The sequence below is a fragment of the Streptomyces sp. NPDC055955 genome (assembly GCF_042270245.1).
Lineage (GTDB): Bacteria > Actinomycetota > Actinomycetes > Streptomycetales > Streptomycetaceae > Streptomyces.
In genome coordinates, this window is the sequence record NZ_JBHJYS010000010.1 from 227,062 (window position 1) to 284,732 (window position 57,671).

The 57,671-nt window shown below is 69.1% G+C and carries 45 protein-coding genes (2 of these 45 only partly in view); 26 read left to right on the top strand and 19 right to left on the bottom strand.

Annotated elements, in window-relative coordinates; genetic code table 11:
- Positions 1 to 139 carry the end of an MMPL family transporter gene (locus ACFC96_RS21925; protein ID WP_376613753.1) on the top strand. 2,414 nt of this gene lie to the left of the window's left edge, so the window shows 139 of its 2,553 coding nt (coding positions 2,415–2,553); its start codon lies off the left edge, out of view; its stop codon occupies positions 137 to 139.
- Here the strand turns inward: ACFC96_RS21925 and ACFC96_RS21930 are convergent.
- Positions 69 to 1,418 (bottom strand): MFS transporter, encoded by a 1,350-nt coding sequence (locus ACFC96_RS21930; RefSeq protein WP_376613677.1) that lies wholly within the window; start codon positions 1,416 to 1,418, stop codon positions 69 to 71. The genes ACFC96_RS21925 and ACFC96_RS21930 overlap by 71 nt on opposite strands.
- 94 nt (positions 1,419 to 1,512) lie before the next feature.
- On the opposite strand from ACFC96_RS21930, the gene ACFC96_RS21935 reads away from it, so the two are divergent.
- The gene (locus ACFC96_RS21935) at positions 1,513 to 2,019 is read left to right on the top strand and encodes a MarR family winged helix-turn-helix transcriptional regulator (protein ID WP_376259993.1); all 507 of its coding nucleotides are present in this window, start codon (positions 1,513 to 1,515) and stop codon (positions 2,017 to 2,019) included.
- A 292-nt stretch (positions 2,020 to 2,311) separates the two neighbouring features.
- Here the strand turns inward: ACFC96_RS21935 and ACFC96_RS21940 are convergent, their stop codons facing one another.
- From ACFC96_RS21940 to ACFC96_RS21965, 6 genes are all read right to left on the bottom strand, one after another.
- A complete protein-coding gene (locus ACFC96_RS21940) occupies positions 2,312 to 3,514 on the bottom strand; it encodes a D-alanyl-D-alanine carboxypeptidase family protein (protein WP_376613679.1) in 1,203 nt (400 codons plus the stop codon).
- Between the two features lie 24 nt (positions 3,515 to 3,538).
- Entirely contained in the window at positions 3,539 to 4,354 is an 816-nt protein-coding gene (locus ACFC96_RS21945; protein WP_376613755.1) for a TetR/AcrR family transcriptional regulator, read from the bottom strand.
- A 108-nt stretch (positions 4,355 to 4,462) separates the two neighbouring features.
- Positions 4,463 to 4,972 carry a thiol-disulfide oxidoreductase DCC family protein gene (locus tag ACFC96_RS21950; RefSeq protein ID WP_376259989.1) on the bottom strand — a complete coding sequence of 170 codons (510 nt, stop codon included), beginning with the start codon at positions 4,970 to 4,972 and terminating at the stop codon, positions 4,463 to 4,465.
- Between the two features lie 5 nt (positions 4,973 to 4,977).
- Positions 4,978 to 5,388 carry a hypothetical protein gene (locus ACFC96_RS21955; protein ID WP_376259987.1) on the bottom strand — a complete coding sequence of 137 codons (411 nt, stop codon included), beginning with the start codon at positions 5,386 to 5,388 and terminating at the stop codon, positions 4,978 to 4,980.
- A gap of 110 nt (positions 5,389 to 5,498) precedes the next feature.
- Entirely contained in the window at positions 5,499 to 5,900 is a 402-nt protein-coding gene (locus ACFC96_RS21960; RefSeq protein ID WP_376613681.1) for a VOC family protein, read from the bottom strand.
- Positions 5,901 to 5,944: 44 nt separating this feature from the next.
- A complete protein-coding gene (locus ACFC96_RS21965; protein ID WP_376613683.1) occupies positions 5,945 to 6,874 on the bottom strand; it encodes an SMP-30/gluconolactonase/LRE family protein in 930 nt (309 codons plus the stop codon).
- A gap of 109 nt (positions 6,875 to 6,983) precedes the next feature.
- Between ACFC96_RS21965 and ACFC96_RS21970 the strand changes: the two genes are divergently transcribed.
- Positions 6,984 to 7,424: an Lrp/AsnC family transcriptional regulator gene (locus tag ACFC96_RS21970; protein ID WP_376260262.1), complete on the top strand. Its 441-nt coding sequence runs from the start codon at positions 6,984 to 6,986 to the stop codon at positions 7,422 to 7,424.
- A 68-nt stretch (positions 7,425 to 7,492) separates the two neighbouring features.
- On the opposite strand, the gene ACFC96_RS21975 is transcribed toward ACFC96_RS21970, so the two are convergent.
- The 5 genes from ACFC96_RS21975 to ACFC96_RS21995 form a co-directional block, all read right to left on the bottom strand.
- Complete coding sequence (locus ACFC96_RS21975; RefSeq protein WP_116510811.1) at positions 7,493 to 8,257, bottom strand: succinate dehydrogenase iron-sulfur subunit; 765 nt, start codon at positions 8,255 to 8,257, stop codon at positions 7,493 to 7,495.
- Complete coding sequence (gene sdhA, locus ACFC96_RS21980; RefSeq protein ID WP_376259982.1) at positions 8,257 to 10,011, bottom strand: succinate dehydrogenase flavoprotein subunit; 1,755 nt, start codon at positions 10,009 to 10,011, stop codon at positions 8,257 to 8,259. The genes ACFC96_RS21975 and sdhA overlap by 1 nt, the downstream gene beginning before the upstream one ends.
- A 23-nt stretch (positions 10,012 to 10,034) precedes the next feature.
- Positions 10,035 to 10,523, bottom strand: coding sequence for a succinate dehydrogenase hydrophobic membrane anchor subunit (locus ACFC96_RS21985; RefSeq protein ID WP_376259981.1), 489 nt, complete (start codon positions 10,521 to 10,523; stop codon positions 10,035 to 10,037).
- An 8-nt stretch (positions 10,524 to 10,531) separates the two neighbouring features.
- Positions 10,532 to 10,912 (bottom strand): succinate dehydrogenase, cytochrome b556 subunit, encoded by a 381-nt coding sequence (gene sdhC / locus ACFC96_RS21990; protein ID WP_100594758.1) that lies wholly within the window; start codon positions 10,910 to 10,912, stop codon positions 10,532 to 10,534.
- Positions 10,913 to 11,061: 149 nt separating this feature from the next.
- Positions 11,062 to 11,631, bottom strand: a complete 570-nt coding sequence (locus ACFC96_RS21995) for a 2-oxo-4-hydroxy-4-carboxy-5-ureidoimidazoline decarboxylase (protein WP_376259979.1) — start codon at positions 11,629 to 11,631, stop codon at positions 11,062 to 11,064.
- 357 nt (positions 11,632 to 11,988) lie between these two features.
- Here ACFC96_RS21995 and ACFC96_RS22000 point away from each other — a divergent pair, with 357 nt between their 5' ends.
- The 4 genes from ACFC96_RS22000 (at position 11,989) to ACFC96_RS22015 (ending at position 15,668) form a co-directional block, all read left to right on the top strand.
- Positions 11,989 to 13,596: a glycoside hydrolase family 20 protein gene (locus ACFC96_RS22000; RefSeq protein ID WP_376613685.1), complete on the top strand. Its 1,608-nt coding sequence runs from the start codon at positions 11,989 to 11,991 to the stop codon at positions 13,594 to 13,596.
- 166 nt (positions 13,597 to 13,762) lie between these two features.
- Positions 13,763 to 14,272 carry a hypothetical protein gene (locus ACFC96_RS22005; protein ID WP_376613687.1) on the top strand — a complete coding sequence of 170 codons (510 nt, stop codon included), beginning with the start codon at positions 13,763 to 13,765 and terminating at the stop codon, positions 14,270 to 14,272.
- 74 nt (positions 14,273 to 14,346) lie between these two features.
- A complete protein-coding gene (locus ACFC96_RS22010; RefSeq protein WP_376259973.1) occupies positions 14,347 to 14,904 on the top strand; it encodes a hypothetical protein in 558 nt (185 codons plus the stop codon).
- Positions 14,904 to 15,668 carry a hypothetical protein gene (locus ACFC96_RS22015; RefSeq protein ID WP_376613689.1) on the top strand — a complete coding sequence of 255 codons (765 nt, stop codon included), beginning with the start codon at positions 14,904 to 14,906 and terminating at the stop codon, positions 15,666 to 15,668. Before ACFC96_RS22010 ends, ACFC96_RS22015 begins: the two co-directional genes overlap by 1 nt.
- 310 nt (positions 15,669 to 15,978) lie before the next feature.
- Here ACFC96_RS22015 and ACFC96_RS22020 read toward each other — a convergent pair whose 3' ends face one another.
- The 3 genes from ACFC96_RS22020 to ACFC96_RS22030 form a co-directional block, all read right to left on the bottom strand.
- Positions 15,979 to 18,648, bottom strand: coding sequence for an FG-GAP-like repeat-containing protein (locus tag ACFC96_RS22020; protein WP_376613691.1), 2,670 nt, complete (start codon positions 18,646 to 18,648; stop codon positions 15,979 to 15,981).
- A gap of 223 nt (positions 18,649 to 18,871) precedes the next feature.
- Positions 18,872 to 21,265 (bottom strand): N-acetylmuramoyl-L-alanine amidase, encoded by a 2,394-nt coding sequence (locus tag ACFC96_RS22025; RefSeq protein WP_376613693.1) that lies wholly within the window; start codon positions 21,263 to 21,265, stop codon positions 18,872 to 18,874.
- Positions 21,262 to 21,867, bottom strand: coding sequence for a hypothetical protein (locus ACFC96_RS22030; RefSeq protein WP_376613695.1), 606 nt, complete (start codon positions 21,865 to 21,867; stop codon positions 21,262 to 21,264). Before ACFC96_RS22030 ends, ACFC96_RS22025 begins: the two co-directional genes overlap by 4 nt.
- 1,767 nt (positions 21,868 to 23,634) lie before the next feature.
- On the opposite strand from ACFC96_RS22030, the gene ACFC96_RS22035 reads away from it, so the two are divergent.
- The 5 genes from ACFC96_RS22035 to ACFC96_RS22055 all read left to right on the top strand — a co-directional run bounded on the left by ACFC96_RS22035 (position 23,635) and on the right by ACFC96_RS22055 (position 34,410).
- Complete coding sequence (locus ACFC96_RS22035; protein WP_376613757.1) at positions 23,635 to 31,329, top strand: DNRLRE domain-containing protein; 7,695 nt, start codon at positions 23,635 to 23,637, stop codon at positions 31,327 to 31,329.
- Positions 31,330 to 31,586: 257 nt separating this feature from the next.
- Positions 31,587 to 32,051 carry an SMI1/KNR4 family protein gene (locus ACFC96_RS22040; RefSeq protein WP_340461185.1) on the top strand — a complete coding sequence of 155 codons (465 nt, stop codon included), beginning with the start codon at positions 31,587 to 31,589 and terminating at the stop codon, positions 32,049 to 32,051.
- A gap of 72 nt (positions 32,052 to 32,123) precedes the next feature.
- Positions 32,124 to 32,681 carry a hypothetical protein gene (locus ACFC96_RS22045; protein ID WP_376225646.1) on the top strand — a complete coding sequence of 186 codons (558 nt, stop codon included), beginning with the start codon at positions 32,124 to 32,126 and terminating at the stop codon, positions 32,679 to 32,681.
- A 158-nt stretch (positions 32,682 to 32,839) separates the two neighbouring features.
- Positions 32,840 to 33,748 carry a hypothetical protein gene (locus tag ACFC96_RS22050; RefSeq protein WP_376613697.1) on the top strand — a complete coding sequence of 303 codons (909 nt, stop codon included), beginning with the start codon at positions 32,840 to 32,842 and terminating at the stop codon, positions 33,746 to 33,748.
- Positions 33,749 to 33,840: 92 nt separating this feature from the next.
- Positions 33,841 to 34,410 (top strand): DinB family protein, encoded by a 570-nt coding sequence (locus ACFC96_RS22055; RefSeq protein ID WP_376259959.1) that lies wholly within the window; start codon positions 33,841 to 33,843, stop codon positions 34,408 to 34,410.
- Between the two features lie 9 nt (positions 34,411 to 34,419).
- Here ACFC96_RS22055 and ACFC96_RS22060 read toward each other — a convergent pair whose 3' ends face one another.
- Both ACFC96_RS22060 and ACFC96_RS22065 read right to left on the bottom strand, forming a co-directional pair.
- Positions 34,420 to 34,674, bottom strand: a complete 255-nt coding sequence (locus ACFC96_RS22060; RefSeq protein WP_376613699.1) for a DUF397 domain-containing protein — start codon at positions 34,672 to 34,674, stop codon at positions 34,420 to 34,422.
- The gene (locus ACFC96_RS22065; RefSeq protein WP_376613701.1) at positions 34,655 to 35,485 is read right to left on the bottom strand and encodes a Scr1 family TA system antitoxin-like transcriptional regulator; all 831 of its coding nucleotides are present in this window, start codon (positions 35,483 to 35,485) and stop codon (positions 34,655 to 34,657) included. The genes ACFC96_RS22060 and ACFC96_RS22065 overlap by 20 nt, the downstream gene beginning before the upstream one ends.
- A gap of 121 nt (positions 35,486 to 35,606) precedes the next feature.
- Here ACFC96_RS22065 and ACFC96_RS22070 point away from each other — a divergent pair, with 121 nt between their 5' ends.
- The 12 genes from ACFC96_RS22070 (at position 35,607) to ACFC96_RS22125 (ending at position 53,231) form a co-directional block, all read left to right on the top strand.
- A complete protein-coding gene (locus ACFC96_RS22070; protein ID WP_376613703.1) occupies positions 35,607 to 35,825 on the top strand; it encodes a hypothetical protein in 219 nt (72 codons plus the stop codon).
- Positions 35,826 to 36,021: 196 nt separating this feature from the next.
- Positions 36,022 to 36,840: a hypothetical protein gene (locus ACFC96_RS22075; protein WP_376613704.1), complete on the top strand. Its 819-nt coding sequence runs from the start codon at positions 36,022 to 36,024 to the stop codon at positions 36,838 to 36,840.
- A 119-nt stretch (positions 36,841 to 36,959) separates the two neighbouring features.
- Entirely contained in the window at positions 36,960 to 37,760 is an 801-nt protein-coding gene (locus ACFC96_RS22080) for a hypothetical protein (RefSeq protein WP_376613706.1), read from the top strand.
- A gap of 1,169 nt (positions 37,761 to 38,929) precedes the next feature.
- Complete coding sequence (locus tag ACFC96_RS22085) at positions 38,930 to 46,612, top strand: DNRLRE domain-containing protein (protein WP_376613759.1); 7,683 nt, start codon at positions 38,930 to 38,932, stop codon at positions 46,610 to 46,612.
- Positions 46,613 to 46,738: 126 nt separating this feature from the next.
- Positions 46,739 to 47,182: a hypothetical protein gene (locus ACFC96_RS22090; protein ID WP_376225465.1), complete on the top strand. Its 444-nt coding sequence runs from the start codon at positions 46,739 to 46,741 to the stop codon at positions 47,180 to 47,182.
- 225 nt (positions 47,183 to 47,407) lie between these two features.
- On the top strand, positions 47,408 to 47,854 hold the full coding sequence (locus ACFC96_RS22095) for a hypothetical protein (protein ID WP_376225464.1): 447 nt from the start codon (positions 47,408 to 47,410) through the stop codon (positions 47,852 to 47,854).
- A 142-nt stretch (positions 47,855 to 47,996) separates the two neighbouring features.
- Complete coding sequence (locus ACFC96_RS22100) at positions 47,997 to 48,914, top strand: L,D-transpeptidase family protein (RefSeq protein WP_376613708.1); 918 nt, start codon at positions 47,997 to 47,999, stop codon at positions 48,912 to 48,914.
- A gap of 252 nt (positions 48,915 to 49,166) precedes the next feature.
- Positions 49,167 to 49,616 (top strand): hypothetical protein, encoded by a 450-nt coding sequence (locus tag ACFC96_RS22105; RefSeq protein WP_376225461.1) that lies wholly within the window; start codon positions 49,167 to 49,169, stop codon positions 49,614 to 49,616.
- A gap of 97 nt (positions 49,617 to 49,713) precedes the next feature.
- Positions 49,714 to 50,331, top strand: coding sequence for an RNA polymerase sigma factor (locus tag ACFC96_RS22110; RefSeq protein ID WP_376259945.1), 618 nt, complete (start codon positions 49,714 to 49,716; stop codon positions 50,329 to 50,331).
- The gene (locus tag ACFC96_RS22115; protein ID WP_376613710.1) at positions 50,328 to 51,068 is read left to right on the top strand and encodes a hypothetical protein; all 741 of its coding nucleotides are present in this window, start codon (positions 50,328 to 50,330) and stop codon (positions 51,066 to 51,068) included. Before ACFC96_RS22110 ends, ACFC96_RS22115 begins: the two co-directional genes overlap by 4 nt.
- Positions 51,069 to 51,387: 319 nt before the next feature.
- The gene (locus tag ACFC96_RS22120; RefSeq protein WP_376260255.1) at positions 51,388 to 52,074 is read left to right on the top strand and encodes an RNA polymerase sigma factor; all 687 of its coding nucleotides are present in this window, start codon (positions 51,388 to 51,390) and stop codon (positions 52,072 to 52,074) included.
- Complete coding sequence (locus tag ACFC96_RS22125; protein WP_376613712.1) at positions 52,074 to 53,231, top strand: hypothetical protein; 1,158 nt, start codon at positions 52,074 to 52,076, stop codon at positions 53,229 to 53,231. Before ACFC96_RS22120 ends, ACFC96_RS22125 begins: the two co-directional genes overlap by 1 nt.
- A gap of 210 nt (positions 53,232 to 53,441) precedes the next feature.
- Here the strand turns inward: ACFC96_RS22125 and ACFC96_RS22130 are convergent, their stop codons facing one another.
- Positions 53,442 to 54,275 (bottom strand): L,D-transpeptidase family protein, encoded by an 834-nt coding sequence (locus tag ACFC96_RS22130; protein ID WP_376613714.1) that lies wholly within the window; start codon positions 54,273 to 54,275, stop codon positions 53,442 to 53,444.
- Between the two features lie 231 nt (positions 54,276 to 54,506).
- Here ACFC96_RS22130 and ACFC96_RS22135 point away from each other — a divergent pair, with 231 nt between their 5' ends.
- Both ACFC96_RS22135 and leuE read left to right on the top strand, forming a co-directional pair.
- The gene (locus ACFC96_RS22135) at positions 54,507 to 56,087 is read left to right on the top strand and encodes a methylmalonyl-CoA mutase (protein WP_376613716.1); all 1,581 of its coding nucleotides are present in this window, start codon (positions 54,507 to 54,509) and stop codon (positions 56,085 to 56,087) included.
- Positions 56,088 to 56,165: 78 nt separating this feature from the next.
- On the top strand, positions 56,166 to 56,822 hold the full coding sequence (leuE, locus tag ACFC96_RS22140; RefSeq protein WP_376259936.1) for a leucine efflux protein LeuE: 657 nt from the start codon (positions 56,166 to 56,168) through the stop codon (positions 56,820 to 56,822).
- An 84-nt stretch (positions 56,823 to 56,906) separates the two neighbouring features.
- Here the strand turns inward: leuE and ACFC96_RS22145 are convergent, their stop codons facing one another.
- Positions 56,907 to 57,671 carry the 3' portion of a class I SAM-dependent methyltransferase gene (locus tag ACFC96_RS22145; RefSeq protein WP_376259934.1) on the bottom strand. 135 nt of this gene lie beyond the right edge of the window, so only the last 765 of its 900 coding nucleotides appear in the window; its start codon lies beyond the right edge, outside the window; it ends in the stop codon at positions 56,907 to 56,909.

The following is a 57,671-nucleotide window of genomic DNA, read 5'->3' on the forward strand; positions in this document are numbered from 1 at the left end:
GGTGCCCGCGCCGGGGGCGTACACCTTGGCGGTGACAGCGCGCGGACTGGCGTCGCGCGCCCATCACGTCACGGTCGGGGGCGGCCCGCTGGTGTACGACGTGGAGCTGACGGACGACGGGGCCGGTCTCGTGAACTGACCTTCCTCGTAGGGCAGTCCGCCGGGGTGTCGACAGGGGAGTGGGCCTGGGTGTCGACAGGGGTGTTCAGCGTGAACTGCCGTACGCCGGGCACTCCCGCCGTGGCCACGCAGGACAGGCCCACGGCCGCCGCCGCGATCCACAGCGGGGTCGCCTCGCCCCAGGCGTCGGCGGCGAGCGGGGCGAGGACGTAGCCGAGGGGCATCGCGGCCAGTGACAGCAACCAGTCGTACGAGGTGACGCGGGCGAGGACCGCCGCGGGAACGGCCGCCTGAACCGCGGTCTCCCACAGGGGGTTGAAGAAGCCGAGGCCGGTCAGGGCGACGCCGAACGCGGCGGCGACCGCCGGTGCGGGGGCGTGCAGGGCGAGCAGTCCCAGCGGCAGGACGTACGTGGTCAGGGCCAGGTTGCCCGTGAGGACCGGGCGGCGGGGGCGGGCCCGCCCGGACAGAAGTGATCCGAGGAGCAGGCCGACGGCGCCCGCCTGGGCGATCACGATCCAGGCGCCGTCGCCGCCGAGTTCCTTGACGGCGACGGCCGGTCCGAGGGTGGCGAACACGGCTGCCCCGCCGTTCCAGGTGGCGTGGGCGACCAGGCTCGTCCAGTACCAGCCGCGTGAACGCACCTCGTGCCAGCCCTCGACGAGGTCGGACCGCAGGGAGCGGCGTTCCTCGGCAGGTGCCGTGGTGCGGCTGAGCCGCAGGGTGGCGAGCAGGGCCGCGCTGACGGCGAACGAGGCGGCGTCCAGGACGAACGCCCACCCGGGGCCCGCGGTCAGGACGAGCAGCCCGGCGAGCGCCGGACCGCCCGCCAGCGTGCCGCTGCGGACCACGGCGAGCGCGGAGTTGGCGGCCTGCCGGTCCTTCTCGCCGACGATGCCGACGATCAGTGAGGCGAGTGTCGGCATGGCGAAGGCGGAGGCCGCGCCGCCGATCGCCTCGGCGACCGCGATCTGCCACAACTCCGGTCTGCCGGAGAGGAGTTCGATACCGACGAAGAGCTGGCCGGCGCAGCGCACCACGTCGGTGGTCAGGGCCACGAGGCGTGGGTCGAAGCGGTCGGCGATCACGCCCCCGAGGGGGAGGAGTACGAGCCGCGGCACCATCGCGCAGCCCAGGACCAGCGCGAGTGCCGAGGCCGAGCCGGTGGCGTGCAGCACGGCGAGGGCGAGGGCGGAGGGGATGACGGCGTCGCCGACCAGGGAGAGGAGGCGGCCGAGGAAGAAGCGGCGGAAGCGGGCGTTGCCTAACAGCGGGTGGCGGAGGCTGGGGCGTGGCATGCGGGCGAATGTATTTCGTTGTCGAAGTATTCGTCAACGAAATATCGGGCGTCGAAATATCTGGCGGCGAAGGACCTGGCCGTAAACTGCCCCCATGGAACGCGACTGGACCGATGGGCATCTGGCGCGCTGGCTGCCGGTCATGCCGGACCTCGACCCGGACGTCGAGGGCGCGATCACGCGCGCGGGCGAGCTCACCCGGCATCTGCGCAAGGTCCGTGAACAGGCCCTGGTGGACGTGGAGTTGGAGCGGTTCGAGTACGACACGCTGCACAAGCTCGCGGGGCGCGGCGGACGCGCGGCGCCTTCGGAACTCGCCTCGGACCTGGGTCTCGCCCCGGCCTCGGTCACGGGGCGCCTCGACGGCCTCGAACGCCGCGGCCTGGTCGTGCGCACTCCGTCCAGGACCGACCGGCGCCGGGTCGACGTGGAGCTGACCGAGGCGGGCCACGCGATCTGGCGCAAGGCGATGGACCGGCTCGGAGGTGAGGAGCACCGGGTGCTCGGCGCGCTCGACGCGAAGGAGCGCAGGCAGCTCTCGGACCTGCTGCGGCGGGTGATGGTGGCCGCCGAATCGGGCCCCGGCGGCCGCCGCCCGTGACGGGCAGACCTCGCGGACGTCAGCCCTGACGCCGTACCGCGCTCATGCGCCGGCGTCAGCCCTGATGTCACACCGCGCCCAGGGGACCGGCGTCGGCCCTGACACGGCGCGCCGCTCACCGGGTCGGCGCCAGCCCGGACACGGCACCCCGCTCACTGCGCCGGCGTCGGCCCTGACGCGCCCCCGCCGCCCACTGGCCCGTCACCCTCACTGGCCCGGTGCGGGTCCGGACTTCGTACGCCCCACTGGCCCGGCGTCGGCCCGGACTCCGCGTCCCGCCCGCTGGGCCGCGTCAGCCCTGGCGTCGTCGGCGCCCGCTCGGCCGGTCCCGATCTCGTCGCCGCAGCGCCAGCAGCCCCCCACCCGCGAGCAACGCGACCGCCGCCGAGCCGCCGAACGCCCAGTCGTCCGTGTGGGAGGTGGCCGTCGCCGCGAGGGGAGCGGCCGCCGTGCCCGCGGCCCCCGCACGCGGCTTCGCCGCCGCCCCCTTGGGCTGCTCGCTCAGCGGCGTGACCAGCGTGCCCACCGGATCGGCCTTGCCCGCCGCCGAGAACCCCCAGTCGAGCAGCGCCGCCGTCTCCTCGTACACCGCCTCGTAGCCGGACTTGGGGTGCATGACGGTGACGAGCAGGGTGCGCCCGTCACGGGTCGCCGCGCCGGTGAACGTGTTGCCGGCGTGCGAGGTGTAGCCGTTCTTCACGCCGATGAGCCCCCGGTACGCGGCCACGCCCTGCCCGGTGAGGAGGCGGTCCGTGTTCTGGATCTGGAACGTCTTCTTGCCCCCGGCGGGGAAGTCGGCCGTCTTCGTGGCGCAGTAGCCGCGGAAGTCGTCGTTCTTGAGCCCGGCGCGCGCGAACAACGTCAGGTCGTACGCCGACGACACCTGCCCCTTGTGGTCGAAGCCGTCGGGGCTGACCACGTGCGTGTCGTTCGCCTGGAGGTCCTTCGCACGGGCCTGCATCTGGCGGACGGTCTCGCCCACACCGCCGTTCATGCTGGCGAGCACATGCACGGCGTCGTTCCCGGAGCGCAGGAACACGCCCTGCCACAGCTGCTCGACGGTGTACGAGGTTCCGGCCTGGACGCCGACGAGGCTGCTGCCGTACGGGATCCCCGCGAGATCGGCGGCGGTCACCTTGTGGACCGAGTCCCGCCCGAACTTCGGCAGGACCGTGTCCGCGAACAGCATCTTGAGCGTCGACGCCGGGGGCAGCGCACGGTGTGCCGCGTACGAGGCGAGGACGTCGCCGCTGTCGCGGTCGGCGACGAGCCACGCCTTCGCGGCGAGCTTCGGGAGCCGGGGCGCGCCGGACGCCACCTGGACACCGGACCGGCCGAGCCGCTCCCCGCCGACGGCGGAGACGGCGGCCGCGGCACGCGGTCCTGGCAGGGTGACGGAGGCCGCGGCGCCGAGACCGAGGGCGAGCGCGGCGCGGCGACTGACGTGGTGCGATGAAGAGGAGCCGGGCATCGCACGACCGTACAAGCTGCGCATGAAGCAAAGGTAAGAGCCCCCGCGTCAGCCCGTCCCCTGATCGCGCCCCTTCCCGCGTCCCTTCCCGCGCCCCTTCTCGCTCCCGGTCCCTGGCCTTGCCTCTGTCCCGGTCTCGCTCCCGGTCCCTGTCCCGCTCCCGGTCCCGGTCCTCGCCCCTGTCCCGCTCCCGCTCCCGCTCCCGTTCCCCTTTTCCTTCCCCTGCTCCCGCGCCGCCGTCGACGCCTCCGTCATGCCCGGCAGGAAGTCCGTGAACAGTTCGTGCACTTCGAGGACGAGCGGCCGCAGCACCCGGAACCGGGCGAGTGCGACCCCGCGCGTCGTCAGGCGGGCCCCCCGTTCGGCGAGGCGCCTGCTGCGCTCCCGGCCCTCGGAGCTGTCGAAGACCCAGTACAGGACGAGCCCCATCTGGGACAGCCACATCAGTTCCGGCAGGATCGCGGCGAGTTCGGCCGGGACCTTCGCCTTGGAGCCGGCCAGCACCTCGCGGTGCACGTCGATCGCCGTCTCGCGGGCGTGCTCCGACTCGGGCGAGAAGGGGCTGAGCGGGCTGGTCGGGTCCGCGGCGGTCTTGAAGAACTGGGCCGCGAACTCGTGGTACGGCTCCGCGATCTCCAGCCAGGCGCGCAGCACCCCGGCGAGCCGCTTCTCCAGGTCGGTCTCCCGGTCGAGCACGGACCGCACGGCCGCCCGGTGCTCCGCGGAGATCTGGTCGTAGAACCCCTGGATGAGGTGTTCCTTGCCGGCGAAGTAGTAGTACGCGTTGCCGACGGAGACCCCGGCCTCCTTGGCGATGGCCCGCATCGTCGTCTTGTCGTAGCCCCGCTCCCGGAACATCCGCATCGCGGTCTCCAGGATCAGCGCCCGCGTCTGCTCACTCTTGGCGGGGCTCTTCGAAGGACTCTTCGCGGGGCTCTCGGGGGTCTCTTTCTCTGCTGGCACGCTCAGAGCCTAATCGGGCACGTGGCAGCCGCTGTCGCAGGCCGCGGGGCCGTGGTACGTCCAGCCGTCGACCCGGTCGTACACCCAGCCGTCCGCTCTGCGGTAGGCGCCGCCCCCGGCCTTTCTGACCTGCTGGTCCCGGTGGGCCCGGCGGTACTTGGCGGCGGCGAGCACCGCGGCGCGCGCGAGGTGGGCGCCCGCGGGGGTGCTGAATCTGTGGGACAGGGGCCGGTACTCGGACAGTGCCCACAGCGTGACGACCCAGGCGGCGGGCCCGCGGTAGATCTGGCCGCTGTCACCGACGAGCGTGATCTCCGAGAGCGTGGAGATGTGGTCGATCCCCGGGCAGCGGCGCCGGGCCTCGTCGGATCCGGCCGGCACCAGGTCGAGCGGGACGAGCTGGCGCTGCCGGGCGAGCCAGTTCCGCAGGAACGTGCAGAGCGGGCACTGGGCGTCGTAGAGAAGGATGAGCCTGCGGACCGGGGCCCCCGTGGTGCCCCGGTCCGCGACCTCGCTCATCGCCGTCACGCCCCGGCCACCGGCGGCGCGGCCCAGGCCTGTGGGGGAACGGGCGGCTGCTGCTCCCGCTCCATCACGCCCCGGCGCCGGATCTTGTTGAGCACCCACACGTTCCCCAGGTGCATGACGCCCAGCACCAGGAGCACCACGCCGAGCTTCGTCGACAGGGCCTCGAAGACGCCCCGGGTGTCGGCGATGGCGTCGTCCCCGCTCAGGTAGAGCGCCACGAAGCCGAGGTTGACGAGGTAGAAGCCGACCACCAGGAGGTGGTTGACGGCGTCCGCGAGCTTCTCGTTCCCCTGCAGCACGTCGGCGAGGAAGACCTTTCCGTTACGGCTCAGGGTGCGCGCCACCCAGACGGTCAGGCTGATGCTGACGACGAGGTAGACGACGTATGCGACGACTGTGAGGTCCATTCCCCACCCCTCCTTGAACGCGTTCAAAAACGCTGTCGAGAAGGACTGTAGACCTGTTTTTGAACATGTTCAAGCGAGAGTCGGCCGGCGGTGATCGATGAACCCGGGCGTCAACTCCGCGCCAGTTCGGGCCGCTTGAGATAGTCCGTGAGGCCGATGACGTTGCCCCACGGGTCCGCGATCTCCACGACGTGTCCGGTGGAGGTGGAGAACGGCGGGTCGATGGGGGAGATCCCGGCCTCCGTCAGCGCGCGGGCCGCCGCCTTGGCGTCGCGCACCTCGAGCCATACGCGCGGGCCCGGCCACGGAGGGGGTCGGTGGCCGAAGTCCTCCTCCGTGCGCAGCAGTACGCCGGGTGTCTCCTGGCCGGCTTCGAGGAGGGCGATCCCGGCCTCGTCGAGGCGGAACTTCACGCGGAAACCGGCCCGCTCGTAGAAGGAGACCGCCTCGCCGAGGTCGCCGACGGGGAACAGCACGTTGTCGAAGCCGAGCGGCTCCAGGTCAAGTGACATACCGTCAGATTAGCCGGGTTCAGGGCGAACCGGACAGTACATCGTCAGCGGCGGATCCGTGGCGCGCCGGTCACGGACGTCATCAGGCAGTACAGGGACGTCGTCGCGGTGATGAAGAGGATGTTGTTCTTGGGGCCGCCGAACGCGACGTTGGAGACCGGCTCCGGGACGTTGATGCGGCCGATCCGCGTGCCGTCCGGGTCGTAGCAGTGCACGCCGCCGTGCATGGCGGCGGCCCACAGGCGCCCGCCGTCGTCGAAGCGGATGTTGTCGAAGCGGCCGTCGTCGCCGCTCGTCTCGGCGAAGACCCTGCCGTCGCTCAGGCCCTTGCCGTCGTCGAGCACGTCGAAGACGCGAATGCATCCGGCCCGGGTGTCGGAGACGTACAACTGCCGTTCGTCGGGCGAGAAGACGAGCCCGTTCGGCGCCCCGAAGCCGTCGGCGACCTGGCGCACCTCGCCCGTGGCGGGGGCGATCCGGTAGACGTTGTTGGCGCCGATCTCGGACTCGGCGCGGAAGCCCTCGTAGTCGCTGGTGATCCCGAAGTCCGGGTCGGAGAACCAGATCGAGCCGTCCGAGCGCACCACCGCGTCGTTCGGGCTGTTGAGCCGCTTGCCCTCGAAGCGGTCGGCGAGGACGGTGATCCGGCCGTCGGCCTCGGTGCGGGTGACGCGGCGGCCGCCCTGTTCGGCGCTGATGAGACGCCCCTCGCGGTCGAGGGTGTTGCCGTTGGTGTGTCCGGCGGGGGCACGGAAGAGGCTGACCGCGCCGGTCTCTTCGTCCCAGCGCAGCAGCCGGTCGTTGGGGATGTCGCTCCAGACGAGCTGGCGCCAGGCGGGCAGATAGACGGGGCCTTCGGCCCAACGGCTGCCGGTGTGCAGGGTGGTGAGGGTGTCGTCCCCGAAGGCGCACCGTCCGGTGCGGAAGCGCTCGTCCAGAATCTCGTACACGCTGGGCTGGTTCTGGCCAGACATGGTTATCCCCCAACAGCTGAAGGCCGAATGACATCCTGTCGTATGGGACTATGGCAGAACGGGGTACGGTTACGCCATGGTCGGCGGAGCGGGAGTGATCACGGTGGCAGTGGACGACATCGACCGGAAGCTGGTCGCGCTGCTCCAGCACGACGCGACGACGGCGTACGCGGCGCTCGGCAAGGAGGTCGGCCTCTCGGCGGGCGCGGCCCACGAGCGGGTGCGCAAGCTGCGTGAGCGAGGCGTGATCCGGCGGACGACCGTCGACGTGGACCCGGCCGCGCTCGGGCAGGGGGTGCTCGCGTTCGTGATGGTCGAGTCGTCGTCGTGGATGGGCGAGTCGGCCGGAGAGTTCGCCGCGATCCCCGAGATCCAGGAGGCGCACGTCATCGCCGGCAGCGCGTCGGTCCTGGTGAAGGTGCGCACGCGGACGACGGAGCAACTCCAGGACGTGCTGAGGCGGTTGTACGCGATCGAGGGCGTCAGCGGCACGCAGGCGACGGTGGCCCTGGAGACGTTCTTCGAGCGCTCCGTGACAGCGGGCCCATGACGCACCGAGGGCCCCGCTCCCGGTGCGAGACCGGGAGCGGGGCCCTCAGGGACGTGATGCCGGGAAGGTCAGTAGCGGCGCGTGATCAGCGCGCGCTTGACTTCCTGGATCGCCTTGGTGACCTCGATACCGCGCGGGCAGGCGTCCGTGCAGTTGAACGTCGTGCGGCAACGCCACACGCCGTCCTTGTCGTTGAGGATCTCCAGGCGCTGCTCGCCCGCCTCGTCGCGCGAGTCGAAGATGAAGCGGTGCGCGTTGACGATCGCGGCCGGGCCGAAGTACTGGCCGTCGTTCCAGAACACCGGGCACGAGGACGTGCACGCGGCGCACAGGATGCACTTGGTCGTGTCGTCGAAGCGCTCACGGTCCTCGGCGGACTGCAGACGCTCGCGCGTCGGCTCGTTGCCCGTCGTGACCAGGAACGGCATGACGTCCCGGTAGGCCTGGAAGAACGGGTCCATGTCGACCACGAGGTCCTTGAGGACCGTGAGGCCCTTGATGGCCTCGACCGTGATCGGCTTCTCCGGGCTGATGTCCTTGATCAGCGTCTTGCAGGCCAGGCGGTTGCGGCCGTTGATGCGCATGGCATCCGAGCCGCAGATGCCGTGCGCGCAGGAGCGCCGGAAGGTCAGCGAGCCGTCGAGCTCCCACTTGATCTTGTGGAGGGCGTCGAGGACGCGCTCCTTCGGATCGATGTCGAGCTGGAAGTCCTCCCAGACCGCGTCCGCGGAGACCTCCGGGTTGAACCGGCGGATGCGGAAGGTGACCGTGATGAGGTGCGAGCCGTTGTCCGCCTCGAGAGCCTCGAGCTTGTCCATGGTCGGGGTAGCCATCAGTACTTACGCTCCATCGGCTGGTAGCGGGTCTGGACGACCGGCTTGTAGTCGAGACGGATCGTCTCCGTGCCGTCGTCGCCGACCTCGCGGTACGCCATGGTGTGGCGCATGAAGTTGACGTCGTCGCGGTTCGGGAAGTCCTCGCGGTAGTGACCGCCGCGGGACTCCTTGCGCGCCAGGGCGGAGGTCGCCATGACCTCGGCCAGGTCGAGCAGGTTGCCCAGCTCGATGGCCTCCAGGAGGTCGGTGTTGAACCGCTTGCCCTTGTCCTGGATCGAGACGTTCCGGTACCGCTCGCGCAGCTCGGCGATCTTCTCGACGGCCGTCTTGATGGTCTGCTCGGTGCGGAACACCATCACGTTGGCGTCCATGCACTCCTGGAGCTCGTTGCGGAGGACCGCGACGCGCTCCGTGCCCGTGGAGTTGCGCAGGCGCTCGACCTGCTCCTCGACGAGGGACGCGGGGTTCTCCGGGAGCTCGACGTAGTCGGCCTTCTCGGAGTACTCGGCGGCCGCGATGCCCGCACGACGCCCGAAGACGTTGATGTCGAGCAGCGAGTTGGTGCCGAGGCGGTTGGCGCCGTGCACGGACACGCAGGCGACCTCACCGGCGGCGTACAGACCGGGGACGACGGTGGTGTTGTCCGCGAGGACCTCACCCTCGACGTTCGTCGGGATGCCGCCCATGGCGTAGTGCGCGGTGGGCTGGATCGGGATCGGGTCCGTGTAGGGCTCGATGCCGAGGTACGTGCGCGCGAACTCCGTGATGTCCGGGAGCTTGGCGTCGAGCTGCTCCGGCGGGAGGTGCGTGAGGTCGAGGTAGACGTGGTCGCCCTCGGGACCGCAGCCGCGGCCCTCACGGATCTCCGTGTAGATGGAGCGGGACACGACGTCACGGGACGCGAGGTCCTTCATGACGGGCGCGTACTTCTCCATGAAGCGCTCGCCGTCCTTGTTGCGGAGGATGCCGCCCTCACCGCGGGCGCCCTCCGTGAGAAGGATGCCCATGCGCCAGATGCCGGTCGGGTGGAACTGGAAGAACTCCATGTCCTCCAGCGGCAGACCGCGCCGGTAGCAGGCCGCCTGGCCGTCACCGGTCAGGGTGTGCGCGTTCGACGTCACCTTGAAGAACTTGCCGGTGCCGCCCGAGGCGTAGATGACCGACTTGGCCTGGAAGATGTGGATCTCGCCGGTCGCCAGCTCGTACGCGACGACACCGGCCGAGTGCTTGACGCCGTCGACCTCGGTGATCAGCTGGTCCAGGACGTAGAACTCGTTGAAGAACTCCACGCCCTCCTTCACGCAGTTCTGGTACAGCGTCTGAAGGATCATGTGGCCGGTGCGGTCCGCGGCGTAGCAGGACCGGCGGACCGGGGCCTCGCCGTGGTTGCGCGAGTGACCGCCGAAGCGGCGCTGGTCGATGGTGCCGTCCGGGGTGCGGTTGAACGGCAGGCCCATCTTCTCCAGGTCGAGGACGGAGTCGATGGCCTCCTTCGCGAGGATCTCGGCGGCGTCCTGGTCGACCAGGTAGTCACCGCCCTTGATCGTGTCGAAGGTGTGCCACTCCCAGTTGTCCTCCTCCACGTTGGCGAGCGCGGCGGCCATGCCGCCCTGCGCCGCGCCCGTGTGGGAGCGGGTGGGGTAGAGCTTCGTCAGGACGGCGGTGCGGCTGCGCTTCGTCGACTCGATGGCCGCGCGCATGCCCGCGCCACCGGCGCCGACGATGACGGTGTCGTACTTGTGGATCTTCATGAGTGGTTACCTCAGCCCCGTGCCTATCGGATGTTCGGGTCGAAGGTGAAGATCACCAGCGTGCCCAGCAGGATCGTGAACACCGTGGCGGTGTACAGGAGGCCCTTCAGCCACAGGCGCGTGTTCGGGCGCTCGGCGTAGTCGTTGATGACGGTACGCAGGCCGTTCGCGCCGTGCAGCATCGCGAGCCACAGCATCAGGAGGTCCCAGCCCTGCCAGAACGGCGAGGCCCAGCGGCCCGCGACGAACGCGAAGCCGATCTTGCTCACGCCGCCGTCGAGGACGAGCTGGATGAGCAGGTGGCCGAGGACCAGGACGACGAGGACGACGCCGGACAGGCGCATGAAGAGCCATGCGGCCATCTCGAAGTTGCCGCGCGTCGAGCGCGGGGTCTTCGAGGTGCGCTTGCGGGGGGCCTCGATGAGGGGGGCCGGGTGGTCGACGTCGTAGACGGCGGCGACCTCGACGGGTCCGACGCCGGGCGTCTTCGCAGGGGTGGTGTCAGCAGACATGTCTGGCGTCAGCTCCCGAAGAGTTCACGGACGGCGTGGCCGAGGACCGGGTACAGCGCGCCCACCATCAGCACGACCCAGATGCCGACGACGGTCCAGAGCATCTGCTTCTGGTAGCGCGGACCCTTCGACCAGAAGTCGACGGCGATGACACGCAGGCCGTTGAGCGCGTGGAAGAGGATGGCGGCGACGAGGCCGTACTCGAGGAGCGCGACGATCGGCGTCTTGTAGGTGGAAACGACGTCGTCGTACGACTCGGGGGAGACGCGGACGAGAGCGGTGTCCAGGACGTGTACGAACAGGAAGAAGAAAATGAGGACACCGGTGACTCGATGAGCCACCCACGACCACATGCCTTCCCGGCCGCGGTACAGCGTTCCAGCCGGCACGGAAGAACCCTCCGGGAGCGGGGATTGGGGCCGCGCCGGCTTCAGTGTCGGTCGGGCCCGGCCGGGTACGGTCCACCGGCCGCTCGTCATCGTATCGACGAGTTGTCGGCTCGCTCGCCCGGGGGCCGCCGGTGTGATCAAACAGGCAATCAAACAGCCACGTACGGGCTATCGGACGCGCTGTCGGGGCGCCCGGAATCCGCTGGTTCCTGCGGGTCTATCGCTTCCCGGGGCTCTGTCCGGGCATCGAGCGACCGGACGAGTCGGGCGAGTCGCCCCCGGGCGAGTCGGCGCAGTTCGTCCCAGGACAGGACGCGCTCCTCCTCGGGATCGTTGCCAAGGCGTGACCGGATTCCGGCGAGGAGCTGGTCGAGGGCCTCGTCGGGCCCGTAGCCGTCGAGGCAGATCACGAACGCATGCCCGAAGCGGCTCTCGTACGCGCTGTGCGCGGCGCCGAGGGCGGTGTGTGCGACGGAGTACGAGCCGTGCGGCGGCAGGGAGAGCGTCTCGCGGGACAGGGCCTCGTCGAGGGCGGCGGGCGCGAAGTCGTAGACCGCCTCGTCGGCGGCCGCGAGCAGCGCGTCGAGGTCCGGGTAGGGCCGGTGGGCGACGAGACGGCGGGCCCAGTGGAGTGACCCGCAACAGGTCAGGAGCGCGCGCTCGGCGTCCGTCGTGGGCAGCGTGTTGAACCGCGTGAGGCCGTGTGGGGACGACCGCACGGGCGACGCATGCCCTGGTGAGGACTGCACCCGTATGGCGGCATGCCCGGGGAGGCGGGAGAAACGGTGCGAAGGCAGCGTGCGCTCCTCGGCGAGACGTGGGACGTGACTGGGCTGACACTGGGACGAGAAGTGAGTCAGGAGCGTCACGGGACATGTGGTGAGGGTGTGGCGGATGTGCGTCCACGCTAGCCACCCGGGTCAGGAGCTGTCTGGCGGATGCACCGATTTCACCCGGACGGGAGACTTCGGGGGCGTGTGGTGGACGGGAGGTCGGGGGAACGGGGCCGTACGGTCGCCTCCTAGGACGCGGAATTCGAGGTCGGGGTTGCTGTCGAAACCGGAGGACGATCACTGATGGGTACGCGGAGTCGATCGAGGACCGGCGCGGGAGTCGTCACGGCGGGGACGGTCGCGCTGACCATGGTCCTCTCCGGCTGTTCCGGTGCCGGGGGCGGCACGGGCGCCACCGGCGCCGAGAGCCCCTCCGACGGAAAGTCCGCGTCCGCCACCCCGACCTCGGCGGAGCCCTCACCCTCGAAGTCGTACCCCCTGTCGAAGACCCCGCAGACCATCCCCTCCGTGCGCGAGCACACGGCGGCGCGCGGGCCCGGGTGGCGCCCCACCAGCGGCCGTGTCGTCATCGGGGACGCGAGGCTCTCCGACGAGGGCAAGCTCATCGCCGACGAGCTGAGGCTGAAGTACGCGGGCAGGGCCAAGGCCGGCGCCGGTGACGTGGAGCTGGCGCTCGGCGGGAGCGGGAACCCCGAGTCGTACACGATGACCGTGAAGAACGGCCGGGTGCGGATCGTCGGGCCGGGGGACGCGGGTGTCTTCTACGGCACGCGCACGCTCAAGCAGGAGGTGCACGGCGGGGGCACCGCGCCGGAGGGCGTGGTGAGGGACGCGCCGGCGAAGCCGCAGCGCGGGTTCATGCTGGACATCGCGCGCAAGTCCTTCACGGCCGGCTGGATCAAGGACCGGATCCGGGAGATCGGCGACCTGAAGTACAACCAGTTCGGTCTGCACTTCTCCGACGACCAGGCCTTCCGTATCCAGTCGGACTCGCACCCCGAGATCGTCTCGCCCGACCACCTGACCAAGGCGCAGGTCCGCGAGATCGTCTCGCTCGCCGCCGAGCGGCACATCACCGTGATCCCCGAGATCGACTCGCCGGGACATCTCGGCGCGGTGATCAAGGCGCACCCCGATCTCCAGCTGCGGAACACCGCCGGGGTCCCGACGCGCGGCGCCGTCGACATCTCGAACCCCGGCTCGGCGAAGATCGTCGACGATCTGCTGCGTGAGTACGCGCCCCTCTTCCCCGGCGCCTTCTGGCACCTGGGCGGCGACGAGTACCAGGCCCTGACGGTGAAGAACCCCGAGGCGTCCTTCCCCCAGCTCGCGGCCGCCGCCAAGAAGAAGTACGGGGCGAACGCGACGGTCGCGGACCTCACGACGGGCTGGCTGAACGACCGGGTCGCCACGATGAAGCCGTTCGACCGCTCCCTCAAGGCGTGGAACGACGGGTTCTTCCGGGGCGGTGTCGTCAAGGCCGACAAGAGCCTGCAGGTCGCCTACTGGACGGGCAAGGAGATCGGGGCGCGCCCGCCGGAGGAGTACCTGGCCGAGGGCCGCAAGATGACCAACTACAACGACGAGTACCTCTACTACGTCCTCGGCCAGCCCAACAACTTCGTGTACCCGACCGGGCGGCGGATCTACGAGAGCTGGACCCCGCTCGTCGTGCGTGGCACGACGCCGGTGCCCGCGAAGTACGACAGCCAGATCCTGGGCGGCACGTTCGCCGTGTGGTGCGACTTCCCGAACGCGCAGACACAGGCGCAGGTCGCGCAGGGGATCCGCATGCCGCTGCGGGCCACGATCCAGAAGCTCTGGTACCCGGGCAAGCCCCCGCTGACGTGGCCCCAGTTCGTGGCACTCGCGAACCGGCTGGGGTCCTGAGCGGTCGGTGATGCAGGACGAGAAGGCCCTGCGGGGGCCCGTGATGGCGCCGTTCGCTGTCTGAATCGCCGGATCCGCGTTTTCGGTGGCGGAGCCACGTACGGCTGTGGTGTATTCGGCCCGGGCCGAGATCAGGCGCTTTCGAGGGCACCGGGGGGACACCGGCATGGGGTACTGGGGCTATTACGTCGTGGCCAGGAGTGAGCGGCCGCTCGCCGAGCTCGACACGCTGGGCGGGGCGCGCGACGCGCTCACGCTCCTGGAGCGGCGGGCCGACGGCTGGCAGGTCTGGGAGTGCCCCGACGGCGGGGAGCGGCGCCAGGACGTCGGCAGCATGAACGCGCTGGCCGCCGAGACCGGCGCGCCCGCCCTGTTCGGCTACGTCATGGACAGCGACTGCGTCGTCATCGAGGCGGCCGCGCCGGAGAGCGGTTCGTGGACCACGTGTCTGGCGCGCGATGCCATGGCCGAATATCTCTCCGCGGACGAACTGACCCTGGAGGACTACTTCCTGGAGCCCGCGGACGCGGCGCGGCGCGCGGTCGCGTGGGCGCAGGAGTGCGGCCGCACCGTCAAGCAGGGTCCGCTCGCCGACGTCCTGGCCCAGGACCCCGACCCGTTCGCCGAGCCGCTCTTCTTCCGCTTCCTGGACCGGCTCGGCGTCGCGCCGCTGTGACGTTCCTGCGCCCCGGCACGCAGTAGAGCCCAGTAGGGACGAAATGCCGGGTCGGCAGGGAAAGGGCGTACGTCATGAGCCTGGTGGAGCTGATCGCGCAGGCCGACGAGCGGGGTCTCGCGGCCAGCGGTCTCGCCTGCCTCGACCGCTGCGTGCCGCTGCTCGGCGCCGAGGACGACGAGGCGCTGCGCCCGCTGTGGGGAAGCCTCGCCGAGGGCGGTCCGGAGTGGGGCGCGTGCCTGGCGCAGGCGCGGGCCGTGTTCCCGGCCCGGCCGGACGACGACACGGACGAGGCGTCCGGGCTCGCCCGGCGCATGCTGGCCGCCGCGCCGGGCACCCCGTCGGCGCCCGCGCTGCGCGAGTGGGCCGACGCCTGCTCGGTCGGCGCGCTCCAGATCCACCGCATGCTGGACACGATGGAGGACGGCGCGGGCTCGGTACGGTCCCGGCGCGAGGGCCGCACGGACGGCATGTCCCCGCTGGTGGCGGCCGAACTGCGGCGGCAGGTCAGGATTCTCGAGCTGCTCGCGGGCCGGGGCGCGGGCGGTCTGCGCCAGGCGCTCGACGTGTCGACGGAGGGCCGCCGCATCCTGCGGGCCGTCGTGTCGCGGCGGGCGCGGGGCCGCGTCTGATGCACGGCATCTCCGGGCCCTCCCCGCGGGCGTGGGCGGCGATCGCGCTGCCGGTGGCGGCGGCACTCGTCGCGCTGGCCGCGCACCGGGGCCTGCCTGACGATCCGACGGGCCGACTCCACGTCGTACCAGGAGTGTTGAAGGATGTCGCCCTGCCCCACGGCGGTACGGCGGCGCTGTCCCGGTGCGGTGCGCCGGGGGCCGCGAGGCCCGCGGCACGCGGCGAGGGCGAGCATGCGCCCGCGCCCGCGCTCGTGCTCACCTCTTACGGGTACTCGAGTTCGGGCCCGCGCTTCGACGGTCCGGCCGCCTTCACGGTCAGCGCGGTCATCGACCCGGGACCGCGACCGCTGACGCTGACCGCGCCGGTGGGTGAGCGGCGCATCACGGTCGATGTGTACGGGCCGCACGGCGAGGGGCGCATCGCGTCCGCGCGCGGGCTGACGGCGAACGTGACGAAGGGGGCGAAGCAGCGGCCGGTCCCGCCGACTTCGGGCGCCTACCGCTTCACGGAGATCGGGAACCTGGACCTGGAGATCGAGCTGCCGCAACAGGCGGTCTGCCCGGGCCACACGCGGGCGGACATCGGTCGGTGCGCGCCCGATCACACCAACCGGATCGAGGACTGTCCGGTGGTCGTGGTCACGCTGACCGACAAGGCGGTCTCCGCGCAGCGCGCCCTGGTCGCGGGAAGCACGAACCCCGAGCGGTTCAGCGACCGGCTCGTGGCGGTGTCGTTCGAGGAGAACGCCGCCGGAGTCTGAGCACGCGGCATCCGACGACGCGTGCCGACGGCACCGACCTGACGGCACCGATCCGACGGCCCTTGAACGGAACCGGGTCCGGCCGCCCCCTCCTGCGGTCGGGTCCGCTTCCGTGGAAGGTAGTGAGTAACCCATCCGGGCGCGGCGGCGCAAGTACGGGCGCAAAGCAGACAGGGCAGGCAGGGCGGACAGGGCAGACAAGGCCACCAGGGCTGCCAGGGCTGCCAGGGCCGCCAAGGCGGAAACGACTCTCGCCGCGCGGTTCCCGGGAGTGTCGGGAGCCGCGCGGCGAGAGGTCGTGCGGGTACGGCTACGGGGCCAGCGTGCTGCCCAGATGGTTGCCCGTCGCGGTGCCGAGCTGCGTCAGTCCGTAGTACTTGGACGTCGACAGGCCGAGCCCCGTGCTGTTGCTCGGGACGTACAGGAGCGTGCCGTTGCCGGCGTCCTCGCCCGCGGCGCCGATCACCAGGGCCGCGCGGCCGAAGCCGGTCAGGTCGGTGAGGGAGACGGCGGAGCCCAGGTTGTCGTTGGTCTCCGTGGAGCCGGGGACGCCGGGCTCGTCCTGCGAGATCGCGAGGGAGCCGGTGCCGGTGAGGCCGGTCGACGAGCCCTTGAACAGCAGCGACGTACCCGCGTTGGAACGGTTGGTGGTGCGGGTGATGTCCTCGTTCGGGGCGCCGGCCAGGACGTCCGCGTAGCCGTCGGCGTTGTAGTCGCCGACCGAGACGGAGGCGCCCAGGGCGTCGCCGGACTCGGCGGCGCCGGGGACGCCGGAGGTGGCCTGGTGGATGACCTTGGCGCCGGTGGCGGTGAGGCCCGTGCCCGCGGTGCCGTAGACGGCCGTGACCTGGCCGCCCGCGTACGCGCCGGACTCGGCGGTGTAGGGCTGGCCGATGACGATGTCGTCGACGCCGTTGCCGTCGATGTCGCCGGCGGCGATCGCGCGACCGCCCTTCACGGTGAGGGTGCCGGCCTTGGTGAGACCGTTCCTGCCGCCCTTGAACCAGACGACCCGGCCGATCGACGTCGAGTCGCGGTAGTTGAGCGCGACGTCCGCGTAGCCGTCCTTGTTGAAGTCGCCGCTGGTGGCGTCCTCGTAGGAGAGGGCCGTGTCACCGCTGGTGATGTTGGAGCTGCTCTCCTGGCCCTCGGCGTAGCGCGCGGTCCAGGTTCCGCCGGTGCCGGTGGAGGACGCGAAGACGTCCGCCTTGCCGTCGGCGTTGAAGTCGCCGACCGCCACGGCGGAGCCGTACTTGGCGCCGTTCGCGTAGAAGCCCTCGTCGAGGTTCATCTGCGCGCCGGTGGTGAAGGCGGGGCCGTACAGGATGGTGACGGCGCCGCGATCGGCGTGACCGGAGGTGTCGTCCTCACCGGGCTGGCCGATCGCGAGGTCGGCGTAGCCGTCGCCGTTGATGTCGCCGGTGGCCACGGCGGCGCCCCACTGGTCGCCGCTCTCACCGGCGCCGGGCACGCCCGGGCTGGACTGCGTGAGCGAGATCTTCTTGGCGCTGTCGGGGCCGCTCGCGCCGCCCGGCACGACGACGACGCGGCCGCCGCTGGAGCCGGCGGGCACGCCGGCGACGAGGTCGCTGATGCCGTCGCGGTTCACGTCGGCGGTCGGGATGGCGGAGCTGCGGCCCGCGCCGGCGGCGAAGGAGCGGATCGTGCCGAGCCGGTCCTCGAGCTGCTTGCCCGGGCACTCGGTGGCGTACGCGTCCTGGTGGCCGGAGACGGTCCGCAGGGTCGCGGTCTCGCCGGTCTTGTAGACGCCGGTGTCACCGGCGGCGACGAGGTTCACCGAGCCGTTCGGGTCGACGCCGTACTGGCCGAGCTTGTACGCGGCGATGCGTGCGGCGGACTCCATCGCGGCCCGGGAGGGCTTGGAGTCCACGAAGTTGCCGAGGACCGCGATACCGGTCGAGTACGAGTTGAAGCCGTACGTGTGCGCGCCCAGGACGGGCTCGTCGATGCCGCCTTCGCGGCCCTCGAATATCTGGCCGCACTTGTCGACCAGGAAGTTGTAGCCGATGTCCTTCCAGCCGTTGCCGTTCGGCGCCGGCTTCACGTGGTAGGCGTAGTCGGCGCGGATCAGCTTGGCCGAATCGGCGCAGCTGTAGTCGTTCGCGTCCACGGTGTGGTGGATGAACGCGGCCTGGATCTTGTCGATGTACTCCGGCGGGCTGTAGTTGACCGCGAGAGACGTGTCCGGCTTCCATTCCGACCGCATGATGATCGGCGGCTGCTTCACCGTGGAGGGCGGGGCCGGGGGCTTGGTGGGCGTCGGCGACGGGCTGGGGCTCGCGCTCTCGGAGGCGGAGTCCGACGGGCTCGGGGAGTCGGCCGGAGCCGAGTCGCTCGGCGAAGGCGACGCCGACGGCGAGGGGCTCTCCGGGGCGGACGCGGAGTCCGAGGGGGACGGCGAGGGGGACTCGTCGAGGTCGGTGGTGTACGCCGCGTTCTGCGGCCCACCGGATGCCTTGGCCGCCTTGGCTTCCTTGGCCTCCTTGGAGGTGACACCCGGGTCGACCATCGCCAGGGTGAGCCCCTTGGGCAGTGCGGTCGACGACCCGTCGGCGGCGACCACGCGCGCCTCGACGCCGTCCGAGGGCCCGACCCACCGGGACTCGGACATGCCCCGCACGCCGTTCTTGCTCTCGGAAGTGTCGGGGTCGGGCAGGTGAGAGTCCGTGTTCACGGACACCCAGTCGGTCCACTTCCCGGTCACGCTGCTGCGCGTGCGGACCTGGGCGGTGCCCTTGAGTTCGGCGTTCTGCTTGTCCCAGGTGACGCCGACCAGCGAGAACGGTTCCGTGCTGGTGCGGGCGAGCTCCCGCTTGGCGCTGCCGTCGGCCTTCAGCGCGGCGGAGCGCACCTTGACCGGCCGCGGGGTCGTCGCCGAGGGGCCGGAGCCGCCGGGGGTCTCCGGGCTGGCGACGGCGTACGTCACCACACCCGCGCCGCCGAGGACGACGGCGCCCATCGTCAGCCAGGCCCTGCGCTTGAGACTCAGCGGTTTGTACGCATGTGATCTGCGCGCACGCGGATTACGCGGGCTCAAATGCCCCACCCCTCGAAGAAGTTCACAAATGCCACACCCGTCGCACGGGTAGCTGCTCTATTCAGCGATCGACCATCGGACAACGTCACAGGTTGTACTGGTGTGCTGTACATCACCTGGAAGTCGTCCGGAAGCTGCCTGGCGGTCACCTGGTCAGTTCACCGCCGATACCGGCACCGGCATCCGCGCCGAGCGCGGTGGGCCCGTACGAGGTGCCCGTCCCGCCGCTCACGGTCATCACGGTCCCGTCGCCCGCGTTCTCGCCCTCGGCGCCGATCGCGAGGCCGGCGACGCCGTCCCCGGTGAGATCGGCGACGGTGACGGCGGACCCGAACCGGTCCCCGGCCTCGGCCGTGCCCGGCACCGGGCCCGCTCCCTGGATGTAGGTGACTGCGCCCGCCACGCCCACCCCGTTCGCGCCACCGCTCAGCAGGAACGCGCGGCCCGCACCGGAATCCTCCCCGGGCGCACCGGCGAGTACGTCGGCGTACCCGTCGCCGTCCGTGTCGCCCACGGTCACCGAAGCGCCCAACTCGTCCCCGGCATCGGCCCCTTCGAGCTCGCCGTGGGCGACGACGCCCGCACCGGTCGTCGTGAGCCCGTCCGCTGAGCCGTCATAGATGCCGATCTCGCCACCGTCCGCCGCGTCGGGACGCCCCACGGCCAGGTCGGTGAAGCCGTCGCCGTTCAGGTCGCCGGAGGCCAGGGACCGTCCGCCCGCGCCCGCGAGGACGGAGGGCTCGGAGGTGCGCAGTCCGCTCGACGAACCGCGCACCACGACGAGGGGCCTGTCGCCCGCCGTCGTGCCGAACGTGATCGCCGCGTCGTCGAATCCATCGTGGTCGAAGTCCCCGGTGGTTACGGAGGCGTCCTGCACCGGACCGTCGGAGAGGGCGAGCGCGGGGGAGAAGGCCCGGTCGGCGCCATCGACCGTCCAGGCGCGCCCGGCGCCGGGCGCCACGGCGAGGATGTCGTCGCCGCCGTCCCCGTCGAAGTCACCGGTGGCGAGCGCGGCCCCGAACTTCGCGCCGCTCGTGCGCACCGCCGCCGGTTCGTTGATCATGCCGGCCTGTCCGGTGAGCCCGTTCGCGCCACCGCGCAGCACGCTCACGCCGCCCTCGTCGCTCGCGCCCGCGGTGACCTCCTCGCCGGGCGACGCGACCACCAGGTCGGTGTACCCGTCGTGGTCCAGGTCGCCGTACGCCGTCGCCGCTCCAAAGCCGTCGCCGGCCTCGGAGCCGCCGGGCACGCCCTCGGACTCCTGCGTGACGACGGCCTTGTTCGCCGCGTAGGGAGAGGTCCGGGAGCCGGGTACGACGCTGACCTGGCCGGCTCCGGCCAGATTGTTCGCGGTGGCCTTCGGGATGCCGGCGGCCAGGTCGGCATGGCCGTCCCCATTCACGTCGGCACCCTTGGCGGGCGAGTTCTTCGACGCGGCGAGCGTGCGGATGGCGGGCAGATCGCCGTAGAGGTTGTTGCCGGGGCACTCCGTCGGGTAGCCGTCGCGATGCCCGGAGATCCGGTTCATCGTCACCAACTGGCCTTGGGTGAACTTCCCGTTGTCCGCTCCGGCGGCCATCACGATGCTGCCCGCCGGGTTGATCCCGTACAACCCAAGCTTCCAGGCGGCGAGTTGGGCGATCGAGTCACGCACCGCGGGGGTGGAGGTCGCGGTGTTGAAGTCGCCGAGGACGGCGACACCGCTCGTGTCGGTGTTGAAGCCGTAGGTGTGGGCGCCGTACACGGGCCTGTCGAGGCCGCCCGCGCGGCCCTCGAAGATCGTTCCGCACTTGTCGACGAGGAAGTTGTAGCCGATGTCGTTCCAGCCGTTGCTCTTCACGTGGTACGTGAGGATGCCACGGATGATCGACGCGGACTCGGCGCACGTGTAGTCGTTCGTCCCGGCCGTGTGGTGCACGAACACGGCCTTCGTGTCGGTCGTGTACGTCGGCGGGTCGGCGACGATCGACTCGTCGGCGCCCCAGCCGGCACGCGAGGTGACGTCCGGCTGCCCGGCGGACGCGGTCTTCTCCGGCGCGCCCGACGCCGTACGGGTCCCGGCGTCCGGGTCGACGAGGTCCACGCGCAGTCCGGCGGGAAGCTCCGCGCCGGTGACGCGCGCCTGCACGCCGTCGGAGGCTCCGACCCAGAGCGGCTGGGTCCCGCCGCGAACGCCCTTATGGGTGTGCTCGGGCCCCGACTCCGGCGCGTGGACGTCGAGTTCGAGGGTGCGCCAGACCGACCAGTGTCCGGTCTCCGCGCTGCGGGTACGGATCTCGGCGGTGCCGTCGCCGAGCGTGGCGTCAGGGTCGGACCAGGTGACGCCGAGCATGCTGAACGCCTCGGTCGAACGGGCGGCGAGGACGCGCCTGCCGGGACCGGTCCCGTCCGGTACGGCGACGGTGTGGACGGCACCCTTGTGCACGGTGGCCTGCGCGGCGGCGGGCTGCGACCGCCCCGACAGGGAGACGACGCTGAGCACGACCGCGGCGGCGAGCGCGGTGCGGGCGGCCTGGCGGCCGAGACTCGGGTACCTCACTGCTCTCCCTGCGCGCTCGCCGGGGACTCGGAGGCCTCGGGTGCGGGCAACTCGCCCTGGCAGGTGGCGCGGCCGAACTTGCCGTAGGCGGTGGCTGTTTGGACGTGCCTGCCGCGGATGGCCAACTGGCAACTGGCCTGCCCGCCCTTCTCGCCGAGCGTGATGGTCACGATGGGCGGCTTGCCGAGCGGCACGCGCACGGTCTTCTTCCAAGGCAGCGTGACGCCGCGCGCGGCGACCGCCTTGCCGGACTCGCTGCGGGCCTGCCAGGTGAGATCGGCGGTGCCCTCGCCACTGACCTCGTACGTCACGGAGGCGGTGGGGACGTGACGCTCGGGCTTCTCGTCGGTGTCGAGCACGCCGTAGAGCACGAGCCCGGCGCAGGCGGCGACGACGACCGCGCCGGCGGCAATGCCTCGACGGTCAACTCCCTTGCCCCCCTCGGCGTTGTCGGCGTTCTTGGACTCGTCCGAGGGCTTCGCCTCATTCGCGCCCTCGGTGCCCTCGGCTCCCGCGGATTCGTCGGGCGTCTCGGCTTCATCCGTGGGCGTATCGGCCGTGTCGGTGGGTTCGGTCGGCTCTGACTGTTCGGGCGATGGCATGGGCCTGGCTTTCGTGAGGCGAGCATCCCTCGCGCGAATGCGTCGCGCTCGGCGGAGAACCGGGCGGTTATACCGCATGCGGGAGCGGCCGTTCCAGTGTCCGGAACAAGCGGGCGAATGGGACGGGGCCCAAACTTACTCACAACACCCCTCGCAACACCCTACGGACCACCCCACGGACCACCCGAATTACGCCTGCAGTCGGCCCGCCGCGGTTTCCGTGAACAGAAACCCGGCCTCCTTTTTCCCTTGCGGAATGGTGGGCGTGACCAATCACGGGCGACGGCTCAGCCCCCGGTCCCGTGCCCCTGGGCATGACGGCCGGCGGCGGCTTCGGTATCGGCCGGATCCCGGCCCCCGGGCCGGCCCCGAAACTCCGGCTGATCGACCGGCCCGGCGTTCGGGCGCAGCGAGCGCCAGGTCTAGATCATCTACGGATGGTCCGCCCCGGGACGGACCAACTGCCCGATTGATTCCCTCTGTTGACATGGTCATGTGCAAGTGATTAGAAAACGTCTGCTCGCGAAGGAGAAAGCCAGAAACCGACCGACGCATGCCCGGAAGACCTCTTCGGCCAGGGGTCTTCAGGACTTACGTCGGCCAATCCTCCCTGCCCATCAGCCGACCCTCTCCGGGGCGCACAACAGTCGTCCGGACGGAAAACCCGTCCGGAAGTTCGGCATGCCCGCATTACGTGCGCGAGAGCGATACCGCACGGAAATCGGGCGTGCCGCAAAGGAAAGGGCACAGGACGTGAAAGTCCGCTATGGGAGATTGATCTCCTGCCTTGTGGTGTCGGCGGTGGCGAGTACGGCGCTGCCGCAGATCGCCTACGCCTCCGCGCCGGCCTCCGGCAACGGAGGTGACGACAAGGGCGTCTTCGGCACGGTCAAGAGCTGGTTCTCGGACGATGGCGAGGACCAGGCCAAGCCGCCGACCGGCGGGAAACTGGAGATAGCCAGCCGGGAGAAGCTCCCGAAGGGCAAGAAGGCCGCCAAGCCCAAGCGCGTCAAGGAGCTGACCTCCCGCCGCACGGAGCACGCGCGCTTCTGGCAGCTGTCCAACGGGCAGATCCAGGCCGAGCTCTCCCAGGTGCCGACCGCGTACCCCACGGGTTCCGGCAAGAAGAAGACCTGGAAGGCGATCGACACCGCTGTCGACGCGACCAAGGCCAAGGGCTACGACTTCGTCAACACGTCCAACTCCGGTCACAGTTGGTTCGGTTCGGACCCGGACAAGCTGCTGAAGTTCCAGGCGGGCGCGGACGGCCCGGCGGTGACGCTGGGGCTCAAGGGCGCCGCGAAATCGGTCGACCCGAAGGCCAAGGGGTCGACCGTCACGTACAAGGACGCGGCGGCCGGTGGCGCGGATCTCGAGTACCGGGTCGGTCCGGGCCGCGTGAAGGAGAACATCGTCCTGGCGAAGGCGCCGGACGGACCCGTCTCCTACACCTTCACTCTCGACACGGGCGGTCTGACGCCGAAGGCACGGAAGAACGGCTCGATCGAGCTGTACGGCGAGCTGCCGAACACGCCGGTGATGACGATTCCGGCCGCGTACATGTCGGACACCCGCAAGGACGCGGACTCCCCGTACGGGGTGTCGTACAGCCCCAAGGTCAAGCAGAAGCTGGTCAAGGACGGCAAGAACTGGCAGATAGTCGTCACGCCGGACGCCAAGTGGCTCGCTTCGCCGAAGCGGCAGTATCCGGTGTCGATCGATCCGACGATCACGATCACGCCGACCCCGTCGCAGTCGCAGGACACGATGGTCCTCTCGGACCAGCCGGCGGCGAACTTCAACAACACCTGGAAGATGTCCGTCGGTAAGACCGACACGGGTATCGCGCGGTCGCTGATCCAGTTCCCGCTGGACGAGATCCCTTCGGGCGTGAAGATCGACTCGGCGCGTCTGGGCATGTACTTCGACCAGGCGCACACCACCAACGCCAACGACGTCACGATGGAGGTCCACCGGGCCACCGGCCCGTGGACCGAGTCGGGCGCCACGTGGTCCAACACCAACGCGCTGTCGGGTGAACTCTCCGGCACCACCGTCCAGATCGATGACGGCGACACCGGTACGGCAGCCGTCGGCGAGTGGCCCCGGGCCACCACGACCGGTGGCGCGGCGACCAACGATGACTTCGCCTACAACAAGAACAGCCTGACCGGCGAGTCGTACACCTGGCAGCCGCAGATCGCGGAGGCGGCGTCCTACCGGGTCGAGGCGCACTTCCCGCCGGCCTCGGACGGGGCGACAGCGGCGCCATACACGATCACGCACCGGGACGGCACCGGGACCGGGACGGTCAACCAGTCGGGCACCGCGGCCGCGTGGAAGACGGTGAACAGCACCCAGTTCTACTTCGCGAAGGGCAACGCGGGGAAGATCGTTCTGGGGGACACCGGCAGTTCCACGACCCGCAACATCGCGGACTCGATCCGTCTGGTGAACCCGGCGCAGATCGTCAAGAACACCGGTGAGTACAACCAGTGGCACGACTTCGCGGTGACAGACACCGTGCAGAAGTGGGTCTCGGGCACGGCCACGAACAACGGCTTCGTGCTCCAGGCCAAGGACGACACTCTGGCCGCGACGCCGACCGGCGGCCCACGCTACGAGTCCGGTGACGGTGACTACGGCGGCGAGACATCCTCGTACCCGCGCCTGACCATCACGTACGGCAAGGTCGGTTCGGCACTCGACTCGCCGACGATCGTGCACGACACGGGCCCGGAGCTGTCCTGGTCGAAGTACACCAACTCGACCGGCGACACCGGTCAGGACATCGTCGAGTACCAGCTGCACCGCTCCACCCAGCAGGTCTTCACGCCGAGCGCGGCCACGCTGGTGGCCCCGGTCGACAAGGCGACCACGGCCTACACCGACACCACCGCGACCCCGACGCCCGACTCGTCCACGGACGAGATCGGCCGCTCGTACTACTACCAGATCGCGGTGAAGACCAAGGACGGCACACTGCTCGGTTCCCCGACGCGCATCGTCGGGGTGCCGAAGGCCGGCCGCACCATGAAGCTGATCCAGGGCACGGCGGGCGGAGTCACCGACACCACCCTCTCCTCCCAGCAGCCGACCACCAACGAGGACACGATCCTCTCGTACACGCCGCAGAAGTGGCTGAGCGTCGGCAACAACTCGGGCACGTACGGCAAGACACGTGCGGCCCTGAAGTTCCCCACGACATCGATCCCGGCAACGGCGACGGTCCTCGACTCCAAGCTCTACATGTGGGGCGCGGAGACGACGACCGACACCGACGGCGCGATCTATGAACTGCACGGTCTGACCAAGGACTTCGCGCAGACGAGCGCGACCTGGAACAACGCCACGTCGACCACCCCGTGGACGGCTCCGGGCGGCGACTTCTCCGCCACGGTGTCCGACACGGTCGCGCAGGTGTCCGAGGTCGGGCGGCACTGGTGGGACGCCACGTCGCTCACGCAGGGCTGGGTGAAGACCCCGTCCAGCAACAAGGGCGCGATGGTCAAGCTGGCCAACGAGGCGACCGGGCCCCAGGAGCGGACCCTGTTCCTGTCGTCGGAGGCGGCCGACCAGCAGCTCGGCCCGCTGCTCCGCGTGATCTATGTCGACGCGACGTCGGAGAACACGTACTACGCGCCGCAGACGCCGGCCCGGATGACGCCGAACTCCACGTACACGGTGGACATGACGGTCACGAACACGACCGGCAGCGAGTGGCTCGCGGGTGAGCGGCAGCTCTCGTACACCTGGAAGCTGCCCGACGGCACGGACATGACGACCGGCGGAAATCAGCTGTCCACGGCGATTCCGAACCTGAAGCCGGCCCAGTCGGCGACGGTGCACGCGCAGGTCAAGACGCCGATCAACTCGGACGAGGGCAACAAGCGCACGGACTACGTCCTCGGGTGGGACGTCAAGAAGGTCTCGGACGGTAGCTGGCTCTCGGCGGGCACCGGAGGCATCCCGTCCCTGAAGCAGAACGTGGCGGTCGAGGACCCGACCTCGGACTCGCTCGGCCTGGAGAAGTTCTACTCCTACACCGGCAAGAACACCGGTGCCGGCTCGACCGTGATGAGCAACCTCGCGTCCGGCAACAGCGTCTGGTCGTACAACGCGTTCACCAACCCGGGCCGCGGACTCAGCACCTTCGCCCGGTTCTCGTACAACTCGCTCGACACGTCGGACACGGTGCTCGGTGCGGGCTGGTCCGGACAGGCGGCGGGACCCGTCCGCCTGGGCGCGCCGCTGGACTTCCACCCGAACCCGAATCCGACGGAGATCCGTCTCCCGGACGGTGACGGTACGACGCACGTCTTCGCCAAGCAGGGCGACGGCACGTGGAAGGCGCCGGCGGGCGTCCACTACAAGGTCACGATGAAGTCGGGCCTGGACTGCACGCCGAACAAGGACCCGATCCCCGACGCGTGGACGTTCACGCGCCCCGAGGGAACCCGATTCCTCTTCGGCTGCGACGGCTACATGACGTCCGCGATCGACAAGAACGGCAACACGCAGACGTACACGTACGAGGAACGGAAGTCGAACAACAAGCCGACCAAGTTCCTGAAGTACATCACCGACCCCGCGGGCCGGCAGACGCTGACCGTCACGTACTTCGACAAGTCGACGGCACCGTTCCCGAAGGTCGCCGACCACGTCCAGTCGATGACGGACATCTCGGGTCGCAAGCTGACGTTCGAATACTCGGACAAGGCCCTGCTGACGAAGATCACTGACGGTGCCGGTTCGTCCCAGCCGAAGGTGTTCGCCTTCACCTACGACGCGACGCAGGGCAACAAGAACGTCAAGCTGGTCCAGGCCGACGACCCGCGGGGCAAGGCCACGAAGCTCGACTACTTCGCCCCGAAGACCGGCGACGACCCGAAGTACCACTGGTGGACGAAGACGATCACGGACCGTCTCAACGAGGCGACCGGCTTCGGATACGGAGTGGACGCGGGGAACGCGAAGTTCACCGACACCACGGTCACCGACGCCGAGTCGCACGACGCGAAGTACGTGACGGACGACTTCGGCCGCCCGGTGCAGACGACGAACGCCAAGTCCCAGACCAGCAAGATGGGTTGGGACGCCGACAACAACGTCACATATCTGGAGGAGGACAACGGGGCGAAGACCGCGTACTGCTACGACCAGAAGACGGGCTACCCGCTGTGGTCGCGTGACGCGGAGAACAACAAGGCCGGGGTTCCGCCCCAGTCGGACTGCGCGCCGGGCACGTATCCCGCGAACTCTTCGCAGTACTCGTACCAGACCCGTCTGGACGGTTTCTCGGCCGACCTGTTCACCAAGACCTCGCCCGAGGGGCGCAAGTGGCAGTTCGCGTATGACTCGTTCGGCAACCTGAAGACGGTCACGGACCCCAAGGGCGTCGCCACCGCCACGGCCGGGGACTACACGACGTCGTACGAGTACGACGCCTTCGGCCAACTGACCAAGGCCACGGACGCGAACCACCACGCCACCGTCAACAGCGCCTTCGGGCCGACCGGTTACCCGGATCGGATCACCGACGCGCTTCAGAAGTCCACCGACTTCGTCTACGACGAGCGCGGCCAGGTAACACAGGTCACTGATGCGCTGGGCAAGAAGACCACGCAGACGTACGACACGTACGGACGTCCGCTGGTCAACACGGTGCCGAAGGACCAGTCGGCGGGCACTCTCATCACTACGCCCGCACCCGTGTACGACGCCAACGACAACGTCACCACGTCGACGACACCCAGCGGAGCGGTGTCCACGGCGGTGTACGACAGCGCGGACCAGGTCACGTCGGCGACCGGGCCGGTGAACAACCAGACCAGCCCGCGGACGTCGACGTACACCTACGACAAGGTCGGCAACCTGAGGACGACGACCGAGCCCAAGGGCACGGCAACTACTGCGGATGCGACCGACTTCGTCACGACGAACAACTACGACGCGGTCTACCAGCTCACGTCCGTGGTCAACGCGAACGGTGACAAGGTCTCGTACGAGTACGACAACGTCGGCAACGTCACCAAGCTCATCGACCCGAAGAAGAACGCGACCACCGACACGACCGACTACGCCGCCAAGACCGACTACGACCTGGACCACAGAGTCACGGTCGTCACGGACGCGGCCGGCAAGACCACCAAGAAGGGCTACGACAAGGACGGCCTGGTCACCTCGGCCACCGACGCCGAGAACAACACCACCACCGTCACTTACGACGAGCGCGGCAAGCAGACCGAGGTCAAGGTCCCGCACGAGGGCAACACGACACGGTCGACGAAGTACGAGTACGACCAGGTCGGCAACACCACCAAGGCGATCACCCCGCGGGCCGTCGCGGCAGGCACGACCACGGCGTTCACCGCCCGCACCGACTACGACGAGCTGAACCGCCCGGTCAGGCAGTACCAGCCCTACGACCCGGCGGACTCCCGCTACAACGACCCGAACGTCTACACCGAGACGACGTACGACCAGGTGGGCCAGGTCACCAAGACCTCCATGCCCCCGTCGGACGGTGAGACGGTCCGCAACGACACCACATACAGCTACTTCGACAACGGCTTGGCGAGGTCGTCCACGGACCCGTGGGACATCACCACGACCTACGACTACAACGAGCTGGGCCAGCAGACCAAGCGGACGCTGACCTCGGCGGGGGGCTCCTCCGACCGCACGATGACGTGGTCGTTCTACCCCGACGGCTCGCTCAAGTCCCGCGCGGACGCCGGCGTCCCGGTGGGTAAGTCGGTCGTCCTGGCCGACAACTCCGACACCCAGAACACGTCCAAGACCGGCACCTGGACGAAGGGAGACATCACCGGCCAGCAGGGCTACAACCACGAGACCCATGCGGCCGGCACGGGCACAGACGCCCTCACGTGGACGCTCAACATCCCCAAGGACGGCACGTACGCCGCGTACGTGACGTTCCCGAAGGTGACGGGCGCCGCGACGACGGCGAAGTACACGGTCACGCATGACGGCGGGACCACCGACAAGACGGTCGACCAGAGCGCCGGCGCCAACCAGGGCACCTGGGTCTCGCTCGGCTCCTTCGCCTTCAAGCAGGGCAACGCGGCCAAGTTGCAGCTGTTCCAGAACAGCGGCGGAGTCGTTGTCGCGGATGGCGTCAAGCTCGTCCGGGACACCAGCGGTGACCCGGCGGACACGGAGAAGGACAACTTCTCCTACTCCTACGACCTCAACGGCAACCTGACATCGATCGACGACACCTCGTCGACCGCGAAGATCGACAACTACACGCTCACCTACACGGGCCTCAACCAGGTCCAGAAGGCCACCGAGAACCTGGCCGGCGCGGAGAAGAAGGCCACGTCGTACACCTACGACGCCAACGGCCTGTCGGACACCATCACGCATCCCGACCAGTTCTCCAAGTACACGTACGACCTGCGTGACCAGGTGAAGACGGTCTCGGTCGGCAAGTCCGCCACGGACGCGTCGCCGAAGGTGTCCTCGTACACGTACACCGACCGCGGCCAGAAGCTCCAGGAGACCAAGGCCAACGGCAACACGGTCGACTACACCTACTACCTGGACGCGGCACTCAAGTCGACGACGGAGAAGAAGCCCAACGGCACCCTTGTCGACTCGCACACCTACGCCTACGACGCCAACGGCAACAAGTCCCAGGACGTGGCGAAGAAGATGAACGCCGACAACCACTCGGCGTACCTCGACTCCACCACGGACTACACCTACGACCCCGCCAACCGGCTCAAGGCGGCGACCAAGGCCGGCAATGGCGCGGGCATCGAGACGTACGTCCACGACAACAACGCCAACGTCATCAGCCAGACCGTCAAGGGCACTGCAACCTCCTACAACTACGACCGCAACCGACTGCTGACCGCCACCACGAGCGGCACGTCGGCGAACTACAACTACGACCCCTTCGGCCGCCAGGAGTCCGTCACCTCGGGCGGGCAGGTCATCTCCCGGAGCGTGTACGACGGCTTCGACCACGTCGTGGAGTCCCAGAAGCGGGACGACGCCGGCGCGATGAAGTCCACCACGTACAGCTTCGACCCGCTCGACCGAACCAACTCGAAGACCGCCGAGGGCAAGACAACGGACTACGAGTACCTGGGCCTCTCCTCGGAGGTCCTGGACGAAAAGGTCGCCGGCACCCTCACCAAGTCGTACCAGTACAGCCCGTGGGGCGAGCGCCTCTCGCAGGTCAAGCACAACACCGACGGCACGACCGAGGACGGCTACTACGGCTACAACGGCCACTCCGACGTCGAGACACTGACGGACAACAACGGCGACACCAAGGCGACCTACGGCTACACCGCCTACGGAGCTGACGACACCTCCGACTTCACCGGTATCGACAAGCCGGATACGGCGGACCCGACGAAGGAGGCCTACAACCCCTACCGGTTCAACGCCAAGCGCTGGGACGCCCAGTCCGGAACGTACGACATGGGTTTCCGTAACTACAGCCCCGGCCTGAACCGCTTCACAAGCCGGGACATGTACAACGGCGCCCTCGCCGACATGAACCTCGGCGCCGACCCCTACACCGGCAACCGCTACGCCTTCGGCGGTGGCAACCCCACCAGCATGGTGGAGCTCGACGGCCATCTTTCCATCCCGGGCGCGGGCGTGATCAGCGACATCGGCAGCGCGCTGGAGGGCGGTGCCGAAGCGTTGGAAGGTGCCCTGTCGGGCGCCGCTGACGCTGCGGCGAGTACTGCGGCGAGTGGGGGCAGCCTGCTGAGTCGGCTGACTCCTTGGGGTATCGCGGCATCCGTCTTCGCGTATGCATCCGCGCCCACGGAGACCGCGCCCGGGGGTTATCTGTCAAAGCCCGGCGCCAAGCCCGACTACAGCAAGGGCCTGTTCGTCACGCCGAAGGAGGAGAACGAGTGGCAGCCGGGGGCCGATCTTTACCCCAGGACCAAGGACAACTGCGGAAAAGGCAACACCTTCGTCTACTACAGCCCGCTCGACGACAAGGGCAGGGCGCAAGGCGTTCAGGCCTGTCTCAATGACGGAGATTTCACCTACGTCGATGAGTGGACCAAGGAAACTGGGGAGCTGAGCAATGGATCGGCGATTGTCGGCTCCGACGTGCCGCGACCACAGCGCGATTACCCGGAGTTGGACCCGACTGGGTTCAAGAAGGGGGTGGGCATGAACCGAGGCCACCTGTTGGGTAACCAACTCGGCGGCACGGGGACCGACCGTAGGAACCTGGTTGCTCTCTACGGAACGCCCAACCGAAAGCAAATGAGGTCGGTTGAGGACGAAGTGGCGAGCATGGTGAAATCCGGACAGACAGTGGCCTATCAGGTATCAGCTCACTATTCCGGAGCGAATGGTGCGCCGGACTATCTGAGCATCCAGTGGAGCAACCTGGACACCGGAGTGTCTTCGGGGCCGATAACCATCTGGAACACTCCTACAGGTGAGCAGCCGTAGGTTGTGTGCGTGAGGACGGACTGCTCGGAGGTTTGGGGACTCGCCGTCGCGTGTTCCAAAGTCTTGAGTGATTCGATCTGGTAGGAATGTAGGATGCCTTGGTGTGGGGGAATCACTGTTGGAGTGATTCCCCCATATCTTTTCCATATCTTTTCGTGACTTGGGGGTTCTGTATGTGGGTGCAACGGTTGCTGGAATATATCGAGTGGGAGCCCAGGGAGATGCCTTCGGGCCAGTTCGAGAGAATGGAAGGAGAAATGGGCACGCAACTCCCCGGCGATTACAAGGAGTTGGGTGAGGCCTTCGGGGCAGGCACCTTCTGTGACGTGATCTATTTCTGTGTTCGTGACGAAGGTAAAGTGTTCGACCTTTTGAGCGAATGGCATAGCTCTCTTTCTGTTGAGGGTGACTCCCCTGCTGACGGGGACGGTGGAGGGGCATCCCTGTATGCTCCATATGGCATCTACCGGCCTGGCCGTGGCGGGCTGATTCCGTGGGGTTCCACCGAATGGGCCGATGAGTACTACTGGCTGGCGGAGGGGCCCGATCCAGCGAGCTGGCCTATTCTTGCGCGGACCCACTCTTCAAGGGAGTGGCATCGATTCGAGATGTCGACATCGGAATTTCTCTACAAGGCTCTCACGGATCCTGAATTCTCACCTTTTGGAGTGGCTCGCTATTCTTTGGATCCTTCTTTCGAACCTGTCCCTGGATCAAATTAGTCTGGATCCGCTGTGCGGTGATCGGTTCGGATGGTGGTGAATGCGCGAAGAGGCGACAGTGCCCGGGCCGGATTGGCAGACGACACGCAGCTGAGCATCGAAGAGCTGGAGGCCGCGCTTCCGGCGATGACGCAGTGGCGTGTGGCGGCGGGGCGCAGCGTGGCCTGGGCCGCCCTTGAGGCAATCCTCGGGACGGCGCTGCCCTCGGACTTCCGTTCTTTGGCGGAGGCGTATCCGGTTCTGGTCATCGACGACTTCCTGAGCGTGTCCGTTCCCCGACCCGGCACCGAGGAGTCATGGGCGTCCCAGTCCAGGGAGGACGAGATCCTTCAGGATCTGTACGAGATGGGCGAAACGGAGGACTACGTTCCCTACCCGCAGCCGGGAGGCCTGATTTCCTGGGGGGATTCCAGTTCGGGGGACGTCTTGTACTGGAAGACGAGCCCCGCGGACCCGGACGCATGGCCGGTAGTCGTCCGCACGGACAACTCCGAGTGGTTCGAGTTCCCGGTCTGTGCCGTCGAGTTCCTGGCCGGCGTGTACGGGCGCACCATCGATGTGCCGGGCATGCCCCGGAACTTCCCGAGCAGCAACCCGCAGGTGCTGGGCCTGAGCGACCGTATCGACTGAGTGGCAGCCCGGGTGGGCCGAAGGAGTACCGACCGGCTGAGGTCGGGGCTCGCGACGCTTCCCGCGTGGGCGTACATCGGCTTCCGTGTCCGGCGGGAGAGACGGGCGATCAAGGAAGACGGCGGACTCGCGCGTGAGCGCAGGAAGCGGAGGAGTTCATGGAGCGCGACGAACTGGTCGACACCGTCACGCGGTTGGTCGGCAGCGACCCGGAGCCGTTGAAGTGCCGCGAGAAGGGGCACGGTGCCGGGCACGTGTGCCTCGCCCTGTCCGATGAACTCGATCTCGCCGGCGTGGTCGACGGGATCAGCGGCCGGTACGGGTCCTCCCGCAGGCTCGCCATGGGCGGCTTCACCGATCCCACCGTGGACGCCACGACAGGGCTCCCCCTGCTCGCCCCCTTCGGCACCGACGTGATCGACATGCGGGCCTGGGCGCACGCCGGTTCGTGGATCGGGGCCGGGACGGTCCGGGTGGGCGGCGACGTGCAGCATGTCGTCCTCGTCGCCGAGCGGCCCGCGCCCGTCGTGGCGGGGCTGCCGCCCGACGCCACGTGGGTGGAGCGGGTCGTGGCCGTGACCGGGTGGGCCGGTGAGGCCCGTACGGTCGACTGGGACGCGGTGGAGGCGCGGCTCGGCACCCGGCTGCCCACGGACTTCAAGCAGCTCGCCGAGATCTTCGGATCCGGCGCCTTCGACGGCTACCTCACCCTCTACGTGCCCGAGTCCGACGTCCCCGGCATGGACCTGGTGGAGCACGCGGAGTACCTGGCCGGTTTCGCGGCCCGCTCGGGCACGAGCCTGTGGGAGCCGTACGGCATCCATCCGGCGCCCGGCGGACTCCTGGAGTGGGGGTCGTCCGAGCAGGCGGACCAGTTCTACTGGCTCACCGAGGGCGACGACCCCGACCGCTGGCCCGTCCTGGCGTCGGAGGACATCCCTGACACCTGGAACCGGTTCGACGGCACCGCCGCCGAGTTCGTCTTCCGCATGCTCACCGAGCGTTCGCACCCTCACTCGATGGCCCGGTACTACGACACGCACTGGTTCCAGAGTTACGAAGAGTAGCGATGCGTCCGAGCGGGGAGCCGGCTTCTGCGGTGGGCGGCCTGCCGGTCGCCCCGCAAACCAGTGGCGGACCCGGGCCCCCAGCCACGACCATGCGACGTATGACTGACCAACCCGCACGATGGAGCCAGGCGACCGTCTACCCCGACATGTGGGCCGATCCGGACGACGACCCCCGCAGCGGCGAGGGATTCAACGCGGAAGGTGAACTGGCGACACTCCAGACCTTCCTGGCGGACTACCGCCTGACCCTCCGGATGAAGTGCCAGGGCCTGGACCCGGAGCAGCTGGCCCGCCGGTCGGTGCCGCCGTCGACGATGTCACTGCTCGGCCTGCTGCGGCACCTCGCCGAAGCGGAGCGGGACTGGCTCAACTGGATCACCGATGGCGAACCGCTGCCGAAGCTGTACGGCGACCCGGACGGAGACTTCGACGGCGCCGTCGCCGAGCAGGCCGTGATCGACACCGCCTACGCCGATCTCGAACGCGAGCAGGCCGCGACGGACGCCGCGCTGGCCGGGCACCCGGACCTGGGCGAGCGTCTCGGCAAGGACGGGATCGCGGTCCGGGAACTGCTGGTGCACCGGGTCGAGGAGTACGCCCGCCACTGCGGACACGCCGACCTGCTGCGCGAATGCATCGACGGAAGGGTGGGCCAGTAGGACCGCCGCTCAGCCGCGCGGGCGCTCGGCCGCCTTCACCGCCCCGACGAACGCCGTCCACGCTCCGCTCGTGAACACGACCGCAGGGCCGTGAGGATTCTTGCTGTCACGGACGGGGACGTGGGCGGGGCGGGCGCGGTCGTTGACTTCGAGGCACTGGCCACTTTCGCCGCCGCTGTAACTCGACTTACGCCACATCGGCAGGACTGAGGCATCGGGGACGCGGATGCCCTGCCACTGCTGCTCACTGCTGCTGTGCGTCATGCCCGCAATCCTCCGCGACGGACCTGATCAGCGCCAGGGACTTACTGTGCGACAGGGCGTCGCCCATGGCGTGATCGTAGGCCGTCTGGCATTCGCGTACCACGGAGGGAAGTTCGAGGACCCGACCCCATGTGAGGCCTTCCACGTACGCGACCTGCGGCAGGTCCTCGAACCACATCAGGGACACCGGGCCTTCTAGGAGAGCGTGCAACCCCACGGAGAAGGGCAGCACGTGCACGCGAATACGGCGGCTTTCGCCCAAGTTCACGATGTGACGGAGCTGCTCGCACATCACTGCGGGGCCTCCCACGGGGCGGCGCAAAACTGCTTCGTCCAGGAGGAACCACGTCACTGGTGACTTGAAGTCGTCCAGGATTCGGGCTCTTCCCAGGCGTGTGACAAGGAGCCTGTCACGTTCCTCGTCGGTCTTCGGAGGGAAGCCGGACTGGAGCACTTCGCGGGCGTACGCCTCCGTCTGGAGCATGCCGGGCACGAGCTTCGGGGCGTACGTCCTGATCGCCGTGGCCTGCCGCTCCAACTCCAGTGCTTCCGCGAAGTGTTCGGCGACGCGACCCTCTCCCTGCGTCGGCAGGAAGGTCTCGAAGACCCCGCCTGTCTTGAGTACTTGATCGAGACGGCGCGCGTCCTCCAGCGACGGCCGGCGGCGGCCCGCCTCGATATGGGCGATGTGCGTGCGCGACATGATGGCCCGCGCGCTCAGCTCTTCCTGCGTGAACCCGGCGGCCTCCCGGCGGCGCCGCAACTCCTCGCCGTAACTCGTCCGGGAACCGGGATTGTCCTCGATCGCCATCCGCAACTCCCGTATGTGCGACTCGCGTTGTCACGCTCGGACCACTGGCGAGCCTAGCTGCGTCGACCTCACCCTGTGACCGGATTGCCACGCAGAGCGAGATCGAGAGGCAGTGCGGAAGATGCAGCACGGGGAAGGCGCGTTCGTCGCCCACACCGGTACGGACGTCTACGGGCCCGGCAAGGTGCTCGGCGTCGACGGGGAGTCGCGGCGCGTGCGCTTCGTGTACTTCGTGGCGACGATCGCGGCACGCGACCTGCGGGCCGCCTCGGAAAGCGAAGAGGCCTGGGCGCGGGCGTGGCTGCGGGAGCGCGCGCAGAGATACGGCGGACAGTGGTGATTACGTCAAGTGACCGTTCGCATACGCAAGTTGCGGTACGGTGAGCGCGACAGCACGCCTCAATGTCGTCTTGATCGGACATGAGGCGGCCCTCAACGCCGGTTCGCACCCGGCGAAGAGGGCCTTCATCACCAGTGGAAGTAGCCACCGGAAAATGCTCCGTCATGCTATCGCGCCTGCCCGTTTCTTCAGCCAGGTGCCGAACGAAATCCTCCGCCATCCGCGCCTCTCGTCGGACGCCGTGCGGCTGTTGGCCTGGCAGTTGTCGCTGCCTGATGACGCCAAGGACCCGTTGTCGAAAACCGCCCGTCAGGCCGGGATCGGCAAGTGCGCCTTCAACCGCGCCAAGGGCGAACTGAAGCGCGAGGGCTATCTGCACGAGTGGCGCCAGCAGGGTGTTCGCGGCCTGTGGTCGACCGTGCAGCTCGTCTCGAATGTGCCCCTGAAGCCGGAGCAGGCGCTCGCCTTACGGGACGGAGCTCCGGCGGGCGGAAACCCGGCCGCCGGTGAGCCGACCGGCCGGACCGTCGGCCGTCATCCAGAAAAACCCGTTCTTGAGAACACCCCCCACCATCCCGGGAGGCCTCCGGAGACGGAGGTCCCCGAGGGTCCCGCGGCTACGAGAGCCGGGCACCAACTCATCTCCACCATCCTGGACTTGGAGCCAAGGCTCCGCGTGCCCCGCGGCATGCTGCCGCAGCTGGCGGGCCTGGCGAGCGCCTGGCTGGAGGCGGGGCACACGCCAGGTGGCGTACGGGCGCATGTGCACCGCAGCCTGCCGGGCCGCGAGCAGCCGATCCACCGGCCGGGCGGCTTGCTGCGGTACATCCTGAGCGACGTACCACCGGCGCCTGCCGAGGAAGAGTCCCGCCGCCCCGAGTCCGTACAGCCACGCGTCGCCCGACTGCGGGAATGCGAGGGTGTCCACACCCAGGCGCGCCTGTTCCGTCCGGAGGGCGACGAGGAGTTCTGCGGCGAGTGCCTGCGGGGGCGCGTGCCCGACGGCGCGATGTAGAACTGCCCCGGGCGGCCCGGTTGCCGGGACGCGGAAACCTGTATCTCCCACCGACTGCCGTCCGGCGTCGTTGTATACCTGTCTCCGGCTCGTGAAGGATGAGGTGCAGGGGGTGGGCCATGACGGAACGGGCGAGGGCCAGGGCTCAGAGCATCGGTGGGGGGCCGGGCAAGGGTGGTGCCCGGCGGCAGTCGCCGGGCCGGACCCGGGCCGTGGGTGTGCTGCTGATTCTGCTGGCTCTGATATCGGCGGTGCTCTGCTACATCGCGTTCGTCTGGTGGCTGCCCTCCGACAGGGATCGCTACCGGGACTACGTGGCGGCCGAGCCGTGCCCCGCCCGTGCGATGGCGACCGACTGCCTGAGCACCTGGCATCTCACCGTCGTGAAGAGGGAGATCAAGAACGCTGGGCGGACCTCCACCTACAAGGCGACGCTGAAGGACGGGGACTCCTGGCAGGGAGTCGTGGACTTCGGTGACCCGGGGCCGCTCCTGGAGCACCTGGAACCGGGCGACGAGGTCACCGCCACCGCCTGGCGCCGCGACATCGTCGTGCTCAGCAAGGACGGCGTACGGCAGAACACCTCGGAAGCGCCCCGCGACGAGGTCCAGATGAACGCCGCCATCGGCATGCTCGCCGCGTTCTTCGCGGCTGAGACGTTCGCGTTCGGCGCGGTACGCCTGGTCAGCCCTCGTGACCACGCGCCCTTCGCCTGGGACCCGTACGGCAGACGGCTGCTCTTCACCGGCATCGCCGTCTGCTTCGGGGTGGGGCTCCCGGCGGTCTGGATCGGCATCCCGTGGTGGACCGTGCCCGCCGTCGGACTCCCGGCCATGGCGTGCGCGGCGGTGCTGATGTATCCCCGCCCGGGGCGCCCTATCGCGGGTGGGGAAGCCCGCGCGCGCAGAAAGACGCGTTGACCTCCTTCTGCCCGAAATGGGAGTCCAGTTGACTCACGACTCCCTGAATGAATAGAACTCCGTCGCCATATTCAAATATTTGTCGGCCGGGCACGCCCGGCCGACTCTTCGGCATGCCTGGATTCCGGGTCGAGCCGAGCAAAGGCGAAGGGTTACTGGACGTGAAAGTCCGTTATGGGAGAGTGATCTCCTGTTTGGTCGTGTCGGCGGTGGTGAGTGCCGCGTTGCCGCAGATGGCGTACGCGGCCTCTTCCTCCGGGGACGACGGCAAGGGGGTCATCGACTCCATCACAGGCTGGTTCTCCGACGACGACGAGGACGGCGACAAGCCGCCCACCGGCGGCAAGCTGGAGATGCCGAGTCGCGAGAAGCTGCCCAGGGGGAAGAAGGCCCCGAAGGCCAAGCGGGTCAAGGAGCTGACGTCCCGGCGTACCGAGCACGCCCGTTTCTGGCAGTTGTCCGACGGGCGTATTCAGGCCGAAGTTTCCGCCGTGCCGACCGGCTACCGGTCCGGCAAGGGGAAGAAGGCGCCCTGGAAGACTATTGAAACGGGCGTCGGAACCACCCGCGCCAAGGGATTCGATTTCGCCAACACGTCGAATTCCGCGCGCAGTTGGTTCGGTGATGATTCCGGGCGGCTGCTGAAGTTCCAGGCCGGCGCCGACGGGCCCGCCGTGAGCCTCGGGCTCAAGGGCGCGGATGCCACATCGCTCGACCCGGTCGCCAAGGGTTCGAAGGTCACGTACAAGGACGCCGCCGCCGGCGGTGCCGATCTGGAGTACCAGGTCGGGCCCGGGCGGGTGAAGGAGAACATCGTCCTGGCGAAGGCGCCGGGCGAGGCCGTCTCCTACACCTTCTCGCTCGATGCGGGTGGTCTGACGCCGAAGGCCCGTAAGGACGGGTCGATCGCACTGTACGGCGAGCTGCCGAACACACCGGTCATGATCATCCCGGCCGCGTACATGACGGACACGCGTAAGGACGCGTCGTCGCCGTACGGGCTCAGCTACAGCCCCAAGGTCAGCCAGAAGCTCGTCCGGGACGGGAAGAACTGGCTGATCGAGGTCACCCCGGACGCCAGGTGGCTGGCCGCGAAGGCGCGCCGGTACCCGGTGACGATCGACCCGACCATCACCATCGCACCGACCCCGTCGCAGTCCCAGGACACGATGGTTCTGTCGGACCAGCCGGCGGTGAACTTCAACAACACCTGGAAGATGTCGGTCGGCAAGACCGACACGGGCATCTCGCGGTCGCTGATCAAGTTCCCGCTCAACGAGATCCCCTCGGGTACGAAGATCGACTCCGCGCGTCTGGAGATGTACTTCGACCAGGCGCACACCACCAACGCGAACGACGTCACGATCGAGGCGCACCGGGCGACGGGCGCCTGGGACGAGTCGACAGCCACCTGGTCCAACACCAGTGCGCTGTCGGGTGAGTTGTCCGGTACGACCGTCCAGATCGACGACGGAGACGCCGGGACCGCGGCCGTGGGGGAGTGGCCGAGAGCCACGACCACCGGTGGCGCGGCCACGAACGACGACTTCGCCTACAACAAGAACACCGCGACCGGCGAGTCGTACACCTGGCAGCCTCAGATAGCCGAGACGGCGTCGTACCGGGTGGAGGCTCACTTCCCGCCCGCGTCGGACGCCGCGACGGCCGCCCCGTACACCCTGAACCACCGTGACGGCACCGCGACCGGGACGGTCAACCAGACGGGCACGACCGCGGCGTGGAAGGCGGTGAACGGCAGCCAGTTCTACTTCGCGAAGGGCAACGCGGGCAAGATCGTCCTCGGCGACACGGGGAGTTCCACGACCCGCAACATCGCCGACTCGGTCCGTCTCGTGAACCCGGCGCAGATCGTCAAGGACACCGGCGAGTACAACCAGTGGCACAAGTTCGCCGTGACCGACACCGTCCAGAAGTGGGTGTCCGGCAGCTCCGCCAACAACGGTTTCGTGCTCCAGGCCAAGGACGACACCGTGGCCGGCACGCTCACCGGCGGCCCCCGCTACGAGGCCGGTGACGGCACCTCCTACGGCGGCGAGAGCGCGACGTACCCGCGGCTGACCGTGACGTACGGCAAGGTCGGGACCGCTCTCGACTCGCCGACCGTCGTGCACGACACCGGTCCGGAGCTCAGCTGGGACGCGTACAGCAACACCACCGGCGACAACGGGCTCGACATCGCCGAGTACCAGCTTCACCGCTCCACCCAGCAGGCGTTCACGCCGAGCGCCGCGACCCTTGTCGCGCCGATCGACAAGACGGCGACCACGTACACCGACACCACCGCGACGCCGACGCCCGATTCGTCCACGGACGAGATCGGGCGTTCGTACTACTACCAGATCGCGGTGAAGACGAAGGACGGCCAGGTCATCGGGTCGCCGACCCGCATCGTGGGCGTGCCCAAGGCCGGCCGCACGATGAAGCTGATCCAGGGGACGGGCGCCGGAGTCACCGACACCACGCTCTCCTCGCAGCAGCCGACCACCAACGAGGACACGATCCTGTCCTATGTGCCGCAGAAGTGGCTGAGCGTCGGCAACAACTCGGGCACGTACGGCAAGACCCGTGCGGCGATGAAGTTCCCGACGGCCGACATCCCCGCCACCGCGACCGTCCTCGACTCCAAGCTCTACCTGTGGGGCGCGGAGACGACGACCGGCACGGACGGCGCGATCTACGAACTGCACGGTCTGACCAAGGACTTCGCGGAGACGAGCGCGACCTGGAACAACGCCACGTCGACGACCGCCTGGACGGCTCCGGGCGGTGACTTCGGGGCGACCGTCTCCGACACCGTCGCGCAGGTGTCCGAGGTCGGGCGGCACTGGTGGGACGCCACGTCGCTCACGCAGGGCTGGGTGAAGACGCCGTCCAGCAACAAGGGCGCCATGGTCAAACTCAAGGACGAGACGGCTACCGGGCCGCAGGAGCGCACCCTGTTCCTGGCCTCGGAGGCGGCCGACCAGCAGCTCGGCCCGCTGCTCCGCGTGATCTACGTGGACGCGACCACCGAGAACACGTACTACGCACCGCAGACGCCGGCCCGGATGACGCCGAACTCCACGTACACGGTGGAGACGACGGTCACGAACACCACCAGCAGCGAGTGGCTTGCCGGTGAGCGGCAGCTCTCCTACACCTGGAAGCTGCCCGACGGCACGGACGTCACCAACGGCGGGAACCAGCTCTCCACCGCTGTCCCGAACCTCAAGCCGGGACAGTCCGCGACCGTCCAGGCGCAGGTCAAGACGCCGATCAACTCGGACGAGGGCAACAAGCGCACGGACTACGTCCTCGGCTGGGACGTCAAGAAGGTGTCGGACGGCAGCTGGCTGTCGGCCGGGACCGGCGGCATCCCGTCCCTGAAGCAGAACGTGGCGGTCGAGGACCCGACGTCGAACTCACTGGGTCTGGAGAAGTTCTACTCGTACACCGGGAAGAACACGGGCTCCGGCTCGACCGTCATGAACAACCTGGCCGCCGGCAACGCGGTCTGGTCGTACAACGCGCTCAACAACCCGGGCCGCGGCCTCAACACCTTCGCCCGGTTCTCGTACAACTCGCTCGACACCAGCGACACCGTGCTGGGCGCGGGCTGGTCCGGGCAGGCCGCAGGTCCGATCCGGCTCGGGGCTCCGCTGGACTTCCACCCGAACCCGAACCCGACGGAGATCCGCCTCCCGGACGGTGACGGCACGACCCATGTCTTCGCCAAGCAGGGCGACGGCACGTGGAAGGCGCCGGCGGGCGTTCACTACAAGGTCACGATGAAGTCGGGCCTGGACTGCACGCCGAACAAGGACCCGATCCCCGACGCGTGGACGTTCACACGCCCCGACGGGACCCGATTCCTCTTCGGCTGCGACGGCTATCTGACCTCGGTCGTCGACCGGAACGGCAACACGCAGACCTACACGTACGAGGAACGGAAGTCGAACAACAAGCCGACCAAGTTCCTCAAGTACATCACCGACCCCGCGGGCCGGCAGTCACTGGCCGTCGACTATTACGACAAGAGCGAGGCGCCCGCCTCCAAGGTCATCGACCACGTGCAGTCGATGACGGACATCTCGGGCCGCAAGCTGACGTTCGAGTACTCGGACAAGGCCCTCCTGACGAAGCTGACCGACGGCGCCGGATCGTCGCAGCCGAAGGTGTTCGGCTTCGAGTACGACGCGACGCAGGGCACCAAGAACGTCAAACTGGTCAAGGTCACGGACCCGCGCGGCAACGGCACCGCACTGGCCTTCAACGAGCCCAAGGCCGGTGACGACCCGAAGTACCACTGGTGGACCAAGAGCATCACCGACCGTGCGGGCGGCGACACGGGCTTCACGTACGCGGCGAACGCCACGAACCCGAAGTTCACCGACTCGAAGGTCACCGACGCCGAGTCGCACGTCACCACACACGTCGCGGACGACTTCGGCCGTCCGGTGCAGAACACCAACGCCAAGTCGCAGTCCGCCAAGATGGGCTGGGACGCGGACAACAACGTCACGTATCTCGAAGAGGACAACGGCGCCAAGACCGCGTACTGCTACGACCAGAAGACCGGCTATCCGCTCTGGCAGCGCGACGCGGAGAACAACAAGGCCGGAGTCCCGCCCCAGTCGGACTGCGCGCCGGGCACGTATCCGGCCAACTCGGCCCGGTACGAGTACCAGACCCGGATCGACGGCTACTCCGCCGACCTCTACACGAAGACGTCCCCGGAGGGGCGCAAGTGGCAGTTCACGTATGACACGTTCGGCAACCTGAAGACGGTCACCGACCCGAAGGGTGTCGCCACCACCGGTGTCAGCGGGGACTACACGACGTCGTACGAGTACGACGCCTACGGTGAGCTGAGCAAGGCGACGGACGCCAACGGCAACCCGAGCACCAACAGCGACTTCGGTCCCACGGGTTACCCGGAGACGATCACCGACGCCCTCGGCAAGTCCACATCGTTCGTCTACGACGAGCGCGGCCAGGTCACGCAGGTCACCGACGCGCTCGGCAAGAAAACCACGCAGACGTACGACGCGTACGGGCGGCCGCTGGCCAGGAGCGTGCCGAAGGACCAGGCCGCGGGTGTCCTGATCACGACCCCGGCGCCGGTCTACGACGCCAATGACAACATCACGAAGTCGACGTCGCCGAACGGCGCGTTCTCCACAGCCGTCTACGACAAGTCGGACCAGGTCAGCGAGGCCACGGCCCCCAAGGACACGACCACGTCCGACGAGCGGAAGACGACCTACACCTACGACAAGGTCGGCAACCTCCGGACGACGACGGAGCCCAAGGGCTCGCTGACGTCGACGGACACCACCGACTACGTCACCACCAACAACTACGACGAGATCTACCAGCTCACGTCTGTGGTGAACGCCGCCGGCGACAAGGTCTCGTACGGCTACGACAACGTCGGCAACACCACCAAGGTCGTCGACCCCAAGAAGAACGCGACCTCCGACCCGGACGACTACACCACCAAGACCGACTACGACCTGGACCACCGGGTCACCACGCTGACCGACGCCGCGGGCAAGACCAGCAAGAAGTCCTACGACAAGGACTCCCTCGCCATCTCGACCACGGACGCCGAGAACAACACCGTGAACGTCACCTACGACGAGCGCGGCAAGCAGACCGAGGTCAAGGTCCCGTACTCGGGCACCACGGTCCGGTCGACGAAGTTCGAGTACGACCAGGTCGGCAACACCACCAAGGTGATCACACCGCGCGGTGTGGAGACCGCGGCCGCGGACGACTTCACCGCGCGTACCGCGTACGACGCACTGAACCGTCCGGTCAAGCAGTACCAGCCGTACGACCCGGCGGACGCCCGCTACAACAAGGCGGACATCTACACACGGACCGACTACGACGCGGTGGGCCGGGTCTCCACGACCTCGTTGCCGCCGTCGGAGGGGCAGACGGTCCGCAACGACACCAGCTACACCTACTTCGACAACGGCTGGACCAGGTCGTCCACCGATCCGTGGGACATCAAGACCACGTACGACTACGACGAGCTCGGCAAACAGACTGCTCGCACGCTCACCTCGGCCGGCGGGTCCTCCGACCGCACCATGTCGTGGTCGTACTACCCCGACGGCAAGCTCAAGTCGAAGTCCGACGACGGTGTGCCGGTGGGCAAGTCCGTGGTTCTGGTCGACAACTCCGACACGCAGAACACGTCCTCGACGGGGACCTGGGCGAAGGGCGACATCACCGGGCAGCAGGGCTACGACCACCGTACGCACGCGGTGGGCAGTGGCACCGAGGCGTTCACGTGGACGCTGAACATCCCGAAGGACGGTACCTACACCGCGTACGTGAAGTTCCCGAAGGTGACCGGCGCCGCGACCACGGCGAAGTACACGCTCAGCCACGGTACGACGACCGAGACGGCCGTCACCAAGGACCAGAACACGAACACGGGCACCTGGGTCAGTCTCGGCTCCTACTCCCTCAATCAGGGCGAGGACTCCACACTGAGGCTGGACCAGAACAGCGGCGGCATCGCGGTCGCGGACGCTGTGAAGCTGGTGCGCGACACGGCAGGTGATCCGGCCGACACGGAGAAGAAGTCCTTCACGTACGCCTACGACGCCAACGCCAACCTGACGTCGATCGACGACACCTCGTCCGGCGCGAAGATCGACGCGTACACGCTCGCGTACACGGGCCTCAACCAGATCTCCAAGGTCACCGAGGCGCTGGCGGGCCAGGACAAGAAGGCGACTTCGTACACGTACGACGCCAACAGCCAGCCGGACACGGTCACGCACCCCGACCAGTTCTCCAAGTACACCTACGACCTGCGTGAGCTGGTCAAGACGGTGTCGGTAGGCAAGTCCGCCACCGATCCCTCGCCGAAGGTGTCCTCGTACACGTACACCGACCGCGGCCTGAAGCTGAAGGAGACCAAGGCCAACGCGAACACGGTCGACTACGGCTACTACCTCGACGGATCCCTCAAGACCCAGACCGAGAAGAAGTCCGACGGAACCCTGGTCAGCGACCACACCTACGCCTATGACCCGAACGGGAACAAGGCGCAGGACATCGCGAAGAAGATGAACGCCGACGACCACGCGGCGCTCCTCTCCTCGACCACCGACTACACGTACGACCCGGCCGACCGGCTGGCGAAGTCCGTGAAGACGGGCACGGGCGCCGGCACCGACACCTATGTCCACGACGCCAACGCCAACGTCGTCTCGCAGACGGTCGACAGCACCACGTCGACGTACGACTACGACCGCAACCGGCTGCTCTCGTCGACGACTTCGGGTACGACGTTCTCGTACAACTACGATCCGTTCGGCCGGCAGGAGTCGGTCACCGGGGGCGGCGAGACCATCGAGCGGAGCGTCTACGACGGGTTCGACCATGTCATCGACGCGCAGAAGCTCGACGACTCCGGCGCCCTGAAGTCGACGAAGTACACCTTCGACCCGCTGGACCGCACCACGTCGAAGACGGCGGACGGCAAGACCACCGACTACGACTACCTCGGTATGTCGACGGAGGTCATGGGTGAGGAGGTCGCAGGCAAGCTGACCAAGTCGTACCAGTACAGCCCGTGGGGCGAGCGCCTGTCGCAGATCACGCACAACAGCGACGGCACGACCGAGGACGGCTACTACGGCTACAACGGCCACTCCGACGTCGAGACCCTGACGACGAAGGACGGCGACACCAAAGCGACCTACGGCTACACCGCGTACGGCAAGAACGACGACTCCGAGTTCACCGGAATCGACAAGCCGGACGCGACCGACCCGACCAAGGAGGCGTACAACCCCTACCGCTACAACGCCAAGCGCTGGGACGCCGATTCGGGCACGTACGACATGGGCTTCCGCGAGTACAACCCGGGCCTCAACCGCTTCACCACCCGGGACATGTACAACGGCGCTCTCGCCGACAGCGACCTGGGCACCGACCCCATGACCGGCAACCGGTACGCCTTCACCGGCGGCAACCCCACGAGCTTCGTGGAGATGGACGGCCATGCGCCGTGTGCCGAAGGCATCATGGACGTGTGCGGGGGAAGCCTCGACGCCGGCGGCGTCTGCCTGATCTGCGTGGCCACTCCGAACCCCGGTGCGTCCAAGCCGATCGCACGCAAGCCGAGCGTCACGAACAAGGACCTGGACAACACGCTCAACCAGCTGTACGCGCGGGACTTCGTCCAGGACGCCGACGTCTACGGTGACGGCAAGACCACCACGGCGCTCATCCAGGAGTTCAACTCCGGCCAGAAGACCGGAAAGCTCTGGCACATGCAGAAGGCGTCCAACGCCATGGTCTCCCTCGCGAATCTTCTGGAGGACGACCGCCGGGCCCGGGTCAAGGGGAACGGGCTGCTCAACGACGCCGATCTCAAGGTCGCCCAGGCCGAGGCCGGCGAGCTGTGGAACGCCCTCAACTCCAAGGACATCGCGGGTGCGCTGACCAAGGACGTGTCGGCCAACCCCGAGATGCTCGCCGCGATCAACTCGAACCGGGCCACCGTCGCGGGGACGCTCGCCATGCAGGACCTGACGGGGCAGGAGTTCGCCCCGGCCCATCCGCTGGCGCGGCAGACGCCCGTGGGAGAACCCGTGAAGATGCGCGGCGCCTACAAGGCGTTCGGCATCGTCGGAGGTGTGGTCTCGGCAGCCCAGGCGCCGAGCTACATCAAGACGTACGGCTGGGGCAGAGGAGCGTGGGAGATGTTCAAGGACACCTTCGACCCCTTCGGAGTCGCCGACAGTCTCGGTGACGACCCCTTCGTCGACGACGGCGGTGGTTCGAACATCTGCGATCCGTCGAGCGGGAACTGCGCCTGACCGGTAACGACTGACCGCAGGTGATTCCGGGGCCCGCCGCGCACCCAGCGCGGCGGGCCCTTTCCCCGTCGGTGTTTCCCGCCGGCATTACAGTGCATCCGTACTCAGGAAAGAGGTTCGAGAAGAGTGACTTCGACGGGGACCGGTCGAGCGGTCGAAGAATTCCTGCGCGTCGTCCCGGGAGCCCGTTCCGTGCTCGACGACGTGATCGCCGCCGATCCCGACCGCTACGGAACCTGGGCACAGGGCAGCGTGGACGACCTGCTGGAGTTCCTGCTCCAGGCGTTCTCGCGGCCCGTGCTGCTGCCCCTTCTGCGGGCCGGAACCCCGGACGACGAGAAGGACGTCCGGGCCTGCTTCGCGTACCTCGAGTCTCTGGTGACCGATCCGAACCCCTACGTCGAGAGCTCCGTCCACTTCGGAGTCCTGGAACAGTTCCTGGAAGGTCAGGACGTACTCCTGCGCGCCTGGAACCACAGCCTCCCAGCGACACGGACCAAGCTGACGGCGCTGCTCGAGGAGTATCCGGCGACGCTTCGAGCGCTCCGGGCGTCGGGAGCGCTCGAGTGAACGGAAAGGGCGCCGCCTCGGGAGAGCTCGGGTAACCGATCAATTCCCGGGACGTCCGGAGAACGAGGAGAAGCTCCGTCCACGCCGGGGAATTGTTGCGGCATGAAGTGCGGGAGCGTCGGTTCCATGACACCGGTCCGTTCCCTGTGTGATGGGGCCCGGGACCGCCCTGCGCCGACCGCACGGCGGGCACTTTCCTGATCCGCGAACGCAGAGAGGTGCGGCATGCCCGACATCGGCAGACACCAGATCCCCGGTCTCCTCCTGATCATGGTCCCGGAGTCCCGGGACGGGATCGAGGCCGTGGCGGGGATGTCAGCGGAACAGGCCGTCTCCGGGGATCTCGGCTGGTTCGATCTCTACGACTTCCTGCGCGACGTGGTCTTCCGCGACCTGGTCCGGCCCGAGCTGCTCGCGCCCGAGGCGGAACGTGACACCGACCTGCTCGGCCGATGCGCCGAGTTCACCGAGAACCTGCTCCTGAACTCGACCCAGCCCGTGGCGTCCGCCGCGTTCTACCAGCTGGTGGAGCCGCTGTACGCGAGTGAGGAACTCCTCGTCGCGGCCATCCCCCTGATGCCGCCGGAGATGCTGCGCGTCACGCTCGAAGACCTGGGCGTGGACCGGCTCTCGGCGTCGGCGCGCGCCGCGTTGGCGGATTACCTCCACTGATCGCCGCGGGGCCCGTGCAATCCGGAGGAGCTGGGCTGATTCCGAAGGGTGTGCCCTGAATGTCTTTCGGGTCGCGGGCGCGTGAGGGGCTCCTATATAAACGGGCCGCCTCCCCACACCAGCCCACTCGAAGGGTCTCTTCGTGCTGCCCGTTTCCCGCTCCCGTACCGGAATCTTCACCGTAGGCGCTTCGCTCCTGCTGGCCGCCACCGCCGCGTGCGGGCACCAGGACGAGCCGGGATCGTCCGGCGCGGACCAGGTGCGGGCCGAGGACGCCGGTGCTGCGTCCGCCCCGGCATCCGCGTCCGCCTCTCCCTCCGCATCGAAGAAACCGAAGAAGTCGAAGGCGAGCCCGAGTGGCTCCCCCTCCGTGTCCGCCTCGAAGTCCGCCTCGGCCACGTCCTCCGCCGGTACCCCGGCCGAGTCCGCCGCCACCGAGTCCAAGGCCCCCGCCCCGGGCTCCGCGCCCGACTTCCCCGTGCCCGTCGAGGTGGGCAACGCCACGCAGGTCATCACCGTGAAGTCCAGCGGCTCGTACGCGACGGTCACCGCCTGGGCCAAGGGGTCCGCCGGGTGGAAGGCGGTCCTCTCCACCAGTGCGGGCCGCGTCGGATCCAACGGCGTCGTCCCCGGGTCGACGCGCCGTCAGAGCACCTATACGACGCCCTCGGGCACGTACACGCTCACCGAGGGGTTCGGTGTCGAGGCGGGCGGGACGAACATGCCGTACACCCGCGTCAACTCCACGCACTGGTGGGTCGAGGACTCGGAGTCGAAGTTCTACAACTCGATGCACACCGCGGCCGGCGCGGACTTCCCGCTCACCGAGAGCGGTGACCGGGGCAGCGAACACCTCGTCAACTACCCGACCCAGTACGCCAAGGCACTCGTCATCAACTTCAACCGCTGGCCCGCAGTGCCGGGCCGCGGCGCGGGCATCTTCCTGCATGTCAACGGATCGGGCGCGACTGCAGGCTGCGTCTCCGTCCCGCGCGCCACGATGGACCGCATCATGAGCTGGGTCCAGCCGGGCGCGCACCCGCGCATCGCGATCGGCTGACGCCCAAGGCCCCAAGGCCCCAAGGCCCCAAGGCTCCAGAGCCCAAGGCCCTGAAGCCCCGGCCCGAGGTCCGCCCCTCCGTCTTCTGGTCACGCACGACGCACAGCAGCCTCAAAGGTTGTACGGCCTTTGCCGATTGGTCATGTGAGAAGCGGCATGTGTGTGACGCGTGATGCTTCGGTGACGTCATCCGCTGGGCCATGCGGGGGGTGGCGACGGCTACCCCCGGTACCGGAACGAGGGGCGGACACCATGGGAGTGGGCCACAAACCCGAGCCGAACGCGGCGGACATGCGGCGGCACGCCGCGGGGTTCGTCGCGCACGTCACCGCGCGCAACCGGCTCCCGCTCGACTACACCGTCGCCAGCCTCCGCGTCGCGGACTTCCTCATCGACGGCCTGCGCAAGGGGACTTCGGACCGGGCGTCCGTCGCGGGGGCCCTGTTCGGCATCGGCGCGTACGTGGGGGAGGTACTGGTGCGGCGGGCCGGCGCCGTCTGGGTCGACTTCGACGCAGCCCAGCGCCTCTACTTCGGCCAGCCCGCCGGCGTCCGCATGCCCGACGGCCGCGTGTGGAACCCCCTCGGGAAGGTCGTCAACCGCTTCGAGCTGGGCCGTGAGGAATCCCTCCAGACCTTCTACCTGACGCTCCACGGGCGGGCCGGCGACCGAGGCCAGGGAAGGACCTGCGCAGCCCTGTGACATTTCTGTGGGCCGGGACGCTGATGACCGTGGGGGCCTGGACACGATGACCTGTGTCGCGTCGGGCCGGTACGCGGACGTACGAAGAGGACAACGGTTGGGCCACGTGGGGGAGCCCCGTAGCGCGCACACGCGCGACGAGGAGCTGGGCGCGGCCGTGGCGCTGGCACAGGACGGTGACGAGGCCGCCTTCGCGGTCGTGTACCGGCTCGTGCAGCCCGGGCTGGTGGGGTATCTGCGCGGCCTCGTCGGCGACGAGGCCGAGGATGTGGCCGGCGACGCCTGGCTGGAGATCGCCCGCGACCTCGGGCGCTTTCGCGGGGACGGCGCCGGGTTTCGCGGGTGGAGCGCGACGATCGCCCGGCACCGCGCCCTGGACCTGCTGCGCCGCCAGAAGGTGCGTCCGCGCGCCTCGGGCCTCGAACAGGACATGCTCGAACTCCCCGGCACCCACAGCACGTCCGACCAGGCCCTGGAGACGATCTCCACCGAAGGGGCGCTGAGCCTGATCAACGGCCTCCCGCGGGACCAGGCCGAGGCGGTGCTGCTGCGCGTCGTCGTCGGGCTCGACGGGCCGTCCGCCGCGCGCGTCCTCGGCAAGCGTCCCGGCGCCGTGCGGACCGCCGCGCACCGGGGCCTCAAGAAGCTCGCGGCACAGCTGGGCGCACGAGGTGTGACGGATGACGGCCCCACGACGCTGGGGGAGTCGAGATGACTGAAAATCCACTTGTGTCCGAGGGTGAGCCGGCAGGCCCGGCCGGTGCCGGGGGCTTCGAGGCCCAGCTCGCGGCCGCGGTGCGTTCCACGAGGCCGCGGGCCGACGCCGAGGCACAGGCCGTCGCCGCGTTCCGCGCGGCCCGCGACCAAGGCGCGCACGCGGCCAGGCCGCGGCGCCGCGACGACTGGCGTCCGCGCCGGCGCGGGCTCGCTCGCTGGTCGCTGCGCACCACCGTGGGCACGCTGGTCGCCGGCGTCACGCTGGGCGGCGTCGCCATGGCCGGGATCGGCACGGTCGGGCACGCCTCGGGTGACGACTCCGAACAGCAGCCGACATCCCCGGTGAGCGCCTCCAGCGCCCCCGGGCGGTCCGCACCCGACCAGGTCCGGCCGTCCGCCACGGCGCCCGCGGGGGCAGGGGCCCACGCCCCAGGCCGGGCAACCGGTCACCCGGACCAGGCCGGGGACACTCTCGCCAAGTGCCGCGCGTACGCATCTGTACGGGACCGGGGCCAGGCGCTCGACTCGACCGCCTGGCAGCGCTTTCTCGCGGATGCGGGCGGAGAGGACTCCGTGGACGCGTACTGCGCGGCGGAGCGGGCCCGCCAGGAGACCGGCGGCGGCAGCAACGGCAGTAACGGCGCCGACAAGGCGGCGGGCGGGAAAGGCAACGGTCAGCCGCCGAACGGGCACGCGAGCCCGAAGCCGAGCCGGGCGAAGAATCCCAAGAATTAGCTGACCCCGAGAAGCAGGGGAGTCCCCGCAAGCAAGGGTGCGCGGGCGGCACCGGCACGTCTCGGCGCGCCCGCCCCGAAGGGCACCGCCGGGACGGCCGAGGCCGCCACCCCCCACAGGAGAGGCCCCGGCCGTCGCGCGGTACGGGCCGCGCGGCGGCCCGTACTACCTTCAGCGCCGCGCGTGCCGTTTCTGTCACACCGCGTTGTGTCACGTGCTAGTTGCGGGTTGTACCAAACGTGGACGGGGAGCCGTATCAGGCCGTAGCGTGCTGGTTCGCGTCGGTGAGCGGCGCAGGGTTAAGCGCAAGGGTGGCGCAGTGCTGGGGGACGACGCGGAGCTGACGGCCGCGGTGCATGCGGCGCAGGACGGGGACGAGACCGCGTTCCGGACTGTGTACCGCGCGGTGCATCCACGCCTGCTCGGGTACGTACGGACACTCGTCGGCGAACCGGACGCGGAGGACGTCGCGTCGGAGGCCTGGCTGCAGATCGCCCGGGACCTCGAGCGGTTCAGCGGCGACGCCGACCGCTTCCGCGGCTGGGCCGCACGCATAGCCCGTAACCGCGCTCTCGACCACATACGGATGCGCGGACGCCGGCCCGCCATAGGCGGTGACGAGACCGAGCTCACGGGCCGACCCGCGGTCTCCGACACCGCCGACGAGGCGATGGAACTCCTCGCCACCGGTGACACGCTCGCGCTCATCGCCCAGCTTCCGCAGGACCAGGCCGAGGCCGTCGTCCTGCGCGTCGTCGTCGGGCTCGACGCGAAGAGCGCCGCCCAGACCCTCGGCAAGCGTCCGGGCGCCGTCAGGACCGCCGCGCACCGCGGCCTCAAGCGCCTCGCCGAGCTGCTCGGCGCCGAGGGTTCGCATGTGCAGACACCGCACGCGGGCCGGGACGGCACACTCGACGCCGTACCTCCCCCGAGAGAGCCGCGCGGGCATGCGGTGACGTCCGCCGGTGTGACGCATTCGCGGACGCGGACGCAGAAGGACATGTGATGGCCGACGAGCACAACAAGTGGCTGGACCGGGACGCGGCCGAGCGTCTGCTGCGCGGTGAGCCCCTGGAAGCCGTCGACGCAGCCACCCGCGCACGGGCCGCCCGCCTCGCCGGGACACTCGACGCACTTGCCGTGACACGCGTAGACGGAGGCGAGCTGCCGGGCGAGGCAGCCGCGTTGGCCGCGTTCCGCAAAGCGCGCGAATCCGGCGCGGAGGAGCCCGGCGCGGCGATCCCGAAGGCACGCCATGCCAGGCCCCGTGGTGCTGTCACCCCGGTCTCCTCGCCCCACGGGCCCGTGGGCCACGAGAACGACGCGAACGCGAACACGAACGTCGCAGCCGACGGGTACGCCGGTTCCGACGTCGGCAGTGTCCGCCTCGCGAGACCCGACGCGCGGCGTGTCCGCTGGGGCCGCCCGGTGCGGTTCGGGATGGCCGCCGCGCTCGCCGGATGCATGATCGGCGGCGTCGCCGTCGCCGCCGGAACCGGGGTGCTCCCGTCGCCGTTCGGCGGCACCGGCGAACCGGGACCCGCCGCCAGCGTCTCCGCCGCCGCGTCTGACGAACAGCCGCGCACCTCGCCGTCGCCGGACATCTCGGAGACCGACGGCGGACGTTCGGGCGGCGCCGTGCCCGGCGGCCACTCGCACGCGCCGGGCTCGGGCGCCCCGTCCCACGACGACACCGCGGGCCGGCCCGGCCCGGCGACGACGCAGCCCGGCACCGGCCCGCGCGCCTCGGACGCCGCGGACCGGGAGGCCTGGCGGCAGCAGTTGGTCGACGCCTGCCGCAAGTACCGCGGCGGCGCCCTGAGCGACTCCGAGAAGGAGCGCCTCAGCAACGCCGCGAAGCGCATCGCCACGAAGAAGCGGGACCGTGACCCCGACCGGTTCTGCGCCCGCGTCCTCGCAGAGGCCGACGACGCCGGCGGCGGAGACGGCGGCGAAGACGGCGGCGGCAAGAGCGACGACAAGAACAGCGGCAAGGACGGCGACGAGGACAGCCAGAACGGCGAGGGCTCCGGCGTCAACGGCGCCGTGCCGACCGCCTCGTGGGTCCCGTCCGATCCCGGCGGCGACGCCTCGGGCGCCGGGCCGACGACGCCGTCCGCGACGGCCTCGGCCTCGTACAGCGCCGCGGCCACGCAGCCCTGATCCCGTCCTGACCTGCGGGAACAACGAATTTCCGAGGCGGGTGTGACGTTTTTGGACGGCATGGCGCAGTAACAAGTGAGCCGACTGGTCATCGGCCGTGCACGAGCCGCGGGTTCCCCCCGTACCTTCGGCTCTGTGCCACTGGCGCGGGCGGGACACGTTCCCCCGGTCCCGCCCGCGCCCCACTCCCTCTTGTCACCTGTACGCGGGTCACCAGTAGACGACGACCTTGTCGCCCGTGCGGACCTGCGCGAACAGCGACGCGATCTTCCCCTCGTCCCTCACGTTCACGCACCCGTGCGACGCACCGACGTAGCCGCGGGCCGCGAAGTCCGCCGAGTAGTGCACCGCTTGGCCGCCGCTGAAGAACATCGCGTACGGCATCGGCGTGTGGTAGATCGTCGAGACGTGGTGCCGGGACTTCCAGTACACGCTGAAGACGCCCTCGCGGGTGGGCGTGAACTGCGAGCCGAACCGCACGTCCGTGGTCATCAGCGCCTTGCCGTCGATCATCCACGTCAGCGTCCGGCTGGTCTTGCTGATGCAGACGACACGGCCTGTCATGCAGCGCGGGTCCGGCTTCGCCGCGGGCTGCCCGCCCGCCGCGTACAGCTCGTCGCGCGTCGGGGTGTGCGTCATCTTCACCAGCCGCGCCCAGGTCACCGTGTCCGTGTTCCCCGTGCGCGGCAGGCCCCGCTTGCCCTGGAAGCCCTCGACCGCCTTGGTCGTCGCCGGGCCGTACCTACCGTTCGGTCCCTCGAAGAGCCACGCGATCTGCCGCAGCCTGGCCTGGAGTTCGCGCACCTTGGCGCCGCTCGCGCCGCGCGCCATGAGGACCTTCGGCGGCGGCGCCGGTCTGACCGACGGAGTGGGGGAGGGGGACGGGTCCGGCCTCTTCGCGTCGTCGGACGGGGCCGGCGACGCCGAGCCGTCGGCCTTCGGCGGCTGCTTGCCTGCGCTGTCGACGGCCCCTGCCCTGCAGCCGCCGACCAGGGCGATGACCCCGGCGACGGCGAGTGATCCACGCATGACGGTCGTACGCATCCGGCCCCCCGCAGTCTCGCCACTAGTCCGATGTGCCAACAGAGATGTTTCCCGCGCGCGTCCGGTTGCGAACTCGGCGTGAGTCCCGCGCATTGTGGGATGGAGAACGTGACGGAGGCGCTGTGAGCAAGGTCCCAGCATGCGGCTCTCCACCGCGAGCAGGCGCGCCGCTACAGTCCGTCGCGGGGGCCGAACCGACTGGCAAGTAACAACCGAGCTGGAGGCACAACCATGGCGCGCGAGTCTGAGTCAGGACTGCCCATCGAGCCGGTCTACGGCCCTGATTCGCTGGCCGACTGGAACGCGGCCGACAAGCTCGGCGAGCCCGGGAAGTACCCGTTCACGCGGGGCGTCTACCCGTCGATGTACACCGGCCGCCCGTGGACGATGCGCCAGTACGCCGGCTTCGGCACCGCCGTCGAGTCCAACGCCCGTTACCAGCAGCTCATCGCCAACGGCACGATGGGCCTGTCCGTCGCCTTCGACCTGCCCACCCAGATGGGCCACGACTCGGACGCCCCGATCGCGTCCGGTGAGGTCGGCAAGGTCGGCGTGGCCATCGACTCGCTCGACGACATGCGGATCCTGTTCGGCGGCATCCCGCTCGACAAGGTGTCCACGTCGATGACGATCAACGCCCCGGCGGCGCTGCTCCTGCTCATGTACCAGCTCGTCGGCGAGGAACAGGGCGTCCCCGCGGACCAGCTGACCGGCACGATCCAGAACGACGTGCTGAAGGAGTACATCGCGCGGGGCACCTACATCTTCCCGCCGAAGCCCTCCCTGCGGCTGATCGCCGACATCTTCAAGTACTGCCGGGCCGAGATCCCGAAGTGGAACACGATCTCGATCTCCGGCTACCACATGGCCGAGGCCGGTGCCTCGCCCGCGCAGGAGATCGCGTTCACGCTCGCGGACGGCATCGAGTACGTGCGTACGGCCGTCGCGGCCGGCATGGACGTCGACGACTTCGCGCCGCGCCTGTCCTTCTTCTTCGTGGCCCGGACGACGATCCTGGAGGAGGTCGCCAAGTTCCGCGCGGCCCGCCGGATCTGGGCCAAGGTCATGAAGGAGGAGTTCGGCGCCAAGAACCCCAAGTCGCTGATGCTCCGCTTCCACACCCAGACCGCGGGCGTGCAGCTCACCGCCCAGCAGCCCGAGGTCAACCTCGTCCGCGTCGCCGTCCAGGGCCTCGGCGCCGTGCTCGGCGGCACGCAGTCGCTGCACACGAACTCCTTCGACGAGGCCATCGCGCTGCCGACCGACAAGTCCGCGCGCCTCGCCCTGCGCACCCAGCAGGTCCTCGCCTACGAGACCGACGTGACCGCCACCGTCGACCCGTTCGCCGGCAGTTACGTCGTCGAGAAGATGACGGACGACGTGGAGGCCGCCACCCTCGCACTCATGACGAAGGTCGAGGACCTCGGCGGCGCGGTCAACGCCATCGAGCACGGCTTCCAGAAGAACGAGATCGAGCGCTCCGCGTACCGCATCGCGCAGGAGACCGACTCCGGCGAGCGGATCGTGGTCGGCGTCAACCGCTACCAGCTCGACGCCGAGGAGCCCTACGAGCCGCTGCGCGTCGACCCGGCGATCGAGGCCCAGCAGGCCCAGCGCCTCGCGAAGCTGCGCGCCGAGCGCGACCAGGCGGCCGTGGACACGGCGCTCGCCGCGCTCAAGAAGGCGGCGGAGGGCGAGGACAACGTCCTCTACCCGATGAAGGACGCCCTGCGCGCCCGCGCCACCGTCGGCGAGGTCTGCAACGCGCTGCGCGACGTGTGGGGCACCTACATCCCGACCGACGCGTTCTGAGGCCGCGTTCCGAGGGTGCGTATCACCCTCTGACCAGGGAGTGTCGTATAGCCATATAGGCGTGCGACACTCCCTTTCATGCTCGGTGTCATCAATCTCCCGACCTATCTGGCGGGCCTCGTCCTCATCGTCCTGCTCCCAGGACCGAACTCTCTCTACGTGCTCTCCGTGGCCGCTCGCAAAGGCATACGCACCGGATACGCGGCTGCCGCGGGTGTCTTCACCGGGGACACGGTCCTGATGACCCTGGCCGCGCTCGGCGCGGCCTCCGTGCTGCAGACGACGCCGGTGCTCTTCCTCGTCGTGAAGTACGCCGGAGCGGGCTATCTGACGTGGATGGCGATCGGCATGATCCGGTCGGCGCGGGCCCTGTGGAAGCAGCGCGGTGAGCCCGTCGTGGAGAGCGAGGCGCAGCCGGTGACCGGGACGGGTGACGAGCACCCTTACCGCCGCGCCCTGATCGTCAGCCTCTTCAACCCGAAGGCGATCCTCTTCCTGATCTCCTTCTTCGTCCAGTTCGTGGACCCCGGTTACGCCTACCCGGCGCTGTCGTTCGTGGTCCTCGGCGGGCTGCTCCAGATCCTGAGCTTCCTCTACCTCTCCACCCTGATCTTCAGCGGCACCCGCCTGGCCGGCGCCTTCCGGCGCCGCAAGCGGCTCTCGGCGGGCGCGACCACCGCGGCGGGCGTGCTGTTCCTGGGCTTCGCGGTGAAGCTGTCCCTCGCGGGGGCCTGAGCGGCCTGTGCCGGTCCGGCCTCCGACGGTCGCCCCCGCTGCGGCCTCCGACGGTGGGACCGGCGCCCGGCTCCTGACGTGCGGCTAGCCCCTGACGGCGCGGCGCACGGCCCGGGTGACCACCGGTGGCGTCAGGTCCACGGCGATACGGCGGGCGAGGCTCCGCCTGCGTACGCGGGCCGGCCGCGGGGCGGGCGCGGCCTCCGGTTCCCGCGTCACCTCCACGTGGTGGCGGGAGCGCGGGGAGGCGGGCGCCCTGACCGCCTTCGACTTCACGCGGACCAGGCGGTGCCCGGCCGCCTGCTGCACGCTCAGGGCGATGTCGTCGCGCCCCCTGAGCATGGCGAGGAGCGCGTCCTGGAGAGGCTCGGGGTCCTCCCATGTGGCGTACAGCTTCTGGGTGCTCAGCCACAGCGGGCGCAGTCCCCGGTTGAGCACGGCCTCCCACGCGGCGACGGAGACGCCCGGTGTGTGCTCGGAGCGGAAGTCGTCCAGGACGACGATGCCGTCCGGGCCGAGCAGCTCGCGCGCCGCGCCGATGTCGCCGTACACGTGCTCGTACAGGTGCGAGGCGTCGATGTGGACGAAGCGGCAGGAGCCGGGGTCGACCTCGGCGGAGATCACGGAGCTGGGGGCCTGGACGACCTTCGGCAGCTCGTCGTGGAACGAGAGGTAGTTCTCCTCGAAGGCCTGCCGGGTCAGTGAGGCGTACGACTTGGTGGACTCGGCCTGGTTCGCCTCGTCGGGCGCGTCCCCCTCGAACAGGTCGCACACGGTGAACTTCTCGGCGCCGTGCAGGTGCTGTCCGAGAAGCACCGCGCTCTTGCCCAGGTAGACGCCGAGCTCCAG

Excerpts from the sequence above, each read along its gene's own strand:
- ACFC96_RS22115 (WP_376613710.1), top strand. The coding sequence starts at position 50,328 with ATGACTGAAAATCCACTTGTGTCCGAGGGTGAGCCGGCAGGCCCGGCC.
- leuE (WP_376259936.1), top strand. The coding sequence starts at position 56,166 with ATGCTCGGTGTCATCAATCTCCCGACCTATCTGGCGGGCCTCGTCCTC.
- sdhA (WP_376259982.1), bottom strand. The coding sequence starts at position 10,011 with ATGAAGATCCACAAGTACGACACCGTCATCGTCGGCGCCGGTGGCGCG.
- ACFC96_RS22055 (WP_376259959.1), top strand. The coding sequence starts at position 33,841 with ATGCGACGTATGACTGACCAACCCGCACGATGGAGCCAGGCGACCGTC.
- ACFC96_RS21930 (WP_376613677.1), bottom strand. The coding sequence starts at position 1,418 with ATGCCACGCCCCAGCCTCCGCCACCCGCTGTTAGGCAACGCCCGCTTC.
- ACFC96_RS21985 (WP_376259981.1), bottom strand. The coding sequence starts at position 10,523 with ATGTCTGCTGACACCACCCCTGCGAAGACGCCCGGCGTCGGACCCGTC.
- ACFC96_RS21940 (WP_376613679.1), bottom strand. The coding sequence starts at position 3,514 with ATGCGCAGCTTGTACGGTCGTGCGATGCCCGGCTCCTCTTCATCGCAC.
- ACFC96_RS22130 (WP_376613714.1), bottom strand. The coding sequence starts at position 54,275 with ATGCGTACGACCGTCATGCGTGGATCACTCGCCGTCGCCGGGGTCATC.
- ACFC96_RS22020 (WP_376613691.1), bottom strand. The coding sequence starts at position 18,648 with ATGGGCGCCGTCGTCCTCGGCGGCGCGGGTGTGGTGACGTACGCCGTC.
- ACFC96_RS22040 (WP_340461185.1), top strand. The coding sequence starts at position 31,587 with ATGGGCACGCAACTCCCCGGCGATTACAAGGAGTTGGGTGAGGCCTTC.
- ACFC96_RS22050 (WP_376613697.1), top strand. The coding sequence starts at position 32,840 with ATGGAGCGCGACGAACTGGTCGACACCGTCACGCGGTTGGTCGGCAGC.
- ACFC96_RS22000 (WP_376613685.1), top strand. The coding sequence starts at position 11,989 with ATGGGTACGCGGAGTCGATCGAGGACCGGCGCGGGAGTCGTCACGGCG.
- ACFC96_RS22015 (WP_376613689.1), top strand. The coding sequence starts at position 14,904 with ATGCACGGCATCTCCGGGCCCTCCCCGCGGGCGTGGGCGGCGATCGCG.
- ACFC96_RS22125 (WP_376613712.1), top strand. The coding sequence starts at position 52,074 with ATGGCCGACGAGCACAACAAGTGGCTGGACCGGGACGCGGCCGAGCGT.
- ACFC96_RS22070 (WP_376613703.1), top strand. The coding sequence starts at position 35,607 with ATGCAGCACGGGGAAGGCGCGTTCGTCGCCCACACCGGTACGGACGTC.
- ACFC96_RS22035 (WP_376613757.1), top strand. The coding sequence starts at position 23,635 with ATGGTCCTCTCGGACCAGCCGGCGGCGAACTTCAACAACACCTGGAAG.
- ACFC96_RS22095 (WP_376225464.1), top strand. The coding sequence starts at position 47,408 with ATGCCCGACATCGGCAGACACCAGATCCCCGGTCTCCTCCTGATCATG.
- ACFC96_RS22080 (WP_376613706.1), top strand. The coding sequence starts at position 36,960 with ATGACGGAACGGGCGAGGGCCAGGGCTCAGAGCATCGGTGGGGGGCCG.
- ACFC96_RS21965 (WP_376613683.1), bottom strand. The coding sequence starts at position 6,874 with ATGTCTGGCCAGAACCAGCCCAGCGTGTACGAGATTCTGGACGAGCGC.
- ACFC96_RS21955 (WP_376259987.1), bottom strand. The coding sequence starts at position 5,388 with ATGGACCTCACAGTCGTCGCATACGTCGTCTACCTCGTCGTCAGCATC.
- ACFC96_RS22030 (WP_376613695.1), bottom strand. The coding sequence starts at position 21,867 with ATGCCATCGCCCGAACAGTCAGAGCCGACCGAACCCACCGACACGGCC.
- ACFC96_RS22060 (WP_376613699.1), bottom strand. The coding sequence starts at position 34,674 with ATGACGCACAGCAGCAGTGAGCAGCAGTGGCAGGGCATCCGCGTCCCC.
- ACFC96_RS21950 (WP_376259989.1), bottom strand. The coding sequence starts at position 4,972 with ATGAGCGAGGTCGCGGACCGGGGCACCACGGGGGCCCCGGTCCGCAGG.
- ACFC96_RS22135 (WP_376613716.1), top strand. The coding sequence starts at position 54,507 with ATGGCGCGCGAGTCTGAGTCAGGACTGCCCATCGAGCCGGTCTACGGC.
- ACFC96_RS22085 (WP_376613759.1), top strand. The coding sequence starts at position 38,930 with ATGGTTCTGTCGGACCAGCCGGCGGTGAACTTCAACAACACCTGGAAG.
- ACFC96_RS22005 (WP_376613687.1), top strand. The coding sequence starts at position 13,763 with ATGGGGTACTGGGGCTATTACGTCGTGGCCAGGAGTGAGCGGCCGCTC.
- ACFC96_RS22065 (WP_376613701.1), bottom strand. The coding sequence starts at position 35,485 with ATGGCGATCGAGGACAATCCCGGTTCCCGGACGAGTTACGGCGAGGAG.
- ACFC96_RS22010 (WP_376259973.1), top strand. The coding sequence starts at position 14,347 with ATGAGCCTGGTGGAGCTGATCGCGCAGGCCGACGAGCGGGGTCTCGCG.
- ACFC96_RS21975 (WP_116510811.1), bottom strand. The coding sequence starts at position 8,257 with ATGGCTACCCCGACCATGGACAAGCTCGAGGCTCTCGAGGCGGACAAC.
- ACFC96_RS21945 (WP_376613755.1), bottom strand. The coding sequence starts at position 4,354 with ATGCGGATGTTCCGGGAGCGGGGCTACGACAAGACGACGATGCGGGCC.
- ACFC96_RS22105 (WP_376225461.1), top strand. The coding sequence starts at position 49,167 with ATGGGAGTGGGCCACAAACCCGAGCCGAACGCGGCGGACATGCGGCGG.
- ACFC96_RS21960 (WP_376613681.1), bottom strand. The coding sequence starts at position 5,900 with ATGTCACTTGACCTGGAGCCGCTCGGCTTCGACAACGTGCTGTTCCCC.
- ACFC96_RS21935 (WP_376259993.1), top strand. The coding sequence starts at position 1,513 with ATGGAACGCGACTGGACCGATGGGCATCTGGCGCGCTGGCTGCCGGTC.